The organism is Streptomyces sp. NPDC051940, from assembly GCF_040680895.1.
In the GTDB taxonomy this organism is placed as follows: domain Bacteria; phylum Actinomycetota; class Actinomycetes; order Streptomycetales; family Streptomycetaceae; genus Streptomyces.
In genome coordinates this window covers 1-51406 of the sequence record NZ_JBFAXR010000057.1, presented here as the reverse complement: position 1 = coordinate 51406, position 51406 = coordinate 1, and the positions used below count along the sequence as shown (strand labels likewise).

42 protein-coding genes and 2 pseudogenes are annotated in these 51406 nt (G+C 74.2%); 30 read left to right on the top strand and 14 right to left on the bottom strand.

Going from position 1 to position 51406, the window contains the following annotated elements; genetic code table 11:
- Positions 1-100 precede the first annotated feature (100 nt).
- Positions 101-259, top strand: coding sequence for a hypothetical protein (locus tag AB0M28_RS22310; protein ID WP_365407543.1), 159 nt, complete (start codon positions 101-103; stop codon positions 257-259).
- A 3-nt stretch (positions 260-262) separates the two neighbouring features.
- Here AB0M28_RS22310 and AB0M28_RS22305 read toward each other — a convergent pair whose 3' ends face one another.
- Positions 263-1420, bottom strand: coding sequence for a Cmx/CmrA family chloramphenicol efflux MFS transporter (locus AB0M28_RS22305; RefSeq protein ID WP_365407534.1), 1158 nt, complete (start codon positions 1418-1420; stop codon positions 263-265).
- Between the two features lie 276 nt (positions 1421-1696).
- Between AB0M28_RS22305 and AB0M28_RS22300 the strand changes: the two genes are divergently transcribed.
- From AB0M28_RS22300 to AB0M28_RS22270, 7 genes are all read left to right on the top strand, one after another.
- Entirely contained in the window at positions 1697-3130 is a 1434-nt protein-coding gene (locus AB0M28_RS22300) for a hypothetical protein (RefSeq protein ID WP_365407531.1), read from the top strand.
- 27 nt (positions 3131-3157) lie between these two features.
- On the top strand, positions 3158-3802 hold the full coding sequence (locus AB0M28_RS22295; RefSeq protein ID WP_365407528.1) for a class I SAM-dependent methyltransferase: 645 nt from the start codon (positions 3158-3160) through the stop codon (positions 3800-3802).
- Positions 3803-3952: 150 nt separating this feature from the next.
- Entirely contained in the window at positions 3953-4969 is a 1017-nt protein-coding gene (locus AB0M28_RS22290) for a LacI family DNA-binding transcriptional regulator (RefSeq protein ID WP_365407525.1), read from the top strand.
- Between the two features lie 195 nt (positions 4970-5164).
- The gene (locus AB0M28_RS22285) at positions 5165-6544 is read left to right on the top strand and encodes an extracellular solute-binding protein (RefSeq protein ID WP_365407522.1); all 1380 of its coding nucleotides are present in this window, start codon (positions 5165-5167) and stop codon (positions 6542-6544) included.
- A gap of 87 nt (positions 6545-6631) precedes the next feature.
- Complete coding sequence (locus AB0M28_RS22280) at positions 6632-7582, top strand: sugar ABC transporter permease (protein WP_365407519.1); 951 nt, start codon at positions 6632-6634, stop codon at positions 7580-7582.
- Between the two features lies 1 nt (position 7583).
- On the top strand, positions 7584-8480 hold the full coding sequence (locus AB0M28_RS22275) for a carbohydrate ABC transporter permease (RefSeq protein WP_365407516.1): 897 nt from the start codon (positions 7584-7586) through the stop codon (positions 8478-8480).
- 53 nt (positions 8481-8533) lie between these two features.
- Positions 8534-10051 (top strand): alpha-N-arabinofuranosidase, encoded by a 1518-nt coding sequence (locus AB0M28_RS22270; protein WP_365407513.1) that lies wholly within the window; start codon positions 8534-8536, stop codon positions 10049-10051.
- Positions 10052-10058: 7 nt separating this feature from the next.
- Here AB0M28_RS22270 and AB0M28_RS22265 read toward each other — a convergent pair whose 3' ends face one another.
- The gene (locus AB0M28_RS22265; protein WP_365407510.1) at positions 10059-10766 is read right to left on the bottom strand and encodes an SDR family NAD(P)-dependent oxidoreductase; all 708 of its coding nucleotides are present in this window, start codon (positions 10764-10766) and stop codon (positions 10059-10061) included.
- Between the two features lie 102 nt (positions 10767-10868).
- On the opposite strand from AB0M28_RS22265, the gene AB0M28_RS22260 reads away from it, so the two are divergent.
- Positions 10869-11708: a helix-turn-helix transcriptional regulator gene (locus AB0M28_RS22260; protein WP_365407507.1), complete on the top strand. Its 840-nt coding sequence runs from the start codon at positions 10869-10871 to the stop codon at positions 11706-11708.
- Here the strand turns inward: AB0M28_RS22260 and AB0M28_RS22255 are convergent.
- Complete coding sequence (locus AB0M28_RS22255; protein ID WP_365407504.1) at positions 11690-13159, bottom strand: hypothetical protein; 1470 nt, start codon at positions 13157-13159, stop codon at positions 11690-11692. The two genes, AB0M28_RS22260 and AB0M28_RS22255, sit on opposite strands and share 19 nt — an antisense overlap.
- The gene (locus AB0M28_RS22250) at positions 13156-14274 is read right to left on the bottom strand and encodes an SMI1/KNR4 family protein (RefSeq protein WP_365407501.1); all 1119 of its coding nucleotides are present in this window, start codon (positions 14272-14274) and stop codon (positions 13156-13158) included. The genes AB0M28_RS22255 and AB0M28_RS22250 overlap by 4 nt, the downstream gene beginning before the upstream one ends.
- A 90-nt stretch (positions 14275-14364) precedes the next feature.
- Between AB0M28_RS22250 and AB0M28_RS22245 the strand changes: the two genes are divergently transcribed.
- Entirely contained in the window at positions 14365-15615 is a 1251-nt protein-coding gene (locus AB0M28_RS22245) for a HEAT repeat domain-containing protein (RefSeq protein ID WP_365407498.1), read from the top strand.
- Here AB0M28_RS22245 and AB0M28_RS22240 read toward each other — a convergent pair.
- The 3 genes from AB0M28_RS22240 to AB0M28_RS22230 form a co-directional block, all read right to left on the bottom strand.
- Positions 15602-17395, bottom strand: coding sequence for a hypothetical protein (locus AB0M28_RS22240; protein ID WP_365407495.1), 1794 nt, complete (start codon positions 17393-17395; stop codon positions 15602-15604). The genes AB0M28_RS22245 and AB0M28_RS22240 overlap by 14 nt on opposite strands.
- A 57-nt stretch (positions 17396-17452) precedes the next feature.
- The gene (locus AB0M28_RS22235; protein WP_365407492.1) at positions 17453-18319 is read right to left on the bottom strand and encodes an AraC family transcriptional regulator; all 867 of its coding nucleotides are present in this window, start codon (positions 18317-18319) and stop codon (positions 17453-17455) included.
- Between the two features lie 88 nt (positions 18320-18407).
- Complete coding sequence (locus AB0M28_RS22230) at positions 18408-18830, bottom strand: MarR family transcriptional regulator (protein WP_365407489.1); 423 nt, start codon at positions 18828-18830, stop codon at positions 18408-18410.
- A 221-nt stretch (positions 18831-19051) separates the two neighbouring features.
- Between AB0M28_RS22230 and eno the strand changes: the two genes are divergently transcribed.
- A complete protein-coding gene (gene eno / locus AB0M28_RS22225; protein WP_365407486.1) occupies positions 19052-20356 on the top strand; it encodes a phosphopyruvate hydratase in 1305 nt (434 codons plus the stop codon).
- A 22-nt stretch (positions 20357-20378) separates the two neighbouring features.
- On the opposite strand, the gene AB0M28_RS22220 is transcribed toward eno, so the two are convergent.
- Positions 20379-20984 (bottom strand): dihydrofolate reductase family protein, encoded by a 606-nt coding sequence (locus AB0M28_RS22220; RefSeq protein ID WP_365407483.1) that lies wholly within the window; start codon positions 20982-20984, stop codon positions 20379-20381.
- Between the two features lie 103 nt (positions 20985-21087).
- Here AB0M28_RS22220 and AB0M28_RS22215 point away from each other — a divergent pair, with 103 nt between their 5' ends.
- On the top strand, positions 21088-21900 hold the full coding sequence (locus AB0M28_RS22215; RefSeq protein ID WP_365407480.1) for a sugar nucleotide-binding protein: 813 nt from the start codon (positions 21088-21090) through the stop codon (positions 21898-21900).
- Between the two features lie 4 nt (positions 21901-21904).
- Here the strand turns inward: AB0M28_RS22215 and merB (AB0M28_RS22210) are convergent, their stop codons facing one another.
- Both merB (AB0M28_RS22210) and merB (AB0M28_RS22205) read right to left on the bottom strand, forming a co-directional pair.
- Positions 21905-22165, bottom strand: a complete 261-nt coding sequence (merB, locus tag AB0M28_RS22210) for an organomercurial lyase (protein ID WP_365407477.1) — start codon at positions 22163-22165, stop codon at positions 21905-21907.
- A complete protein-coding gene (gene merB, locus AB0M28_RS22205) occupies positions 22162-22509 on the bottom strand; it encodes an organomercurial lyase (RefSeq protein ID WP_365407474.1) in 348 nt (115 codons plus the stop codon). The genes merB (AB0M28_RS22210) and merB (AB0M28_RS22205) overlap by 4 nt, the downstream gene beginning before the upstream one ends.
- Before the next feature lie 174 nt (positions 22510-22683).
- Here merB (AB0M28_RS22205) and argC point away from each other — a divergent pair, with 174 nt between their 5' ends.
- The 5 genes from argC to AB0M28_RS22180 are packed head-to-tail and all read left to right on the top strand — an operon-like array spanning position 22684 to position 27555.
- Positions 22684-23712 (top strand): N-acetyl-gamma-glutamyl-phosphate reductase, encoded by a 1029-nt coding sequence (gene argC, locus AB0M28_RS22200; protein WP_365407471.1) that lies wholly within the window; start codon positions 22684-22686, stop codon positions 23710-23712.
- Complete coding sequence (argJ, locus tag AB0M28_RS22195; RefSeq protein WP_365407468.1) at positions 23709-24860, top strand: bifunctional glutamate N-acetyltransferase/amino-acid acetyltransferase ArgJ; 1152 nt, start codon at positions 23709-23711, stop codon at positions 24858-24860. The genes argC and argJ overlap by 4 nt, the downstream gene beginning before the upstream one ends.
- A complete protein-coding gene (argB, locus tag AB0M28_RS22190; protein WP_365407466.1) occupies positions 24857-25777 on the top strand; it encodes an acetylglutamate kinase in 921 nt (306 codons plus the stop codon). Before argJ ends, argB begins: the two co-directional genes overlap by 4 nt.
- 26 nt (positions 25778-25803) lie before the next feature.
- Positions 25804-27000, top strand: a complete 1197-nt coding sequence (locus tag AB0M28_RS22185) for an acetylornithine transaminase (RefSeq protein ID WP_365407463.1) — start codon at positions 25804-25806, stop codon at positions 26998-27000.
- A gap of 21 nt (positions 27001-27021) precedes the next feature.
- Positions 27022-27555: an arginine repressor gene (locus tag AB0M28_RS22180; protein ID WP_365407460.1), complete on the top strand. Its 534-nt coding sequence runs from the start codon at positions 27022-27024 to the stop codon at positions 27553-27555.
- Between the two features lie 43 nt (positions 27556-27598).
- Here AB0M28_RS22180 and AB0M28_RS22175 read toward each other — a convergent pair.
- From AB0M28_RS22175 to AB0M28_RS22160, 4 genes and pseudogenes are all read right to left on the bottom strand, one after another.
- Positions 27599-28174: pseudogene (locus AB0M28_RS22175) on the bottom strand (pyridoxamine 5'-phosphate oxidase family protein); the annotation flags it as partial.
- Positions 28175-28210: 36 nt separating this feature from the next.
- Complete coding sequence (locus AB0M28_RS22170; protein WP_365407457.1) at positions 28211-28963, bottom strand: FAD:protein FMN transferase; 753 nt, start codon at positions 28961-28963, stop codon at positions 28211-28213.
- A gap of 3 nt (positions 28964-28966) precedes the next feature.
- Positions 28967-29560 carry an FMN-binding protein gene (locus AB0M28_RS22165; protein ID WP_365407454.1) on the bottom strand — a complete coding sequence of 198 codons (594 nt, stop codon included), beginning with the start codon at positions 29558-29560 and terminating at the stop codon, positions 28967-28969.
- A 52-nt stretch (positions 29561-29612) separates the two neighbouring features.
- Entirely contained in the window at positions 29613-30986 is a 1374-nt protein-coding gene (locus AB0M28_RS22160) for a ferredoxin reductase family protein (RefSeq protein ID WP_365407451.1), read from the bottom strand.
- A gap of 215 nt (positions 30987-31201) precedes the next feature.
- Between AB0M28_RS22160 and argH the strand changes: the two genes are divergently transcribed.
- From argH to AB0M28_RS22095, 13 genes and pseudogenes are all read left to right on the top strand, one after another.
- Positions 31202-32623, top strand: coding sequence for an argininosuccinate lyase (gene argH / locus AB0M28_RS22155; RefSeq protein ID WP_365407449.1), 1422 nt, complete (start codon positions 31202-31204; stop codon positions 32621-32623).
- Positions 32624-32798: 175 nt separating this feature from the next.
- Positions 32799-33656: a DUF4132 domain-containing protein gene (locus tag AB0M28_RS22150; RefSeq protein ID WP_365407446.1), complete on the top strand. Its 858-nt coding sequence runs from the start codon at positions 32799-32801 to the stop codon at positions 33654-33656.
- Positions 33653-38563: a hypothetical protein gene (locus AB0M28_RS22145; RefSeq protein WP_365407443.1), complete on the top strand. Its 4911-nt coding sequence runs from the start codon at positions 33653-33655 to the stop codon at positions 38561-38563. The genes AB0M28_RS22150 and AB0M28_RS22145 overlap by 4 nt, the downstream gene beginning before the upstream one ends.
- Positions 38560-39711: an AAA family ATPase gene (locus tag AB0M28_RS22140; protein ID WP_365407440.1), complete on the top strand. Its 1152-nt coding sequence runs from the start codon at positions 38560-38562 to the stop codon at positions 39709-39711. The genes AB0M28_RS22145 and AB0M28_RS22140 overlap by 4 nt, the downstream gene beginning before the upstream one ends.
- A gap of 97 nt (positions 39712-39808) precedes the next feature.
- Positions 39809-43492, top strand: a complete 3684-nt coding sequence (locus tag AB0M28_RS22135) for a DUF5682 family protein (protein WP_365407540.1) — start codon at positions 39809-39811, stop codon at positions 43490-43492.
- Positions 43489-45273, top strand: a complete 1785-nt coding sequence (locus AB0M28_RS22130; RefSeq protein WP_365407437.1) for a hypothetical protein — start codon at positions 43489-43491, stop codon at positions 45271-45273. The genes AB0M28_RS22135 and AB0M28_RS22130 overlap by 4 nt, the downstream gene beginning before the upstream one ends.
- 49 nt (positions 45274-45322) lie before the next feature.
- Positions 45323-46288, top strand: a complete 966-nt coding sequence (locus AB0M28_RS22125; RefSeq protein WP_365407434.1) for an aldo/keto reductase — start codon at positions 45323-45325, stop codon at positions 46286-46288.
- 93 nt (positions 46289-46381) lie between these two features.
- Positions 46382-47902: an MFS transporter gene (locus AB0M28_RS22120; protein ID WP_365407537.1), complete on the top strand. Its 1521-nt coding sequence runs from the start codon at positions 46382-46384 to the stop codon at positions 47900-47902.
- Positions 47903-48008: 106 nt separating this feature from the next.
- Positions 48009-48203 carry a hypothetical protein gene (locus AB0M28_RS22115; protein WP_365407431.1) on the top strand — a complete coding sequence of 65 codons (195 nt, stop codon included), beginning with the start codon at positions 48009-48011 and terminating at the stop codon, positions 48201-48203.
- The gene (locus AB0M28_RS22110) at positions 48200-49201 is read left to right on the top strand and encodes an AAA family ATPase (RefSeq protein WP_365407428.1); all 1002 of its coding nucleotides are present in this window, start codon (positions 48200-48202) and stop codon (positions 49199-49201) included. The genes AB0M28_RS22115 and AB0M28_RS22110 overlap by 4 nt, the downstream gene beginning before the upstream one ends.
- Positions 49198-50124 carry a DUF58 domain-containing protein gene (locus AB0M28_RS22105; protein ID WP_365407425.1) on the top strand — a complete coding sequence of 309 codons (927 nt, stop codon included), beginning with the start codon at positions 49198-49200 and terminating at the stop codon, positions 50122-50124. The genes AB0M28_RS22110 and AB0M28_RS22105 overlap by 4 nt, the downstream gene beginning before the upstream one ends.
- Positions 50121-51068: a VWA domain-containing protein gene (locus tag AB0M28_RS22100; RefSeq protein WP_365407422.1), complete on the top strand. Its 948-nt coding sequence runs from the start codon at positions 50121-50123 to the stop codon at positions 51066-51068. Before AB0M28_RS22105 ends, AB0M28_RS22100 begins: the two co-directional genes overlap by 4 nt.
- 36 nt (positions 51069-51104) lie before the next feature.
- Positions 51105-51406, top strand: a pseudogene (locus AB0M28_RS22095) (hypothetical protein); the annotation flags it as partial.

The window sequence follows — 51406 nt, the reverse complement described above, 5'->3', positions numbered from 1 at the left end:
GTCTGGACAGCTCGACCGAGAGCACGCACATAGTCGTCTGCGACGCCGAGACCGGTGCCGTGCTGAGACAGGGGTACGCCCCGCATCCCAAGGCCAGCCGGTGGTGGTGGCCGCGGCGTACTTCGTGGTGGGGTGGCGGGCGCCGATGGCGGTGGAGTACGCCGTCATCGTGGCCGTGTCCTTCGCGGTGACGTTCGCGGCGTACGAACTCGTCGTGCGGCGGACGGCGGTGACGCGGTTCCTCTTCGGGATGCGGTGACGCCTATTGGCCTTGGGCGCGCGTGTCGCCCCGGGTGCGCGTGCGCAGGGAGACGGCCGCCGCGGCGGCCAGCGCGGCGCTGACCCAGGCGGCGTCGCGGTAGTCGCCGGTCGCCTCCGTGGCGGCCCCCGCCAGCAGCGGGCCCAGGAACGCGCCCGCGTTCAGCGCGACGGTCGCGAACGAGCCGCCGAGCGCCGGGGCGGCGGACGCCGTGTGCATCACGCGCGCGACGAGCGCCGATCCGACGCCGAACGACAGCGCGCCGAGCACGGTCGCTGCGGCGAACAGCGCGGCGGTGCTGCCGGCCGTGGCCGCCAGCGCCGCCCAGCCGAACGGGAGGGCGCACAGGGCGGCCGTGAAGACGGCCGGCAGCCCGCCGTCGCCCGTACGGCCCGCGACCGTGACGCCGGTGAAGGCGCCGATGCCGAAGGCGGCCAGAAGCGCGGGGACGGCGCCGTCCGGCATACCGGTGACCTCCGTGGCGATGACCGCGAGGAAGCCGAAGGTGGCGAACGTGGCGCCGTTCACGGCGGCGGCGAGGACCAGCGCCCGGCGGACCGGGCGGGCTCTGAGGACCCCGGCCTCCTGGCGGACCGATACGCGGGTCCGTGCCGCGGAGTCGGCGGGTGCCGAGCGGAAGACCAGCGCCAGCGCAGGCAGACACAGGGCCGCCACCGCCCAGAACGCGGCCCGCCACCCCGACCACTCGCCGAGCAGGGCCCCGCCGGGCACCCCGGCCACGCAGGACAGGGTCACCCCGGCGAGCAGCACGGAGGTCGCCCGCGCCTGCCTCCCGGGGGCGGCCAGGGAGACCGCCACGGACATGGCGACGGCGAGGAAACCGGCGTTGGCGACGGCGGCGAGGACGCGGGTGGTGAACAGCACGGCGAAGTCGCCGGTGACGGCGCCGACCACATGGACGGCGACGAACGCGGCGAGGAAGCCGGCGAGCGCCCGGCGGCGGGGCAGGCGGGCGGCCAGGGCCGCCATCAGCGGGGCGCCGACGATCATGCCGACGGCGTAGGCGGACGTGAGGGAGGCGGCGGACGCCATCGAGACGGACAGATCGCGGGCGATGCCCGGGACCAGGCCGGACAGCATGAACTCGGACGTCCCCTGGGCGAAGACGGCAAGGCCGAGGACGTAGACGAAGACGGGCACGGACGGACTCCAGAGCCGACGGGATACGGACAGGGGTGTCCCGTGCGGGATGGAGAGGGAGATGCATCGCCGGACGGAACGCGCGTCCGGTCGCGCCGGGGGAGGCTCGGCCCGCGGAGGGACGGGTCCCCGCTCAGACCGCTATCGCCGCCGGGCGACCGGCGGCCTGGCTCTGTCCGACTCCGGGCTCGTCATACGGGGGACGGTAGCCGGTGGGGTGGTCGGTGATCAAACGGATTGCGGCCGGCCGGGCCGTGACCGCCTACGATTCCGGTCATGCCCCCGCCCGCACAGCCCGACGCCGTCCTCAAAGGGCTCGCCGTCAACCCGGCCCTGCCGGCCGAGCTGTTGCCCCGCCTGCTGGCGAACCCCGCAGCCCGCGAGGCGGCCGCCCGGCACCGCGGCGGACTCACGGCCGAGCTGGCCGAGTCGGTGATCGAGGGAGGGGGCTTCGGTCCGCTGGAGCTGGCCTGCAACGACGACCTGCCCGCCGCGACCGTGCAGCGCCTCGCCCACCACCCGGACGCCTCGGCGCGCGGCGCGCTCGCCCGGCGCGGGTACGCCGCCGAGGTGTTCGACCTGCTCGTGGCCGACGCCGATCCCCGCGTACGGGAGAGCCTCGCCGCGAACTCCGCGCTTCCGCCGCGCCTGCGCGCCCGTCTCGCCGACGACCCCGCGCCCGCGGTGCGCGCCACCCTGGGCCAGTGGTGGACGGACGCCCCGGAGGAGATACGCCGGCGGCTGCTCACCGACCCCGAGCCGGAGGTACGCGCGGGCGCCTGCGCGCGCTACTTCCGCAAGCTGCCGCACCCGGTTCCGCCGGCCGACCTGCACCCCGCGCTGCTGGCCGACGAGGGAACGCGGGCGGGTGTCGTACCGCATCTCGATCTCACGCCCGAGACGGCCGGCCGGCTGGTCACCGACCCCGACCCCGAGGTGCGCGAGGCGCTCGCGTCCCATCCGCGGCTGCCGTCCCGGCTGCGCGACGTGCTGGCCGGGGACCCGCACGCGGTGGTGCGGGCCGAGGTGTTCGCCCGCGGGGACACGCCGGCGGCCCTGCGGGAGGCCCTCTACGCCGGCATCAGCGAGGGAGCGGCCCGGGCCCGGCCGAACGTCTTCGACTGCGCGGAGGACGACATGTGGTGCCTGATGGCCGTCGGCCATCTGGACGGCCTCACGTACCCCTGGGCGGTCGCGGACCCCCTCGCGCACCTCGGTTCGCCGTGTGCGGGTGTACGCCGCTCCCTCGCCGCCTCCGCCGAGCTGCCGCCCGCGGCGGTCGAACGGCTGCTGGACGACGACGACTTCCTGGTCCGCTGGACGATGGCCCGGCGCGCGCCCGCTCCGGACCCGGACGTCGTGGAACGCGTCGAGCGCAGGCACCCGGCACGCTCCAAGGTCCGCGGGCGGCCGGCGGACGACTTCGACTTCCCCGGTGCGTACCTGCGCCGTTTCGCCACCGACCCCGATCCGCGCATCCGCACCCTCGCCCCGCGCGACCCCGGCCTGCCGACGCCCCTCGCCGACCGACTGGCCGCGGATCCCGACCCCCGGGTCCGCCGCGCCGTGGCCGCGCACCCGCGGCTGTCCCGGCAGGCCCGCCACGCCCTCCTCGGGGACGACGACGCACGCGTGGCCGAGGCGGCCGGCGCCGACCCCGCGCTGAGCGGCGCGGAGATCGAACACCTGCTGTCCCATACCGGTCTCTGACAGACCCAGCCACTACGCTCCACCCTCATGACAGAGCCCGCGTTCCTCGACGACGCCCGTACGTTCTACAACGCCATCGCCACCGACTACGCCGAGATGTTCAAGACGGTGCTGGACGACCAGCCCCTCGACCGCGCGATGCTCGACGCCTTCGCCGGCCGGGTGTGCGAGGACGGCGGCGGGCCGGTGCTGGACGTGGGCAGCGGGCCGGGGCGGGTCTCGGCGTACCTGCACGCACGCGGGGTGGAGGTGTCCGGGATCGACCTGTCCGTGTCGATGGTGGAGCTGGCGCGGTCGACGTTCCCGGCGCTGCGCTTCGACGAGGCCTCGATGACCGCGCTGCCGCACGCCGACGGCAGCCTGGCCGGGCTCCTGTCCTGGTACACCCTCATCCACGTCCCGCCGTCCGCCCACCCCGGCGTGCTGGCGGAGTTCCACCGCGTCCTGCGCCCGGGCGGCCAGCTCCTCCTGGGCTTCCAGATCGGCTCGGAGCCCTCACGCGTCACGGACCCGTGGGGTTACGACGTATCGCTGGACTTCCACCGGCTGTCCCCGGACGGGATGACGGACCTGCTGCGCCGCAGCGGCTTCACGGTGGACGCGCGGATGGTCCGCGAGCCGGCCGGACAGGAGAAGACGCGGCAGGCGCAACTCCTGGCCCGCAAGGGCTGATACGTCGGAGGTTCCCCGGCGGAAGTCCGGTGACCTGCATCGTTGCAGCGTCTAGACTCCTCTTGCGTACGCAGCCGTTGCGCATGAACGCCACCCACAGCCGTGGTGCGCGGCGGCTGCCCGACCCGACCAGGACGAGGGGAGACGCCCGTGGCCGCGCCCACGCTCCGTGACGTCGCCCGGCATGCCGGGGTGTCCGTGCGTACCGTGTCGAACGTCGTCAACGGGTACGCCGCCGTCGCCGACGGCACGCGGGCGCGGGTGCAGGCGTCCATCGATCTGCTGGGGTACCGGCCGAATCTGCTGGCCCGGCATCTCAAGCAGGGGCGGTCGCGGATCATCGGGCTGGTGGTGCCCGAGCTGGACGTGCCGTACTTCGCCGAGATAGCGCGGCTCATCATCGCCGAGGCCCAGACGCGCGGTTACACCGTCCTGATCGACCAGACCGACGGCGACGCCCGCCGCGAACGCGAGCTGATCGCTGTGCACGCGCACGCGCTCAGCTTCGACGGGGTGATCGTCAGTCCGCTCGCGCTGACGGCCGACGACCTGGGCGAACGCCGCAGCGGGCTGCCGCTGCTGCTGCTCGGCGAGAAGCTCTTCGGGTCGGGCGCCGACCATGTGGCCATCGACAACGTCGCCGCCGCCCGCGAGGTGACCGGCCATCTGCTGGACCTCGGCCGCCGCCGTATCGCGGCGATCGGCGTACAGCCCGCCGACTCCACGGGCACCGCCTCGCTGCGCGCGCTCGGCTACCGCACCGCGCTGCGGGACGCGGGCGTCGGGGCCGACGAGTCGCTGGTGCTGGCCGCCGAGAGGTACCACCGCAGCGACGGGGCCGCCGCCATGGCCGAGCTGCTCGGCCGGCCCGACCCGCCGGACGCGGTGTTCTGCTTCAACGACCTGCTGGCCCTGGGGGCGTTGCGGGTGGCGCTCTCGCGCGGCCTGCGGGTGCCCGAGGACATCGCGATCGCCGGCTTCGACGATATCGAGGACGGCCGCTACAGCACTCCCACGCTCACCACCGTCGCCCCGGACAAGGCGCTGATCGCGCGGTACGCGGTGGAACAGCTGGTGGAGCGGATCGAGTCGGACGCCGGGCACGGCCCGCTGGAGATCCGCACGCCGCACCGGCTGGTCGTACGGGAGAGCACGGGCGGCGGCTGAGGGGAGGCCCGCCCTCCCGGGAGCGGGCGGCTGAGGGGGCGGCGGATTACGGCCACCCACTCCCGTACAGCCTTTCCTGTCACGTCTGTTGACGCTGCACGTCCCGCGCGCTACAACGTTGCAAAACCCACGGACGCGCCCTGGCGTGATCCGACCGCCCACTGTTTGCAACGTTGCAAGAAGGGACGGCCGCCCATGCGGAACGGCACTCCGCACGCCCCCTCACCCACCCCTCGCGCCCTGTCGCGCCGCTCGCTGCTGCGCGGCGCCGCGGCCCTCGGCGCGGCGGGTGCCGGCTCCCTCGCCCTCGCCGGCTGCGGCAACACCATCGCCCAGGGCTTCACCGGCGCCGCCCCCGAGCCGCGGCGGCTGAACTTCTGGAACCCGTTCACGGGCGGCGACGGCATCCGGATGGTCGCGATGCAGGAGGAGTACCGCAAGCGGCACGGCGACACGACGCTGAAGTCCGCCACGTTCGCGTGGGGCGGCCCGTACTACACCAAGCTCACCCTCGCCACGCTCGGCGGCCGCCCGCCGCAGGTGGCCGTCGCCCATCTGTCGAAGGTCCCCACGCTCGCCGAGGCGGGCCTGCTCAGCGAGTTGGACCCCGCGGCCCTGGAGAGCGCCGGCATGCCCGAGCGCGACTTCGATCCCAACGCCTGGCAGAAGGCCCACCGCGACGACAAGCTCTACGCGATCCCGCTGGACACGCACCCCTTCGTGCTCTACTTCCACACGGACGTGGCACGCAAGGCCGGACTCCTCGACAGCTCCGGGCAACTGGCCGACCTCGACGGCCCCGACAAGTTCGCCGACGCGCTGAAGGCCGCGAAGGAGGCCACCGGCGAGTGGGGCGGGTCCGTCGCCTCCATCAAGGACGCGTCCACGCAGTACCGCCTCTTCCTCTCCTTCTACCACCAGCTCACCCGCACCCCGCTGGTCACCGACCAGGGCACGAAGGTCACCCTCGACCTCGCCGCCGCCGAGGAGGCCCTCGCGTACATCCGGCGCCTCACGCTCGAGGACAAGGTGATCCCGACCGGCGTCGACGGCCCCGGCGCCATCACCCTGCTGACCACCGGCAAGGCGGGCTTCCTGATGGACGGCGTGTGGCAGGTGATCGCCGTACAGGACTCGAAGATCAAGTTCGATATGCGGCCGCTGCCGCGGATCTTCTCCGACGCCCCGTACGCCTGCTTCGCCGACAGCCACGCGCTCGTCCTGCCGACGGCCCCGTCCGAGGGAGCGCAACGGCTCGACCTCTCCCTGGAGTTCGTCCACTCGATGCTCGGCTCCAGCCAGCTGTGGGCGGAGGGCGGCCACGTACCGGCCTGGCTGCCGACGCAGCAGACCGCGGCGTACCGCGAGCTCAACCCCCAGTCGCACTACGCCGAGGCGGCGAAGGGCGCCGTCTACGACCCGGTCGCCTGGTACGGCGGTGCGGGCAGCACCCTGCAGATCCAGGTGGGCGACGCGGTCACCTCGGTGTTCACCGGCGCGCGCAGCCCGCGCGCGGGCGCGGAGGCCATGCGCAGCCGCCTCCGCAAGCAGGCGAGCACGCCGTCGCCGGTGTGAGCCCCCTCGAACCGACGCCCCGCGGCCCTCGCGCCGCACGCATCCCCCGTATCCCCCCGCGCCGACCTCCGGACGAAAGGTCTCCCCGTGGCCAGCCTCACCACCACCGCAGCCCCACCCCCGACCACCGCGCCCCGCCGTACCGGCCGGCCGCGCCCCACCCGCCGCGAGGGCGGCCTCGCGGGCCCCGCGATGATCGCGCCGTTCGCCCTCTTCTACGTCGTCTTCCTGGCCGGACCGGTGATCTACACCTTCGTCGCCGGCTTCTTCGACTCCTCCCTCCTCACCGGCGGGCTGGGCGACTGGGCGGGCTTCTCCAACTACGCCGACGCCCTCTCCGACGCCGAGTTCTGGCGCACGCTCAAGCACACGCTGTGGTTCACCGTGCTGACGACCGTCCCGCTGGTCGTGCTGGCGCTCGCGCTAGCCGTCCTCGCCGACCGGTTCGTGCGCGGCCGCTGGTTCATCCGCTTCGCGTTCTTCGCGCCGTTCGTGGTGCCGTCCGCGGTGGTCTCGCTGCTCTTCATGTACATCTACGCCGACCAGGTCGGCCTCGCCCAGGACGTGGTGAAGCTCTTCGGCGTCGACACCCCGCCGTCGTGGCTCGGCGACCCCGACTGGACGCTGGTCTCCATCGCGGCGGCCACCGTCTGGTGGACCATCGGCTTCAACTTCGTGCTGTACCTGGCCGCGCTGCAGGACATCCCGCGCGACGTGCACGAGGCGTCCGCCATCGACGGCGCCGGCCCCTGGCAGCGCATCCGGCACATCATCCTGCCGATGCTGGGGCGCACCACCACCCTGGTCGCGGTGCTGCAGGTGATCGCCTCGCTCAAGGTCTTCGACCAGATCTACATGATGACCGGCGGCGGCCCCGACGGCGCGTCCCGCCCGTCGCTCCAGCTGATCTACGACACCGGCTTCACGGAGGGCCGCATCGGCTACGCCTCCACGGTGTCCTTCCTGCTGTTCGTCGTGATCCTGCTGGTCTCCCTCGTCTGGTTCGCCCTGGTCCGCCGCACCGAGAAGGAGCGCTGACATGACCGTCACCGAGGCCGCCGCGCCGTTCACCGCGGCTCCCGTCCGCGCCGGGCAGGCCGCCGCCGGCCGGGTCCGCGACTCCGAGAAGCTGTTCAACCGGATCACCCTCGGCGCGCTGCTCGCCCTCGCCCTGGTCTGGCTGGTCCCGCTGCTGTGGGCGCTGGCGACGTCGCTGCGCCCGGTGCAGGAGGTCGTCACCGACCCGGGCGCGTGGTTCACCTCGGACCCGACCCTCGCGGCGTACGACGACATCTTCGACAAGGGCAAGCTGCCCTACTGGTACGCCAACAGCTTCATCACCTCGACGCTGACGACGGTCCTCACGGTGTTCGCGGCGTCCCTCGCGGCGTTCGCGCTCTCGCAGACCCGGTTCCGGGGGCGGCGGTCGGCCTTCCTGCTGCTGCTCGCGGGGATCATGATCCCGGGGCAGGTGCTGATGATCCCGCAGTTCCTCACGCTGCAGGAGGCGGGGCTGCTCAACACGTACTGGGGCGTCGTACTCCCGCAGGTCCCGAACGTCGTCGCCGTCTTCGTCTTCAAGCAGTTCTTCGACGCCCTGCCCCGCGAACTCCTCGACGCCGCACGGGCGGACGGCGCCGGCTGGCTGCGGACGTACTGGCAGATCGTGATGCCCGTGTCCCGGCCGGTGATCTCGGCCGTGACGATCTTCGTCTTCGTCGGGGTGTGGAACAACTTCCTGTGGCCGCTGCTGGTCGTCACCGACCCGGAGATGATGACGCTGCCGGTCGGACTGAACTCCGTACAGGACGCGTTCGGGGTGCCGTACGCGCAGCTGATGGCGTCCTGCGTGCTCGGCGCGCTGCCGCTGATCGCGGTGTTCGCCCTGTTCCAGCGGCGGATCGTGGAGGGGATCGCGGGGGCAGGGTTGAAGTAGCCCGGAAGGACCCCTCGGCACACACGCGACCAGCACAACAGAAAGGCCAGCACATGCCGCACACCGCCAGGTTCACCGTCGACCCGGACTTCGTGATCGGTGAGGTGGACCCGCGTCTGTACGGAACCTTCGTCGAGCACATGGGCCGCTGCGTCTACACCGGCATCTACGACCCGGCCCACCCCACCGCCGACGCCGCCGGCTTCCGCGGCGACGTCGCCGAACTCGTCCGCGAGCTCGGCACCCCGCTCGTCCGCTACCCCGGCGGCAACTTCGTCTCCGGCTACCACTGGGAGGACGGCGTCGGGCCCGTCGCCGACCGCCCGCGCCGGCTCGACCTCGCCTGGCGGTCCGTCGAGACGAACCACGTCGGCACCAACGAGTTCCTGACCTGGGCCAGGGGCCTGGACCTCGAGCCGATGATGGCCGTCAACCTCGGCACCCGGGGCATCGACGCCGCCCGCGCCCTCGTCGAGTACTGCAACCACCCGGGCGGCACCGCCTGGTCGGACCTGCGGATCAAGCACGGCGTGGCGGAGCCGCACGCCGTGAAGCTGTGGTGCCTCGGCAACGAGATGGACGGCCCCTGGCAGACCGGCCACAAGACGGCCGTCGAGTACGGCCGGCTCGCCGCCGAGGCGGGCAAGGCCATGCACCAGGTGGACCCGTCGATCGAGCTGGTCGCCTGCGGCTCCTCCAACTCCGGCATGCCGACCTTCGGCACCTGGGAGCGGGAGGTCCTGGAGCAGGCGTACGACGAGGTGGACTACCTCTCGCTGCACGCCTACTACGAGGAGTTCGACGGCGACCGCGCGAGCTTCCTCGCGTCCGGTGCGCAGATGGACGCGTACATCTCCGACCTCGTTTCCACCGCCGACCACGTACGAGCGGTGAAGCGGGCGAAGAAGCGCATCTGGCTCTCCTTCGACGAGTGGAACGTCTGGTACGCCCAGCGCTTCCCGGGCGAGCGCAACCTCGAGACGGCCGAGGCACCGCGCCTGATCGAGGACACGTACAGCCTCACGGACGCCGTGGTCGTCGGCTCGCTGCTCATCACCCTGCTCCGCCACGCGGACCGGGTGGCGGTCGCCTGCCTGGCCCAGCTGGTGAACGTCATCGCGCCCATCCGCACCGAACCGGGCGGCGCCAGCTGGCGCCAGACCATCTTCCACCCCTTCGCCCTGACCGCCCGCCACGCGCGGGGCCGCGTGCTGCGTACGACGGCGCGGGCGCCGCTCGTCGACACGGCCCGGCACGGGGAGGTCGCCGCGCTGGACCACGTGGTGACGTACGACGAGGAGTCGGGCGGCCTCACGGTGCTGGCCGTCAACCGCGACCCGCGCGAACCGCTCCTCCTGGAGGCGTCGCTGCGCGGACTGCCGGACGGCTACCGGGTCGTGGAGCACCTGCTGCTGTCCGACGACGACCACGACGCCGCGAACACGGCGGCGGAGCCGGACCGGGTGGTGCCGCGCCCGGTGTCCGGTACGTCGGTGGCCGGCGGCGTCCTGACCGCGTGGCTGCCGCCGGTCTCGTGGAGCGTCGTACGGCTGGTGCGGGGGGCGGGCTGACCTGTCCCTACCAGGGCAGCGGCCCGGCCGCGTCGAAGTAGCCGCCGGTCGGGCCGTCCGGTCCGGTCTGCGCCATCCGGACGATGATCTCCGCGCCCTGCGCGACGGTCTGGACGCCGGTGTTCCCGTTCAGGTCCGTGGCGGTGAAGCCGGGCTCCACGGCGTTGATCCGCATCTCGGGGAACGCCTTCGCGTACTGCACTGTGACCACGTTCACCGCGGTCTTCGAGGCGGGGTAGGCGACGCCCGGATAGCCGTACGCGGGGGCCGCCGGGTCGGTGAGCGTGGCCAGCGAGGCGAGGCCGCTGCTCACGTTCACCACGACCGGCGCGGCGGAGGCCCGCAGCAGGGGCAGGAACGCGTGCAGGACGCGCACCGTGCCGAAGACGTTCGTCTCGAAGTGCGTGCGCATCAGGTCCGCGGTGGTGCCGGCGGCGTCCACGACCGCGTTGTCGTCGGTGCGGTGCTCGATGCCGGCGTTGTTGACCAGGACGTCCAGGCCGCCCTCGGCCTCGATGGTCTTCGCCGCCGCGGCGACGGACGCGTCGTCGGTGACGTCGAGGACGACCGGGCGCGCGCCCAGCCGTTCGGCGGCCTCGCGGCCGCGCTCGGGGTCGCGGGCGCCGAGGTAGACGGTGTGGCCCGCGGCGATGAGGCGGCGGGCGGTCTCGTAGCCGAGGCCCTTGTTCGCTCCGGTGATCAGTGTTGTCGTCATGTCTCCACGGTGCGTCGGCCCCGGGCGGTCAGCCAGCCGTCCCGTCTTCCTGGGACTGGCGGTACCAGGCATCCCGGTGGCCGGAGCGGCACACTGGAACGCATGGCGACGACGGAGTTCGGCCAGGCGGTACGGCGCTGGCGCGACCGCGTGCCGCCCGAGGCGGCCGGCCTGCCCGCGGGCGGCCACCGGCGGGCGGCGGGGCTGCGCCGCGAGGAGCTGGCCCTGCTCGCGGGCGTGTCCGTCGACTACGTCACCCGGCTCGAGCAGGGCCGGGCCACCAGCCCCTCGACGCAGGTCGTCGAGGCCCTGGCCCGCGCGCTGCGCCTGTCGGGCGGCGAGCGCGGCCACCTCTTCCGCCTGGCGGGGCTGGCGGAGCCGGGCCCGGACACCGTCCCGACGTACGTCACCCCCAGCGTCCAGCGCCTCCTCGACCGGCTCACGGGCACCCCGGTCGCGGTGTACGACGCCTCCTGGACGCTGCTCGTGGCCAACCCGCCGTACGCGGCGCTGATGGGCGACCCGTCCGGCTGGCGCGGCCACGAACGTAACGGCGTCTGGCGCAACTTCGTCGGCCCCGGCTCGCGTGCCCGCCAGTCCCCGGAAGACCGCCGGGAGTTCGAGGCGGCGCTGGTCGCGGACCTCCGCTCGGCCACCGGCCGCTATCCGGCCGACCGCCGGCTGAGCCGGCTGGTGGCGGACCTGCGCGCGCACAGTTCCCGCTTCGCGGAGCTGTGGGATGCGGGCGCGGTGGGCCGGCACGAGGCCGCCCGCAAGACCATCGACCATCCGGGGGTGGGCGCGCTGACCCTCGACTGCGACGTCCTCACGGTCGAGGGCAGCGACCTCCACGTCATGGTCTACTCCGCGGAACCCGGCACCCCGGACGCGGAGCGCCTGGCCCTGGTGACCGTGCTGGGCACTCAGTCGCTGGTCGGCTGAGGGGGACGGGCCACTGCGGCGCGGTCCAGGGGTGCGGGCCGGGGCACTCCGGTGCGGTCCAGGGGCGGCCGGCCCACTCCCGCGCGGTCCAGCAGCGCGGTCATCGCGGCGGCGGGAAGCGCGGGGTTGGCGGCGGCGGCCGGTCCCGTCCCGGGGGCGTCCAGCAGCTCGGTGATCCGGTCCGCTGGCAGCCGCGGATCGCGGGCGGCCGCGTCCCTCACCCACGGGTCCGGATCGCGGCTCAGCCGGTCGAGCAGCGCGGGGGTCGCCGCCGGGTCCCGTACCGCCAGGGCCCGGCAGCGCGGGTCCGCAGCGTCCGCGAAGCGCTCCGCGAGGCCGGCGGCGGGGAATCCCGGGCGCGTGGTGAGCATGCCGACGGCGCGGTGGGTGCCGTGCACGTACAGGTCCAGCAGCAGCTCCGGCGGCGCCTTCGGATGCCGCTCGGCCAGCAGCAGGCGTACGGCGAAGTCCTCGTCGGCCGCGAGCAGTTCCACGCAGTCGTCGGGCAGCTCCTCGCACACGGCGGCGCTGCGGCGCAGCCACGTGTGGGCGGAGGCCGCGCACCGGCGCAGGACGTCGGCGTCGTCGCGTGCGGTCCATACCCACCACAGGGTGTCGAGGCGGTCCTCCGGACGGACCTGCCAGTCGATCGCCGCGCGCTCCTCCTCCGTCAGCCTGGGCCGGGCGGAGACGGCCAGGCGTACGGCGGGGTCGTCGTGGCCGGCGAGGGACGCGGCGAGGTCGGCGGGGAAGGTGGGGTTGCGGAGGAGGGGCGGGAGGTGGCTCTCCTCGGCCAGCAGCCGCTCGGCGACGCCGCGCGTCAGACGGCCCCGCTCCAGCACGAGCTGCCGGTCCCAGCCCGGCTCCAGGGACTCCAGCAGCTGCGCGGTCCGCTCCTCGTCCTCGTGCATGACGTGCAGGGCGGCGGATTCGCGCACGGTGGCGTCCGGATCGTCGAGCAGGACGGCACGCTCGTCGTCGCCGAGCAGGTGCCACGCGCGCCGGCACGCCGTGCGCCGGAAGTACGGGTCGTCGTGCCGGGCGAGCGGTACGAGCACATGGGGCGGGGTGGTGGGCGCGCCCGCCGCCTCGTACCGGACGATGTCCTTCTCGTGGTTCAGCAGGCGATCGTACGCCCAGTCCGGCAGGGGCGGCACCTCGGTCCGGTACGGCAGCGGGCCCATGGCCACGGCCAGGGCCATCCTCGGCTCCGGATCGTCGAGCAGCCGGGCGCGCAGCTCGGGGGCGACCGTCCAGCTCTCGGCGAGGGACAGCCGCAGCCGGCGGTCGGGGTGGGTGAGGACGGCCTCGGCCACCTCGTCCGGGAGGGAGCGCCGCCAGGTGAAGCGCTGCCGGATCTCACGGTCGTCCAGGGTGAGCAGCCGGAGCAGGACGCCGGCGGGCGCGGCGGGGTTGGACGCCAGCCCCGGCAGTGCGGGGTGAACGGTCACTCGTCCTCCGGTCCGTACGGCTCGAAGCCGATGTAGTCGAGCGGGTCCTCGTCGCGGCGGCCGAGGCGGGGCAGGCCCTCGGCGGCGAAGTGGCCGCGCAGCCACTGCAGGAGGGTGTCGGTGAGGCCGCCGCCGTCCAGGGGCGGGCCCTGGTCGGCGTGGCGGGGGACGACGATCAGCGGCCAGTCGTCGGGGTCGGCTCCCTCGGTCAGCCAGCCCAGTTCGTCGCCGTCGATGGAGTTGGCGAACGGCAGGAAGCCGCCGGGCTCCGGCCAGACGGCGAGCGGGTGGTACTCGGGGAAGTCGGCGCGCAGATCGCGGTAGGTCTCCGTGTGCCACTCGGCCCAGGGCGCGAGATCGTACTGGCCGTCGCCGAACGGGGCGCCGAAGCGCAGCCAGCCGCACCACTCGCCGGACCCGTACGTCTCCATCAGCGTCACGTATCCCGTCGGCAGCCGGGTGCCGAGCCGCTCGTACAGCCAGTCCCAGCCGTGCGCCCCGAGCACGGGCTCCCGTGGCGGCGGGATCAGTGCGCTGAGCGCCTCCAGCCCGCTGCCCTCGGTCAGCGCGGCCCGCTGACGCTGCGTCGGCTCCGGCCGCCGGGGCGGCGGCGTCCACGCGACGGGGTCGAGGTCGGTGAGCATGGCGCTGCGCGCGGCGATGGGCCGGAGCCGGCCGTCGGCGACGAGCCGGGCGAGGGTCGGCAGCAGCGGGGTGCCGAAGCGGTGCCACGGGTCGCGCCCGGCGTTCTCGTCGTCCTGGCAGTGCATGACGACCGGCCAGCGGTCGGGGTCGTCGGAGGCGGTGGTGTCCCAGAAGAGGGTGTCGGCGGTGCGGGTCGCCCCGAAGGGCAGCACCCCGGCCGCGGCCCGCCGCGCCTGCTGCAGCCACGTCCCGTAGTCGAACCACCCCCGGTTCGCACAGGGCACGTGCAGCCACAGCCACGCCCCGAGGTCGAGCGGCCCGTAAGCGGCGGCGACCGCCTTGTAGTCCGCGGGCAACCCCGTCCCGAGCCACGCCTCGACGGCGTCCCAGTCGACGGGCACCGCGAAGTCGTCGGGCGCCGGCCCGAAGAGCCCGGCGAAGGCTGTGACGCGGGGGTCTGGAGTGTTCACAGTTGTACGGACCCCGCCCGGCGCCGAAAGGTTGCGCCCCGCACCGAAACCCGGTGGCGGGCGGTCCCGCAGGCGCCGAGAATGCGGCGGGTGGAGGGGGCGAATGCGGTGCGGTCGGCGGGCCTTGTCGCCGCCGTGCGGGCGCGGGACGTGGGTGCCGTTCGGGCGCTGTTGGAGGGCGGGGCCGATCCGGGGGCGGTGGACGGGCGCGGGACGCCCGTACTCCTGCTTGCGGTTGAGGCGCTCGACGAATCCGTCGTCGATTTGCTGACGCAGTACGGTCAGCCGGATCGCGACGTCCGTGAACGGGCGCTGCTGCGGGCCGTGGACCTCGGGGTGTACGGCATCTTCCTCGCCGTGAGCAGCGGTGCGCGGCTGTGGGTCGAGGACGCCGACGGGCGCAACGCCCTGGCGCTGGCGCGGCAGTGGTACGAGGTCGGGGTGGAGGCCGGGCTGCGGCGCAGGACGGGGCTGGCCGGGCCGGTGCGGAAGCGGACGGTCGTGGGCGAGTTCGGGCCGTGTCGGGAGCTGTCGCTGGGGGACGTGTCCGTGCAGGACGGGCACGCCGCGATCCTCACGGACCTGGAGGAGCGGTACGGCGTGCTGCCCGCCTTCGGGGAGCTGATGGCCCGTGCGCTGGCCGAGCCCGACGTCGAGCATCCCGTGTGGTTCGCGGTGATCATGGCGCTGCAGCGGCGCCGTGATCCGGCTGTGTGGGATGCGGGGGTCGCGCTGCGCGAGCGGCATGAACCGCCGGCGAGGTACTTCGGGGCGGAGCTGCTCCGTGCGATCAACCTCTTCGACGAGGACGAGGATCTGCCCTACGACAGCCCGCTCACCGACGTGTTCCTCCCCTGGGTCGCTCGGGAGACCGACCCGCTCGTGATGGTCGCGCTCACCGCCGGCCTCGCCGACTGCACGGACCCGCGCGCCGGTGACGCCCTGCCCGCCCTGGCCCGGCACGACGACGAACGGGTCCGTGAGCGTGCGGTGTCCGGGCTGGGCTGCTGGATCGAGGCCGGTCGGCCGGGTGCCGTCGATGCCGCCGTGGAGTGCTCGACGGACGGGACAGCGGTGGTCCGGCGGGCGGCGTGCCGGGCCCTCGGCCGCGCGCGTCTCCGCCTGCCGGACGTCCGCGAGGCGCTCGCCCGCTGCCTCGACGACAGCGACGAGGGCGTGCGGGTGGAGTCGGCCGTACGGCTCACCCTGCTCGATGATCCGCGGGGCGACGACGCGGTGGAGCGGCTGGGCCCCGTGGGCGAGGATTCGCCGTACTACTGGACGCTCTACGAGGCGTCGCACCACCAGTGGCGCCGGCGTTGCGCCGTCAGGAGCCCGTGACCGCCAGGAGGCCGTGGGCCAGGCGGCGGGCCGTGAGGTCTGGGTGGGGGGTGCCGTCGTTCGGGTAGCCGGAGACCGTGCGGCGGGGGGAGTGGGCGATGCGTTCCACTGCCGGGCGGGCCTTCGGTGGTAGCACCTCCATCGCCGTCAGGGTCCGCAGGGCCGGGAAGTGGGGTTCGTGGAAGTGGCCCGTGCGGGTGAGTTGGTCCGCGATCACCGGTGCCGTGTCCGCGACGCGGCCCGTGACGCGCCAGATCGCGGCCGCCGCGTCCGCGCGGCTCTCCCGGGCCGGGGCCAGCAGGCGTTCCTCCACCAGGGGGAGCAACGCCGCCGCCGCGGGGCCGAATTCGGCCGCCACGCGCACGGCCGCGGTACGCCGGGCCACGGCGTCCGGGAGTGCCCGTACCGCCTCCAGGGCCGGTTCCGTCTCGCCTGTCACCCGGGCGAGGGCGAGCCCCGCGTCCAGGTCGCCCGCGGCCGCCCGCGCGCGCAGCGCCCGTACCGCCTGAGGGCCGGCCGCCGGGCCGAGCGACCCGAGCAGCCCGGCCGAGTCGGGCAGCAGGCGGACCAACTCGTCGGTGTGCGCCGCCACCAGCGCCGGGAAGGGCCGCAGGGCCTCCAGCCACTCGGCGCGCGGCCGGGCCGCGACGCGTGCGGCCAGCGGCTCGGCGGCCGCGCCGAACACCTCCACCGCGGCCGTCACCACCAGGCCCGGCGCGCCCAGCAGCGTCAGCGACAACGTGGCCGCCTCCTCCGGGAGTTCGTCCAGGAGCCGCATGACGAGCCCGAGCGCGTCCGGTACCCGCAGCCGTACCGCCGCGAGCGTCGCCGCCACCCGTACGGACGGGTCCGCGGAACGCAGATGGTCCTCCAGCCACGGCGCGGGCTCACCGCCCTCGAGGGCCGCGCCCACCCGCGCCACCAGGCACAGGTCCTCGGGATCCGAGGCCGCCGCCGCGAGCCACGGCAGTACGTCCCGCTCGCGGTCGCGCCACGTCTCGGTCAGCTCCGCGGCGAGCGGCAGCCCCCGCTCGACCGCGCGCAGCGCCGCCTCCGGATCGTCCATCAGCCGCTCCAGCAGCGGCCGGTGGGCGGACGGCCAAGGGTGGCCGGTCTCGTCCACGGGCGCCGCCCGGTGCGCGTCGAGCGCCACGTCCACCAGCCCGGCGGGCAGCGGCAGCGGCGCCGTCCGGAGCAGGTCGGCCGCCGCCGCGCGGCGCACGGCCGGCTCCGGATCCGCCAGCAGGGCACGGCCGCGCGCCGTCCGGACCTGCGGCGACACGTCGAGCAGCCCGAGGGCGGTCACGAGATCGGCCCGCACCCCGGCGTCGTCCTCCGCCTCCCAGCGCGCCCGCAGCAGCGGGAGCAGCGGCAGGGACGACTCCTCGCACGCCGCGACGATCCACACCATGGCCTGCCGGACGGCGGGATCCGGGTCCGCCGCCAGCCCCAGCAGGGCCGGCAGGGCGACGGCCACCGCCCGGCGCGCCTCGCGGTGCGCGGGGCCGCAGCCGTCGGCGGCGCCGTGCAGCAGCCACAGCAGGGCGAGGCGGTGACCCGGACCGTCCCCGGCCAGCCGGGCGAGGAAGGGAACGGCGGCGGACGTCGCCGAGTAGACCGAACCCTGGTGGCACAGCGACGAGACCAACTCGTCCAGCGCCACCTCGCGTACCGCCGGGTCGGCCGCTCCGGCGGCCCGCAGCAGCGCTGGTACGTCGTCCGCCGGCCCGTAGGCGTGCTCCAGCGCTGACCAGTCGATGTCGTCCACCCCGTCGAGCATGCCCGTGACTCTAGGGCAGCGACGAGGTGCTTCCGTACCGGCCCCGGAGGGTGGTGGTCAGCCCTGCTCCCGCTCCACCGGCAGCCACAACTCCGCGTCCGCGTGCGTGCCGTCCGCCGACAGGCGGGTGCGGAGGATCTCCGGGCCGGGGCGGCCCCGGTAGGGGTTGGAGGGGAACCACTCGGCGTACACGTCCCGCCACAGGTACTGGATCGCCTGCGGCGCCGGACCCGACGCGGTGAACACCGCCCACGTACCGGCCGGGACCGGCAGCGTCGCCATGCCCGCCGGGGCGGGCGCGGAGGTGACCACCCCGTGGTAGTAGTCGAGTTCCGTGCCCTCCGCCCGGCTCGGGTCCAGATCGTCGCAGACCGCGACGACGCCCTGCGGCTCCTGGTCCGACAGCTGCTCGAGCCGCTCCTTCGCCTCCGGCGCGATCCCGCGGACGAAGTCGATGATCGCCTGGTTCGGCCCCAGGTGTACGAGCGGCACCCGGGCCTTCGGGCCCACCACGGTGAATGCGGGTTTGTCGACAACGCGATACCGCATGCTGTTGCTCCCTTCGACGGTGAGTCGGAAGGACATCCGGGGCTGCGAGCTGAGCGCCGCGCCCGTACGCCGGGCCTCACCCGGCCCGACACCGTGCACGGCGCGGAACGCCCGCGCGAACGCCTCGCCCGAGCCGTAGCCGTACCGCACCGCGATCTCCAGCAGCGTGTCCCGCCCCGCCAGCACCTCGGCCCCCGCGAGCGTGAGCCGGCGCCGGCGGACGTACTCCGACAGCGGCATGCCCGCCAGCGCGGAGAACATCCGGCGCAGGTGGTACTCCGAGGTGAGCGCGGTGCGGGCCAGCTCCGCCACGTCGAGGGGCTGGTCGAGACGCCGCTCGATGTGGTCCATGACCTGGTTGAGCCGGTCGAGCACGCCCGGTCTCCTTCCCTTTGACGATCACCACGCTAGGAGGCGACGCCGGTGCCGGACCCGACATCCTGTGCCCGGCCGGGTCGGGTACCTAGTGCGCCGCGAGCCTCTCCACCAGCCCGATCCCGCGCGCGAGCAACTCCCGCTCGTCCTCCGTCAGCTCCGCCTCGATCGCCCGCGCGAGCCAGTCCGCCCGGCGCCCGCGCTCCTCCTCCAGCAGCGTCCGCCCGGCGGGGGAGAGGTCGACCAGGCTCTTGCGGCCGTCGGTCGGATGGGCGCGGCGGGTGATCAGTCCCTGCTCCATGAGCAGTCCCACGGCCCGGGCCATGGACTGCGGACGTACCCGCTGGTCGGCCGCCAGTTCGCTGGTCGTCATCGCACCGTTGCGGTCCAGCGCGCCGAGGACGGCCGCCTGGCCGAACGGCATCTGGTCCTCGAGCTTCACACGCCGCGTGAGCTTTCCCATCGCGGTGCGCAGTTCGGCCGCGACGGCGGCGGATTCCGGAAGGGGCATGCCGAATGCTAACGCAGCACGGCTGAACAGCAGGGCTGACCAGCGGGACTGCACAGCGTGGCTGACCAGCGGAACTGTACAGCGCGGCTGGGCAGCACAGCTGCACAGCGCAACTGCGCAGTGTAACTGCACAGCATTGCTGTACAGTATGCCGCGCCGGGCCCAGCGCCACCGTCGCCGCAGCCCTACCCCGGCACCTTTGCGACAACGGGAGGACTCCCATGACCGCCATCACCTCCGTCACCGGCCGCAGCGTCCTGGACAGCAGGGGCAACCCCACAGTCGAAGTGGACGTGGAGCTGGCGGACGGATCCGTCGGCCGGGCCGCGGTCCCCTCCGGCGCTTCGACCGGCGCCCGCGAGGCCGTCGAACTCCGCGACGGCGACCCCACCCGCTGGCACGGCAAGGGCGTCGACCGCGCGGTCCGGCACGTGAACACGGAGCTGGCGGCCGCCGTCACCGGTCGCGAGGCCGAGGACCAGGCCGGCCTCGACGCGGCCCTCGTCGCCACGGACGGCACCCCCGCCAAGTCCAGGCTCGGCGCCAACGCGATCCTCGGCGTCTCCCTGGCCGCCGCCAAGGCCGCGGCCGCCGCCCACCGCCTGCCGCTCTACCGCTACCTCGGCGGCTCCGGCGCCCGGCTGCTGCCCGTACCGATGATGAACATCGTCAACGGGGGAGCACACGCCGACAATCCCCTGGATTTCCAGGAGTTCATGATCGCCCCGATCGGCGCGGCGACCTTCGCCGAAGCCGTACGGATGGGATCCGAGGTCTTCCACACCCTGCGCCGGGACCTCCTCGCGGCGGGGCACTCCACCGGTGTGGGCGACGAGGGCGGCTTCGCACCCGCCCTGCGCACCGCCGAGGAGGCCCTCGACTTCGTGATGGCCGCCGTCGAGCGCACGGGATACCGGCCGGGGACCGACATCGGCCTGGTGATGGACCCGGCGTCGTCGGAGTTCTGCCACGACGGGGTCTACGACTACGCCGGGGAGGGCGTACGCCGCACACCCGCGGAACACGCCGACTACCTGGTCAAGCTGATCGACGCCTACCCCATAGTGTCGATCGAGGACCCGATGGCCGAGGACGACCTGACGGGTTGGCGGGACCTGACGGCACGGGTCGGCGACCGCTGCCAGCTCACCGGCGACGACGTGTTCTGCACGAACGAGACCCTCCTGCGCGAGGGCATCGACTCCGGCGTCGCCAACTCGGTCCTCGTGAAGGTCAACCAGATCGGCACCCTGACGGAGGCGCTGGCCACCGTCGACACCGCCCACCGGGCGGGCTACACGGTCGTCATGTCGCACCGCTCGGGAGAGACGGAGGACACCACGATCGCGGATCTGGCGGTGGCCACCGGCTGCGGCCAGATCAAGACCGGCTCGCTCTCCCGCTCCGACCGCACCGCCAAGTACAACCAACTCGTCCGCATCGAGGAGCAGCTGGGCGACAGCGCGCGGTACGGCGGCGCGGAGGCGCTGCGCCGCCGTGGCCCGTCCGGGGTGTCCGCGGGGTGAGCGTCTCCGTATCGCGCGGGCTCTAGTAGCTGTCGTAGCCGGGTTCGCCGTTCGGCCGGTAGACACCGACGACGGTGCCGCCCTTCGTCGTCGAGACGCTGACCGGCTCCAGCGCGGTGGGGATCGCCCCCTCGGCGAAAAGCCGCTTGCCGGTGCCGATGATCACCGGGTGGATGGACAGCCGGTACTCGTCGACGAGGCCGTGCCGCATGAGGGTCTGGGCGAGGTCGCCGCTGCCGACCACGTTGATGTCGCCGCCGTCGGACGCCTTCAGCTCGCGTACGGCGTCGACGGTGTCGCCCTCCAGCAGCGTGGAGTTCTGCCACTCGACGGACGTCAGGGTCCGGGACGCCACGTACTTGTGCATGCTGTTCATCCGCTCGGTGAACGGGTTGCCGGGATCGGCGGTCGGCCAGTACGACGCGAAGATCTCGTACGTCTTGCGGCCGAGCAGCATCGCGTCGGAGTCCGCGTACCAGCCGGCGATGGCCGCGCCGACCTCGTCGTCCGTCACGGGTTTCTGCCAGCCGCCGTACGCGAAGCCGCTCTCCGGGTCCTCGTCCGGACCGCCCGGCGCCTGCATGACGCCGTCCAGCGTCAGGAAGGTGCAAACGATGATCTTGCGCATGAGGTGCTCCCCTCGTCGACGGGGTCGGTCGACGGGGTAGACCGGACGACCGCCGGAAACTCATCGGTGGGACCTCCCCGGCCCGGCACTAGCCTGGGGAGCCGTGGACATCATGATCGTGGGCGGCAGCGGGTTCCTCGGCCGCGAGCTGGTACGGCAGGCCGGGGCGGCCGGGCACGACGTCACGGCGACCTTCGCGACGGCGGCGCCTGCCGGGGGCCGCTGGCGGCGCCTCGACCTGCGCGACGGCGACGCGGTGGAGCGGGCGGTCCGCGAGGCGCGGCCGGACGTCGTCGTGAACGCCGCGTACCGCAAGGCCGACTGGCGGACGACGGCCGACGGCGCGATCCGCCTGGCGATGGCCGCGACGGGGCACGGGGCCCGGCTGGTGCACGTCTCCAGCGACGCCGTCTTCTCCGGCGCCGACATCCGCTACGACGAGTCCGCGCCGCCGGACCCCGTCACCCCGTACGGCGCGGCGAAGGCGGCGGCCGAGACGGCGATCCGGTTCCTGGCGCCCGACGCCGTGATCGCGCGCACCTCGCTGATCATCGGCGACGGCGGCTCCGTGCATGAGGCGTTCGTGCACGACCTGGCCGCCGGCCGCCGCGAGGGCGTGCTGTTCACGGACGTCGTCCGGTGCCCCGTGCACGTCGCGGACCTCGCCGGCGGCCTGCTGGAGCTGGCGGCCTCCGACCGTGCGGGCGTCCACCACCTGGCGGGCCCCGACGCCGTCAGCCGCTACGAGCTCGGCGTACTGATCGCCGCCCGCGACGGCCTGGACCCCGCGCTGCTCCCGGCGGCCCGCACGGACATCCCGGGACCGAGGGACGTACGCCTGGACAGCACCCGCACCCAGCACACCCTGCGCACCACGCTGCGCGGAGCGCGCGACTTCCTGCGCCCCCGGGTGTGAGCCCTCAGTCGGGCAGGCCCCAGAAGGCGCCGTGCAGGCCGACCTCGGCGAAGTAGGCACTGGCGGCGGCGGGGTCGCGGCGGGTGTAGCCCGGGTCCAGGCGCCCGGTGTACCAGTCGGCGGCGAAGCGCCACAGGGTGGCCAGGTCCATCACGTAGCCGTGTTCCTGGCCCGTCTCCCGCAGCCAGCTGTCGACGCAGTCGCCGGAGCAGAACAGGCGCTGGTTGCCGCAGGTGCGTACGACGTCGTCCCAGGCCCGGCTCATGGGGATGAGGAAATGGGCCACCTGGTTCCCCTTCGGGGCTCCTCCCGGCCGACCACCCAGGCGTGCGGGGTGTCGCAGGCCGGGCAACGGGTGGCGACCAGCACGTCGGGCTCGTCCCGAAGCAGGTGGGGCAGGGCGAACGAGTCCCAGGCGCAGCCGCCCCACCACAGCGTGCGCGCGCCCATGACCGAGAAGCCGAGCGGAACGGAGGCGAACGGGTGGGCCATCACGACGTGGTCGCCGTCCTGCCGGTCCAGGACCAGATCATGGCGTGCGTGGAGGGTGCGCAGTTCCCGACGCACCTGGTCGGGAGCGAGCCGGGTGACCGCCGCGAGTCCGGCCACGCTCGGAGCCCGGCCGGTGCGCGCGAACCCGTGGTAGACGGCCAGGCGGACCCGTTCCGTCCCGCCGGGGCTTCCGCGCGGCGTGGCGCCCCTGGCTGAGGCGGGCTCGCCGGAATCGCATTGCATAAAACTTCGTGGCTCCGTATAGTCATGCCATCGAGTGACGGAGGAACGATGGTCGTGCGTGCAGCGGTGGCAGGGGCCAGTGGCTACGCCGGGGGCGAGATCCTGCGGCTGCTGCTGGGGCACCCCGAGGTGGAGATCGGCGCCCTGACGGCGCATTCCCATGCAGGGCAGCCCCTCGGGGCCGTCCAGCCGCACCTCGCGCCCCTCGCCGACCGCGTGCTGCAGCCGACCGACGCCGGGGTGCTCGAAGGGCACGACGTCGTCCTCCTCGCGCTGCCGCACGGGCAGTCCGCCGCCGTCGCCGAGCAGCTCGGCGACGACGTCCTCGTCATCGACTGCGGCGCCGACTTCCGCCTCGCGGACGCGGGCGCCTGGGAGGCGTTCTACGGCTCCCCGCACGCCGGCACCTGGCCCTACGGCCTCCCCGAACTGCCGGGCGGCCGCGACGCGCTCCTGGGGGCCAGGCGCGTCGCGGTCCCCGGTTGCTACCCGACCGCCGTCTCCCTCGCCCTGGCGCCCGCGTACGCCGCCGGGCTGCTGGAGCCCGAGGCCGTGATCGTCGCCGCGAGCGGGACCTCCGGCGCGGGCAAGGCGCTCAAACCGCAGCTGCTCGGCAGCGAGGTCATGGGTTCGATGAGCCCGTACGGCGTGGGCGGCGGCCACCGGCACACCCCCGAGATGATCCAGAACCTGAGCGCCGCGGCCGGCGAGCCCGTCGGCGTCTCGTTCACCCCCACCCTGGCCCCCATGTCCCGCGGCATCCTCGCCACCTGCACCGCGAAGGTGAAGGACGGCGTGGGCTACGAGCGGCTGCGCGAGGTGTACGAGAAGGCGTACGCCGGCGAGCTGTTCGTACGCCTCCTCCCCGAGGGGCAGTGGCCGGCGACCGCCGCCGTCACCGGGTCCAACACGGCGCTGCTGCAGGTCGCGTACGACGAGGCCGCCGGCCGCGCGATCGTCATCAGCGCCATCGACAACCTGACCAAGGGCACCGCCGGCGGCGCGGTGCAGAGCATGAACATCGCCCTGGGACTTCCCGAGGACCTGGGCCTCAGCACCGTAGGGGTGGCACCGTGAGCGTCACGGCAGCGAAGGGATTCACGGCGGCGGGCATCGCCGCGGGAATCAAGGAGAACGGCAACCCGGACCTGGCGCTCGTCGTCAACACCGGCCCGCGACAGGCCGCCGCCGGCGTCTTCACCTCCAACCGTGTGAAGGCCGCCCCGGTCCTGTGGTCCGAGCAGGTCCTCAAGGGCGGCCAGGTCTCCGCCGTAGTCCTCAACTCCGGCGGCGCCAACGCCTGCACCGGCCCCCTCGGCTTCCAGGACACCCACGCCACCGCCGAGACGGCCGCCGAGGTCCTCGGGCAGAGCGCCGGCGAGATCGCCGTCTGCTCCACCGGTCTGATCGGCGTCCGGCTGCCGATGGACAAGCTCCTCCCGGGCATCGGGAAGGCGGCGGCCGAGTTGTCCCCGTACGGCGGTGAGAAGGCGGCCATCGCCATCAAGACCACCGACACCGTGCACAAGACGGCCGTCGCCGACGGCGACGGCTGGACGGTCGGCGGCATGGCGAAGGGCGCCGGCATGCTGGCACCCGGCCTGGCCACCATGCTCGTCGTCCTGACGACGGACGCCGACGTCGACAGCGCGCGACTGGACGCGGCCCTGCGTGCCGCGACCCGTAGGACCTTCGACCGCGTCGACTCCGACGGCTGCATGTCCACCAACGACACCGTCCTGCTGCTCGCGTCGGGCGCCTCCGGCGTCACCCCGCCGGAGCAGGACTTCGCCGACGCCGTCCAGGCCGTCTGCGCCGACCTCGCCCGGCAGCTGATCGGCGACGCCGAGGGCGCCTCGAAGGACATCCGTATCGAGGTCGTGGGCGCCGCCACGGAGGACGACGCCGTCGAGGTGGGCCGCTCCATCGCCCGTAACAACCTCCTCAAGTGCGCCATCCACGGCGAGGACCCCAACTGGGGCCGCGTGCTGTCCGCCATCGGCACCACCTCCGCCGTCTTCGAGCCCGACGAGCTGAACGTCGCCATCAACGGCGTCTGGGTCTGCAAGAAGGGCTCGGTCGGCGAGGACCGCGAACTGGTCGACATGCGCTACCGCGAGGTCGTCATCACCGCCGACCTGTCCGCCGGCGACGCCGAGGCCGTCATCTGGGCCAACGACCTGACCGCCGACTACGTCCACGAGAACAGCGCGTACTCCTCATGACGACCACCACTCCCGCGGGCGGCGCCCGCAAGCACACCGCCCTGCCCAAGGCCCGCACGCTCATCGAGGCGCTGCCGTGGCTGACCCGGCACCGGGGCAAGACGGTCGTCATCAAGTTCGGTGGCAACGCCATGGTCGACGAGGAGCTGAAGGCCGCGTTCGCGCAGGACGTCGTCTTCCTGCACCACGCGGGCCTCAGGCCCGTCGTCGTACACGGCGGAGGACCGCAGATCAACGCCGCCCTCGACCGGCACGGCATCGTCAGCGAGTTCAAGGCCGGGCTGCGGGTCACCACCGAGGACGCCATGGACGTCGTACGGATGGTGCTGGCCGGACAGGTGCAGCGCGAGCTGGTCGGGCTGCTCAACGCCCACGGACCGCTCGCCGTCGGCCTGACCGGCGAGGACGCGCACACCATGACCGCCACCAAGCACACGCCGCGCATCGACGGCGAACTGGTCGACATCGGCCGGGTCGGCGAGATCACCCGGATGGACACCGGTGCCATCGAGGCGCTCCTCGCCGACGGCCGGATCCCGGTGGTGTCGTCGATCGCCCGCAGCGCCGACGACGGCCACGTGTACAACGTCAACGCCGACACGGCCGCCGCCGCCCTGGCCGCGGCGCTGGGCGCGGAGACCCTGATGGTCCTCACCGACGTCGAGGGCCTGTACGAGGACTGGCCGAACAGCGACGAGGTGATCAGCCGGCTCACCGCGAGCGAGCTGGAGAAGCTCCTGCCGGAGCTGGCGAGCGGCATGGTCCCGAAGATGGAGGGCTGCCTGTACGCCGTACGCAACGGCGTCCACACGGCCCGGGTGATCGACGGACGGGTCCAGCACAGCATCCTGCTGGAGATCTTCACGGACGAGGGAATCGGCACGATGGTCGTGCCGGACGAGGAGGGGGAACAGTGACGGGCACCGGACACCCAGGGGGAGCAGTGACGGACAACGACAGCCTGACCCAGCGGTGGCAGTCCGCCCTGATGGACAACTACGGCACCCCCCGGCTGCCCCTGGTCCGCGGCGAGGGCGCCAAGGTGTGGGACGCCGACGGCAAGGAGTACCTGGACTTCGTCGCCGGTATCGCCGTCAACTGCCTCGGCCACGCGCACCCGGCGGTGGTGGAGGCGGTCACGAAGCAGATCACCGGCCTCGGCCACGTCTCCAACCTCTACATCGCCGAACCGCCCGTCGCGCTGGCCGAGAAGCTGCTCGCCCTCGCCGGCCGTCCGGGCCGGGTGTACTTCGCCAACTCCGGCGCGGAGGCCAACGAGGCGGCGTTCAAGATCGGCCGCCTCACGGGCCGGACGCACATGGTCGCCGCCCAGGGCGGCTTCCACGGCCGCACCATGGGCGCCCTGGCGCTCACCGGGCAGCCCGGCAAGCAGGAGGGCTTCCAGCCGCTGCCCGGCGACGTCACCCACGTCCCGTTCGGCGACGTGGAGGCGCTGCGGGCCGCGGTGACGACCGAGACCGCGCTGGTCATCCTCGAGCCGGTCCAGGGCGAGAAGGGCGTCGTCGTACCGCCGGCCGGCTATCTGGCCGCCGCCCGGGAGATCACCGCCGCCACCGGCACGCTCCTCGTCCTGGACGAGGTGCAGACGGGCATCGGGCGGACCGGGGCCTGGTTCGAGTCACAGGCGCAGGGCGTCGAGGCGGACGTCATCACGCTGGCCAAGGGCCTCGGCGGCGGGCTGCCGATCGGCGCGACGCTCGCCTTCGGCAAGGCCGCCGAACTGCTCACCCCCGGCAAGCACGGCACCACCTTCGGCGGGAACCCCGTGGTGTGCGCGGCAGCGCTCGCCGTACTGGAGACGATCGAGGCCGACGGACTGCTGGACCGGGTCACGAAGACCGGGGAGCGGCTGCGGGACGGGATCTGGCGGCTCGGACACCCGCTGGTCGACCATGTACGCGGCGCGGGGCTGCTGCTGGGTATGGTTCTCACCGAGCCGGTGGCCGCGGAGGTGCAGCAGGCGGCTCAGCACGCAGGGTTCCTGGTCAACGCCGTGGCCCCGGACGTCGTCCGCCTCGCCCCGCCGCTGATCATCGGTGAATCCGAAGCCGACGCACTGCTGCTGGCGCTGCCCGCCGTCCTCGACACCGTGGACGCCCGGGCCGCGGCCGGCGCCTGAGACCGCCGGGAGGCGTGAGAGATGACCGAGTCGCACGAGAGCGGGAACGGCCTCGCCGTGCCGCAGACGCGCACGGCCCGCCACCGCAGGATCGTCGACATCCTCAACCGGCTGCCCGTACGGTCGCAGAGCCAGCTGGCGAAGCTGCTGGCGGACGACGGGCTGACGGTCACTCAGGCCACGCTCTCCCGGGACCTCGACGAACTCGGCGCCGTGAAGATCCGCAACACCGGTGGCGAGCTGATCTACGCCGTACCGTCCGAGGGGGGCTTCCGCACCCCGCAGGCCCCTCTCGGCGAGTCGGCGAAGGAGGAGCGGATGCGCCGGCTGGCCGGCGAACTGCTGATCTCCGCCGAGTCGTCCGCGAACATCGTGGTGCTGCGCACCCCGCCGGGCGCCGCCCAGTTCCTCGCCTCGGCCATCGACCAGGCCGAACTGCACGACATCCTCGGCACGATCGCGGGCGACGACACGCTGATGCTCATCAGCCGCGACCCGGCGGGCGGTCAGGCGCTGGCCGACCATCTGCTGAAGCTGGCGCAGGGCGCGCACTGACGTCCGCCACGTACGGGGAGGGGGCGGCGGCCTGCGATGACACGGGCGCCAGGGGCAGCGGCAGTCCCGGCAGCCCGTCCATGCTGGTCTCGATGTGGTCCTTCTTGCGGAAGTACTCCGTGAGCGACTCGGTCGTCTCCCGCTCGAAGCGCCGGCGGTGCAGATCGCGGTCCTCGTCGTACGTCATGAAGGGCACCCCGTAGCCGCAGCTGTCGCGGATGAGGTCCGCCCGTACGACGATGACCGCCCGCAGCCCGTGGCCGGACGGGTCGATGCCGGGGAAATGCGCGAGCAGTCCGGGGAAGCGCGGGTCGTCGCGGAACACCGGCTCACCGGTGCCGTGCACGCGGACGATGTTGGGCGGCCCCTGGAAGGCGCACCACATCAGGGTGATGCGGCCGTTCTCGCGGAGGTGGGCGATGGTCTCGGCGCTGGAGCCGGCGAAGTCCAGATAGGCGACGGTCAGTTCGTCGAGGACGGTGAAGGAGCCCTTCAGGCCCTTCGGGGAGAGGTTGACGGTGCCGTCGGCCGACAGCGGGGCGGTGGCGGTGAAGAACACCGGCTGGTCCTGTATGAACGTCCGCAGCCGGCCCTCGATGCGTTCGTGTGTCTTTCCCATGGGGAAAGTGTGATCCACTCCCGGTGCGCGGGTGGATCAGTCCGCGATCCGGACGCCCGAGAGGCCGCTGGTCCGCCAGGTGCCGCGGTCCGTGGTCACCCCGAGGGCCTCCACTCCCGGCAGTCCCTCCAGCCACTCCCGTGCCGCCTCGCTCCCCATCGCGTACGCCGCGGTCGCCCACGCGTCGGCGGCCGTCAGCCCCTCGGCGAGGACGGTCACCGACGCGAGGCCGCCGCCGTCGGCCGGCTCGCCGGTACGCGGGTCGCGGATGTGGCAGCCGCGCTCCGCCGGACCGGACGTCGCGACGGCCGTCGTCGCGGGGCCGGCCTCGACGACCGCGATCAGTTCGCCGGGACGCAGCGGGTCGCTGACGCCCGTACGCCACCGCTCGCCGGGCGCCGGCCGTCCGGCGAGCTGGATGTCGCCGCCGCCGTTGACGCAGTAGTCGACGACACCGGCAGCGGACAGCAGCTGGCCGACGGCCTCGACCGCCCATCCCTTGACGAGCCCGGTGGGGTCGAACGGCCCTCCGTACCGCGCGCTGAAGAAGCCTCCGCTCCTCGCCTCCGCGTCCTCGCAGAGGGCGCGCACATCGCGTACGAGCGGATCGCAGTCGCGCATGCCGAGTTCGCCGCGCGCCAGCCGGCTGATCTCGCTGCCTTCGTCGTACGTCGAGAAGAGGGCGTCGACGCGGTGCAGCCAGCGCAGGGCGTCGTCCAGGTCGGTGCCCGCGGGGACGTCGAAGCTGAAGACCGTGCCCATGAGGTGCGCGGCGTGCCGGGTGCGCACGGGTCAGATACCCGCCTGATCGATGGCGCTCTGCAGGGACGTGCGATAGCCCTCGCTCGTGTACGTGGCACCGGAGACCGTGGAGATGTCCGCGCTCTGGGCGGACACCGCCGCGGAGTTGAGCTGGGGGATCGCCTCGGCGCTGAGCTCCTGCGAGCGGGGCGTCGAACTCGGGCTCTTCACCGCCGCGGCGGCGGTGATCCGGTCGCCGGAGAGGGTGATCTTCACCTGGACGGTGCCGTACTTGGTGGAGACCGCGCTGCCGGTGACGGTGCGCGTCTGGGGCGCGGGGGGTTTCGAGGACGGCGCGGCGGTGGCCGGTTCGTCCGCGGTGGCAGAGGGCTGCGCGCTGCCACCGGACGTGGCCGCGGGCTTCTTCGACGCGGATTTCTCGGCCGACTTCTCGGGCGATGCGGACGCTTCGGCCGAGGACGCGGAGGGGCTCGCCGAGGCGGCCGCGCCGGTGCTGGGCGGCGGCTGTACGGCGGCGGCGTGGTCCTCGGGGTGCGTGTGCGGCTTGAGCGCCAGCATCAGCACCACCGTGGAGACCGTGCCGACGACGCTCAGCAGGATGCGGCGTACGGGGCTCTTCCTCATCGTGACTCTCTCGTCGTCCTCGTCGTCCTCGTCGTCCTCGTCGGTCCCGGCGTCACAGCTCGAAGGACTCGTGGTGGATCTGCCGCTGCGGCACCCCCGCCGCGCGCAGCGCGTCCCATGCGGCCTCCGTCATCGCCGGCGGCCCGCACAGATACACGTCGTGGTCCTCCAGGTCCGGCACGATCCGCAGCAGGGTGCGCGGGGTGATCCGGGCGGCGCGGCGGCCGTCGGCCTGGTTGACGGAGTACATCAGCCGCGCCCCGCGGGCGTCGGCTATCGCCTCCAGCTCGCCGCGCAGCGCCAGATCCTCCGCCCGGCGCGCCCAGTACAGCAGGGTGAGGTCGCCGGGCCGGGCGGGCAGCACCTCGAACAGGGCACGCAGCGGGGTGATGCCCACACCCCCGGCGATCAGGAGGACCTTGTCCGAGGAGCGGCGGGACGCGGTGAGCGCGCCGTACGGGCCCTCCGCCCACACGCGCGTGCCTGGCCGCAGGTGGGCGAGCGCCGCGCTGTGGTCGCCGGCGGCCTTCACGGTGATCCGCAGCAGATCGGGGCGGGGGAGCGCGGAGAGGCTGTACGGATTGGCCGTCCACCGCAGCCCCTCGGTCAGGAACCGCCACCGGAAGAACTGCCCCGGCTCCGCACCCAGCGCCTGCAGCCGCCGCCCGCGGATGAGCACCGACAGCACGCCGGGCGCCTCGGGGACGACCGCCTCCACGCGCAGCCGGTGGCGCAGGTTCAGGCGTACGGGCGCCAGCACCCGGTACCACAGGACGAGGACGCCCACGCCGCCGTACAGGGCGTACCAGGCGGTCCGTACCGCCGGGTTGCCGAGGAACTCGGCGCCGACGGCGAGCTGGTGCCAGAAGACGAGATAGAGCGCGACGTACGTCGTCAGGTGCAGGTAGTACCAGGTCTCGTAGCGGACGCGCCGCCGCACCGCGCCTATGGAGACGAAGCCGACGGCCAGCAACAGACCGGTGCCGCTCGCGGCCTTGATCATCTCCGGGTAGTCGAGCACCACCGTCACGGTCTGCTCGACGACACCCGTCTCGCTCTGCAGCGCGTAGCCGTACAGCATCAGCACCACATGGCACAGGACCAGGCTCAGCGTGTAGCGGCCCGCCATCGCGTGCCAGCGCGACACCCGGTCGCTGCCCACGCGCCGCTCCAGCGCGGGCACCCGGGCCATCAGCCCGACGAGCACCGCGCAGCCGTAGCCGGCCAGCAGCCCGGTGATCCGGGCGGCGCCGATCAGCCACTCGGCGGTGCCGACGATCCGGTCGTTGTTCACCCACCACAGGAGGAGGACGGCCGCGGCGCCGCCCCACAGGAGCGCGAGGACGGGGCGCACGGGGGAGCGCCGGGGGCGTGCCCTCGTCTCCGTGTACCGGCGGGCGGCGCGTCCGCCGTAGGTGGTCGTCATCCTGTGCCGGGCCCTTTCCTCGTAGCCCGGTGATGCTAGAGGGAGGTGCGGTGCTCGGACAATCTTTCGCCCAAGCCGGACATCGGTGCGGGTGCACCGAAGCCGGATTGACGAATCATGCATTGCACTGCATACTTATGCCATCGGCTCATCGAGATCATCATCGAGATCCCCGGCCGGCCGTCGGGGATCGTTGCGAAGCGGGACGAAGCTCTGTGAACTCACCTGATGTGAAGCTGTGGGGCGGGCGGTTCGCCGACGGACCGTCGGCCGCCCTGGAAGCACTCTCCGCCTCCGTGCACTTCGACTGGCGACTGGCCCCGTACGACATCGCGGGCTCGCGCGCCCACGCCCGCGTCCTGCACAAGGCCGGCCTGCTCACCGCCGACGAGCTGACCCGGATGCTCGCCGGCCTGGACGTGCTCGAGGCGGACGTCGCGTCCGGCGCCTTCACGGGCACCGTCGCCGACGAGGACGTGCACAGCGCCCTGGAGCGGGGGCTGCTCGAGCGGCTCGGCCCGGACCTGGGCGGCAAACTGCGGGCCGGCCGGTCCCGCAACGACCAGATCGCCACGCTCTTCCGGATGTACCTGCGCGACCACGCCCGGATCGTCGGCGGTCTGATCGCCGACCTCCAGCAGGCGCTGGTCGGCCTCGCCGAGGCCCACCCGGACGTGGCCATGCCCGGCCGCACCCATCTGCAGCACGCCCAGCCCGTCCTCTTCGCCCACCATGTGCTCGCCCACGCCCAGGCCCTGTCCCGGGACGCGGAGCGGCTGCGCCAGTGGGACGAGCGCACGGCCGTCTCCCCGTACGGGGCGGGCGCGCTGGCGGGCTCCTCGCTGGGCCTGGACCCGGAGGCCGTCGCCGCGGACCTCGGCTTCGAGCACGGCTCGTCGGCGAACTCCATCGACGGCACGGCGTCGCGGGACTTCGTCGCCGAGTTCGCCTTCATCACGGCGATGATCGGGATCAACGTCTCCCGGATCGCCGAGGAGATCATCCTGTGGAACACGAAGGAGTTCTCCTTCGTGACCCTGCACGACGCCTTCTCCACCGGCTCGTCGATCATGCCGCAGAAGAAGAACCCGGACATCGCCGAGCTGGCCCGGGGCAAGTCGGGCCGGCTCATCGGCAACCTCTCGGGCCTGCTGGCCACGCTGAAGGCCCTCCCGCTCGCGTACAACCGGGATCTGCAGGAGGACAAGGAGCCGGTCTTCGACTCCTGCGACCAGCTCGAGGTCCTGCTCCCGGCCTTCACCGGCATGATGGCCACGCTCACCGTCAACCGCGAGCGCATGGAGGAGCTGGCCCCGGCCGGCTTCTCCCTCGCCACGGACATCGCCGAGTGGCTGGTCCGCCAGGGCGTCCCGTTCCGGGTCGCGCACGAGGTGGCCGGCGAGTGCGTGAAGGTCTGCGAGGCCGAGGGCATCGAGCTGGACCAGCTGACGGACGAGCAGTTCGCGAAGATCTCCCCGCATCTGACCCCCGAGGTGCGCACGGTGCTGAACGTCCCCGGCGCCCTCGCGTCCCGCAACGGCAAGGGCGGTACGGCGCCGTCGGCGGTGGCGGTGCAGCTGGCGGAGTTCAAGGAGAACCTGGCGGCGCAGTTCGCTTGGGCGAACGCCAAGAAGTAGCGGTCCCGTTGCGGCCCGGCCCCGTTCTTCGGGGCCGGGCCTTCGCGGTTTCGGGGACCGCCTCACGGTTTCCGGGACCGGGCCGTCGCGGTTTTCCGGGGCCGGGTCGTCGCGTTGTCAGACCCTGCCCCTACAGTTCTGCTCACCTGAAGGCACGGGCTGTGGGGAGACAGCTATGGGGTGGATGCCAGCCGGTGACTATGAAGTCGCCCTGGACGACAGCGGCAGGGTGGTCTGCCGCAACGCCAAGGGACGGCTGCTCAAGTCCGTCCCCTCGAAGATCGCGGACGACCCGGCGGTGATCGGGCTGCGCCAGCTCGTGGAGTGGCTGGAGCGTCACGAACGCGAATGCCTCGAGCGCGTCGAGATGTGGATGATCCGGTCCCTGCCGGTCCCCGCGCCGGTCCTGGCGGAGGTATGGCAGGACCCGGCCTGGCAGTCCGTGCTGCGGGACCTCGTGGTGACGGGCGAGGACGGCGCGGTGGCGGGCTTCCTGCGCGACGTGGACGCCGACTCGGGCCTCGGCCTGGTGGACCTGGACGGCGACACGGTCCGGGTGCGGGCCGCCGAGGTCCGCATCCCGCATCCGGTGCTGCTGGAGGACCTCGAGGACCTGCGGGAGTTCGCCGTCGAGCTCGGCGTCGAACAGAAGGTCCAGCAGCTGTTCCGCGAGGTGTGGTCCCGCGGCGACGACCGCGACACCGGCGCGCGCGTGGTCGACGACTTCGAGGGCGGCCGCTTCCAGCAACTGCGCTTCCTCATCGGCCGCGCCACGTCCCTCGGCTACCGGGTCCGGGGAGGACAGTCGGTCCTGCCGGTCCTGGAGGACGGCCACAGCGCGGAGGCCCGCGTCTGGCTCGGCGACTACGACGGCTACGAGTCCGTCGAAACGGGCCCGCTCAGCTGGCACGGCCCCGACGGCAAGGCCCTGCCGCTCGGCGAGGTCGGCCCGGTGGCCTGGTCGGAGGGCATGCGGATGGCGGCCGCGCTGTACGCGGGGCGGGAGACCGAGGACGGGGAGCAGGCGGCATGAGCGAGAACGTCGACACGGGCACGCTGCTTGAGGCCGGGGCGATCCTGGCGCCCGGGGCGCACGCCGGGGAGGACGCGGACGAGTTGACCGCGCGGCGGTACAGCCATTCCGCGCTGGGGGAGCGGCCGATCGTCCGGCTCACGCCCGGGACCCTCGGGGAGGCGGAGGATCTGGCGCTCGGCTTCCTCGGACTGCGGCGTGAGGACGTCACCGGGCACCTCGGCCAAGTCCGGCGCGAGACCCTCGGCTTCCCCGCCTGGGCGCTGGTCAACGACCCGGCCAACGGACATCACGCCCTCGCCCTGGTGCAGGACGTCGAGCGGCTCGGCCGGATGGCCAAGTCGCGGGCCGGGGCGGCGAAGGACGGCTTCGAGGAGCTCGGGACGCGACTCGGCCGGTCCGTGCCGCACTTCCTGCCCACCTTCTACGAGCAGGCGGCGCGCGCCTTCCTCGCCCACGAGAACACCACCTACGCCGCCACCTTCTTCGGCAAGGCGCGCGAGGCCGAGCGGGTGCACAGCCTGGACATCGACGAGGACCGGCAGCGGGCGGTGTTCCTGGAGTTCGCCTTCGCCGGTGCGCTGACCGTCAAGGCGCTGAAGGAGCACGTGCGCGATCTGGCGCAGCGGCTCGATCCGGCCGCGGCGTGGGAGCAGTTCCGCCAGCTCGTCGTCGAGCGGTGCGCCGCGGGTATGGCGCCCTACGCCGCGCTGCCGCAGGACGCGCGCAAGTTCATCAGGGCGGCGAAGCTGGACGTCGCCGCGGAGGAGAGCGCGCTGCTCGCCGATCTGCTGCCCTCGCCCGCGGTGGTCCGCGCCCCGGGCACCTTCTGGAAGGCGTACCTTCCGGCCCTGGTGGCGCTCGCCCAGCAGCAGCCGGAGGTGCGCCGGCGGCTGCTGGAGATCATGCCCGCCGGACTCGGATACGACAGCGGCTCCGAGGACGCGTGGCTGGAGATGCTCGCCGAGACCGGTACGGAGGAACTCCTCACCGGAGCACCGCGGGAGGGCCTGGCGCCCGCCGAATGGCTGGCCGACTGGTCCGCCTTCCTCAAGAGCGGCTACGGCGGGCGGTGGCGCTCGCCCCGGACGTACGCGCTGGTGGAGCGCATGGCCGAGCGGCTGCGGGCGGACGGCGTGCCCGTCGACCTGTACCGGGGTTCGGGCTGGCGGCAGCGGATGGACCTCGACCTGCTGGACGTGCTCCTGACGCACGAGGTGCCGGTGGCGGACCCGCCCGCCGACCGGGACCAACTGCTGGAACTCGACCAGTGGTTCGGGGGGATCGACGCCGGACGGCGGGACCTCGCGGCGGTCGCCGCGGACCCCCGGTTCCGTCCGCTGCTCAAGGCGGCGGCCGGCGGCGACACCCAGCGCTACGGCAACGTGCGCAACGCGCACGTGTACGCCATCGCCCGGCACCCCGTCCTGCGCGGCGTCCTCGCCGAGTGGCTGGGGGAGCGGTCCGCCGAACTCGGGCGGGCGCAGGGCCTGCCCGGTGCCCGGTCGGTGACCGATCGGCTGATGCGGTTCCGCTCGGTGAACGAGGAGGTCAACCCCGGGGCCGTGGCGCGGGTCCGGGAGTACGAGGCCGGGCGGGCGCTGGGCCGCACACTCCGGTCCGGCATCTTCGACGAGGTGGGCTGGCCCGCGCTGGAGGAGGCGATGCGGCTGCTCGGGCCGCGGGCCGAGGGCCGGCGGAACGACTGGTTCGCCATGGAGGAGGCCTGGCCCGCGCTCATCGTGGCCCGGCGGCACAAGGCCGTCGTGGCCGGGCCCGAGGGCATTCTGCTGGACCACGACCTCCGGCTTCCCGCCGGTCTGGACGAATGGCGCCAGCCCTCCTTCCGCTACGCCGACGGCGAACTGCTCGTCTCCTGGTGGGACTCCGGCAAGCAGCTCGGGTACTGGTCGTCACGGCCGGGCGAGGTGTTCACGCTGGACGGCCGGATCGCGACGTACTGGCGCAGCGCCACCGTCCACGCCTCCCTGCCGCTCCCCGGCGGCGGGCGCACGACGGGCGGGCGTCCCCTGCACGCGGGCGACACGAAGGTGCCCGAGGCGTCCTGTGTGAGCGGTGACGGCAGTACGTACTGGCGGCTGCGCAGCACCAGCGCCGGCCACCAGTGGATCGAGTACGACCCCGTCACCGGGGCGGCGGGCAGAGCCTCCCTGCCTCCGCTGCTCGCCGGCGCGGTGCGCGAGGGGAGCAGGCTGAGGGCCGAGCACAGCCAGGTGCTGCCCATGCAGCCCGGGCTGGAGGGGAGCCTCCTCGGCACGGACGGCTCCGTCCTGGGCCGCTGGGTGCGCGCCGACGGCGACCGGATGACGGCCGGCAGCCCCGACGGGACGACCGTCTCCGTGCCCGCCCGGTCGTCCGTGGTGCCCCTCGGCGCCCTCCGCCTTCCCGGCGGTACGGCCCCGGTGCTCGCCGTGGACGGCAACAGGCTGCGGCTGTACGCGGACGGGGCGGCGCCCGCGGACGGCGCGCTGTGCAAGGAGGAGAACCACACCTCCGGCACCCCGCTCGTCCCGGCGGCGGTGTACTGGCACGCCATGCGCGTACGGGACGAGGCCGGTTCGCTCGCGCTGCGGGACGTCTCCGACGCACAGGCCGCCGAGCTGCTGGCCGGCATGACCGCGGTGGTGCTGCGGGCCCGCGAGGAGAAGTGGGACAGCGCCCGGCGGAGCGAGGCCGAACAGGACCTGATCGCCCGGCTGCTGCCGGCCGTCACCCATCCCGGACTGCGCCGCGGCGTCGCGGGCGTCGTGCACTCCGCGTTCCAGCTCGCGGAGGCAGTCGACCGGTGCACCACCCCGGAACAGCCGCGCGGTGGCGGGAAGAAGCCGGTCGGCGACACCGAGATGTTCGCGGACCACCAGCCGGAGCACGGCGACGACCTGACCGTCCAGTCCGCCTGCCGGGCGCTCCTCGGCATCGGGTTCGGCGGATCCTGGGGGAGCAGCGCGTGGACCGTGCTGCGGCAGATCCGCGCGGCCAACCAGGTGCTCGCCGGACAGCCCGCGAGCGGTCGGCCGGTGCCCACCGCGCACGATCTGACCACGCTGAGCGGCGGCTGGGCCTCAGATCCGTTCACGGCGCCCAACGGGTTCAGCGACTGGACACCGCTCCTCGACCATCTGCCCGCCGTCGCCTACCGGGCGACCGCCCCCGGCGTCGACGAGGACGAACGGTCCGCGCTGCTGCTGCTCCTGGAGCACCTCGCCGAGGGACCGCTCGCCGAGCGGCGCGGTGAGCTGCGCCGGATCGTGCTGCGCGAGAACGACCGGCGCAAGACGCGCGTCGGCCAGGTGCTGCGGCACGGCGAGCGGACCGTCGTCGTCCTCGCCAGCCTCCGCATGAACGCGTCGGAGGACCAGATCGAGTGGGTGGCCCTGGACCTGGACCCCTCCGGAGCCTTCGGGCCGGTCGCCCACTTCGCCATCACCGAATCCCGCACCCTGGGCTCGTATCCGGCGGCGCGGCTGAAGGAGACGGCCGCGCTGGTCCGCGAGCACGGCGCGGCGGCCTGGCGGTCCGAGGCCGCCGCAGCCCTCGCCGCCGTACCGGGCTGCGGGCCCGCGCAGGCGGCCCTGCTGGTGGCCGGGCGGGCCGGCGTCCACAACGCGTACGCGACCGCACTCGTCGAACTCCTCGGCCTGAAGCGCACCGAGGTCCAGCACGGCCACGACCGGCTCGAGGCGCTCGACCGCGAGGACCGGCTGCGCGTCCTCGCCGCCCTGCTGCCGCGGGAACCGGCCGCGCTGTGGGACGACGGACCCGCGGTCGAGGCCGCGACCGCCGTGTGGACCGCGCGGTTCGGGCATCTCGTGCGGCTGCCCGAAGGGCTGGACGTCTCCCTCAACGGCGTCGCGACCCCCGAGGCCGCCGAGGCCGTGCTCAACCCCGCGCACACACCGTGGATCAGCCGTACGACGACCCAGGGGATCGACGAGAACGGCCGCCTGACCGCCCAGGACCCGTCGGCCGTGCCCACGCGGCACGTGTTCGCCCCCGCCGTCCGGGCGCTGGGGCAGCTCGCCTACGAACTGCCCCCCGGGCATCCGCTGCGGGCGGCGCTGCCCGCCGGCCTCGACGCGGTACGCCGGCGGCTCGCCGATCCGCGACTCCTGCTCGATCTGGACCTGGAGTTCACCGAGAGCGGCTCCTCCACCGCGCGCGAGCTGCGCAAGGCCTACGGTCTGCCGGAGGCCGGCGGCGCCGGGCCGGACGGGCTGACACGGGTGGGAGACGCGTTCGTCCTGGTGCCCTGGTACCAGGACATGGAGGCGACGGTGCTCCGGCCCGCCGGGCTCAGCGGGGCCGACGCCCCGGAACTCGGCCTGATCGAGGGACTTCTCGGCAGCCGCGGCACCTGGGCGCTGCAGGCCCTGCGCGGGGTGCTCGGCGGAGGGCTCGAGCGGGCGGTGGCGGTGCGGGCCGGCGAGGGCTGGCCGCAGGACGCCGCGCGCTCCGTGCCGGAACTCGTCGCCGAGGTGGCGAAGGAGTGCGGGCTGAGTGAGGACGCGGCGGTGCTCTATCTGCAGATACTCGCGCTGCCCGACCCCACCGACCGCAACTGCGCCAAGTGGACGGGCTGGAAGCCGGCCCGGCTGAAGAAGGCACGCGCCGAACTCGCCGCCACGGACCTCGTCGTCGAGGCCAAGCGGGCCCGGGCCGGCCGGGGGCTGTTCCTGCCCGGCGGCTGGGAGGCGCTGAAGGCCCCCGCGCTGCCCGTCGAGAGCTGGAAGCGCGGCCATCTGCCGGTCCACAGCCACCTGCGGGTGGTGCCGATGGCGCCCGTGGCGGAGCTGTTCGAGGCCGCCTGGCAGCGTGTACGCGACGGAGACGTGCCCGCCTTCGAAGAGCTCACCACCCGTGCCACCCGGAAGGGACGCCGCCGATGACCGACACGGCCCAGGCCGAACAGGCCCTGCCTGCCCGGCAGATCATTCCGCCCGAGGAGCTGTACGCCGAGGAGCTGGCGTTCCTCGCCGCGTACGACTCCGGGCCGCGGCCGCCCGGGTGGCGGCTGACGCCGCGTGCCGTCGTCACGTTCATCACCGGCTCCGACGGGGCGCTCGCCCTGGACGACGGGCGGCGGCTCGCGGTGCGGCGGAAGTTCGTGGGCGACCGGGCGCTGGTCGAGCGGTGCGTCGTCACGCTGGCCGGGGAGCGGGGGCTGCTGCTCGTCGGTGAGCCCGGCACCGCCAAGTCGATGCTGTCCGAGCTGCTCGCCGCCGCCGTGAGCGGCACCAGCGCGCTCACCGTGCAGGGCACCGCCGGCACGACCGAGGACCAGCTCAAGTACGGGTGGAACTACGCCCTGCTGCTGGCCCAGGGCCCCAGCCCGCAGGCGCTCGTGCCGTCGCCCGTCCTGAGCGGGATGCGCAGCGGGGCGATCGCCCGGGTCGAGGAGGTCACGCGCTGCCTGCCCGAGGTGCAGGACGCCCTCATCTCCCTGCTCTCCGAGCGGCGGATCGCCGTGCCGGAGCTGGCCGGGACCCCGGACGCGCAGGCCCACGCCGCGCCCGGGTTCAACGTCATCGCCACCGCCAACCTGCGCGACAAGGGCGTGTCCGAGATGTCCGCGGCGCTCAAACGGCGGTTCAACTTCGAGACCGTCGGGCCCATCGGCGACCTCGACGCCGAGCTGGACCTCGTGCGGCGGCAGTCGCAGGCGGCCGTGGCACGCTCGGGCGCGGAGTACCAGGTGGACGACGCGGTGCTGGAGGCGCTCGTGACCGCCTTCCGCGATCTGCGGCTCGGACGCTCCGCCGAGGGGTGGGAGGTCGAGCGGCCGTCCACCGTGATGAGCACCGCGGAGGCCGTGTCCGTGGCCACCGCGCTGGGGCTGGCCGCCGCCTACTTCCCCGGTGACCGCGACGTGCTGGCGCTGCTGCCCGGCCATCTGACCGGTGTGGTCCGCAAGGACGACCCGGCGGACGCCGCCCGGCTCCTCGGCTACTGGGACGGGGCCGTGCGGCGGCGCGCCGAGGAGGGCTCGCGGACCTGGCGCACGCTCTGGGACCTGCGGCCGGTGCTGGAAGGCTGAGCCGATCGTGGACTGTGCGCTCGAAACCGGTGCTGGTGCTGGTGCCGTCGCCTCCCTTCCCGCTGGTGCGGGTCCGGATACCGACGCCGGGGCGGCCCTGGAGGCCCTCACCGATCCCGCCGGGCCGTTCCTGATCGGTGTACGGCACCACGCGCCGTCCCTGGCGGCGGCGGTGCCCGCGCTGCTCGACGCCGCCGGGCCCGAGGTGCTGCTCGTGGAGCTGCCCGCCGAGCTGCAGGAGTGGGTGCCGTGGCTGGCGCACGCGGACACCGTCGCCCCTGTCGCCCTGGCGGCGGTGCGGGACGGGGCCGCCGAACAGGGCCCCGCCTTCTATCCGTTCGCCGACTTCTCGCCCGAACTCGCCGCCGTACGGTGGGCCGCCCGGCGCGGCGTACCCGTGGTCGCGTGCGATCTCCCGCTCGCCGAACGGGCCTGGCAGGAGCGCGGGATGTCCGCCGAGGGGCCCCGGCGCCCGGGTCTGCAGGAGGCGCTGCGCTCCAGGATCACGGGGCGGGCCGGTGAGGATCTGTGGGACCGGCTGGTGGAGGCGCCGGCGCCGGGTTCCACTCCGGAGGCGCTGCGCCGCGCCGCGCTGCTGACCGGCTGGGCGCTGCGGCGGGACGCCGAGGAGGGCGCCGGCGTCGATCCGCTGGACCTGGCCCGGGAGGCGTGGATGCGCGAGCGGCTGCGCGAAGCCGCCGGGGACGACGGGGGCCGGCGGGTCGCGGCGGTCGTGGGGGCGTTCCACGCACCGGCGTTGGCGATGGCCGGTCCGGCCGCGGTGACGGGCCCGGACGACGGGACGGCGGTGTCCGGGGCGGCGGGTCCGGGCGGAGGCACCGCGGTGCCGGGTGGCCGCCAGGCATGGACCGTCTCCCTCATCCCGTACACCTACGCCCTGCTCGACGAGCGTTCTGGCTACCCGGCGGGGATCCGCGACCCCGAGTGGCAGCACCTCGTGCTGGAGGCGGGCGGGCGGCCCGCCGACCTCGCGGAGGCGCTGCTGCGCTGCGCCGTGCGGATCTGCGCCGAGTTGCGTGCGCAGGACCAGCCGTCCGGACCCGCCGACTCCCGCGAGATCGCCCGCCTCGCCGGTGATCTGGCCCGGCTGCGGGGACTGCCCGCGGCGGGGCGCGGCGAGCTGGTCGAGGCCGTGCAGACCGTGCTCGCACAGGGCGAACCCCTCGGCCGGGGGCGGGCCGTGGCCCGCGCCCTGGAACGGGTCCTCGTCGGCGAGCGCCACGGCCGTCCCACGCCCGCCGCCCCGCGCAGCGGGCTCGCGCCCGCGGTCGAGGCGGAGCTGGCCGCGCTGCGGCTGCCGGGGCCGGACCGGCCGGGCGCCGAGCGGCAGTTGCGGCTCGACCCGCTGCGCACCGAGCTCGACCGCAAGCGGGAGGTACTGCTGCGCCGCCTCGCCCTCTGCGGGATCCCTTACGGCGAGGAGCAGGCCGTCACCGGCGCGGGCGGCGCCGACGTGCTGTCGACCCGGTGGACCGTGCGCTGGACTCCGGCGACCGCCGCCATGCTCACCGCCGCGGGTGTCCGCGGCGTCACCTCCGCGCAGGCCGCCGAGGGCGTACTGCGCGAGCGGCGGCGGCTGGCCGGGGAGGCCGGCGGGCTCACCGCCGTACAGGCCCTGGAGCTGCTCGGGCACGCGGCGGCCTGCGGGCTGCCGGACCTCGCCGCCGAGGGGCTGGGCGACGTGGAGGCGGAGTTGCCGGCGGCGGCGACCCTGCCCGAGTTGCTCGCCGGGCTCGCCCTCGTCGACCGGCTCCGCTCCGGGCACATCGCCGGACTCGCGTCCGACGAACCCGAACCGGGCTGGCAGGCACGCCTCGACGCCTGCGCGGACACCCTCACCCTCACCGCCATCCGGCAGCTCGACGGACTCACCGGCTCCACCGACCCGCAGGACGCGCACGCCCTGCTCGAGCTGGCGCACCGGGCGGACGCCTTCGGGAGCATCCGGCTCGTGGACGCGCTGGCCCGGCTCGCCGCCGACGGTACGCCCCTGATGCGCGGCGCGGTGGGAGCCGTGCGCGTGCTGCTCGGGTTCGACGGCGCGGCGGACTTCGGCGACCGGGTGGCGTCCTGGGTCGACGCGGCGACCACCCCCGACGGGCGGGAGGCGCTCACCGCGCGGCTGACCGGACTGCTGACGGCGGCCGGCCCGTTGCTGGACGCAGCGCCCACCGCCCTGCATCCGCTGCTCGCCCGGATCGCCGCCGTTCCCGACCGGGCCTTCCTCGACCGGCTGCCCGCGCTGCGCGGCGGATTCGACACCCTCAGCCCGGCGGCCCGGGACCGGTTGCTGGACACCGTCGAGGAGCGGATCGGTACGACCGTCGCCGATCTGCCCGACACCGACCCCGGCACGCTGGCGGCCTGGACGGCCGCCGATCTCGCAGCCCGTGAGGTGCTGTCCGGGCTCGACCTGCTGCCGGAGGGGACGGCCGCCGGGGAGGCCGGTGGGCCGGCGGGCGCGACCAGTTCCGCGCGAGCGGAGTCGGACGCGACCGGCGCGACCAGTTCCGCGGAAGCCGAGCCGGACGCGACCGGCAGGACCGCGCGAGCGGAGTCGGACGCAACCGACGCGACCAGTTCCGCGGAAGCCGAGCCGGACGCGACCAGACCCCCAGGAGCCGAGCCCCCCGCCCCTCCCTCCCGTCTGGCCCCCGCCGACCGCTGGCGGCTGCTGCTCGGCCGTCGGAAGCACCAACTGGCGCCGGACTCCGCCCCGCTCGCCGCCGCACTGGACGAGCTGTACGGCTCGGGCCGTGGCGAGGGCTCCCGGGGCGATCTCGGCACGGGCCGCGGCAACGGGTCCGGTGGCGGCCGGGAGCCGGCCTATCCGGGCGTACGGGAGTGGGCGGAGGAACTCACCGCCCTCTTCGGCCCCGGCATCCGCGAGGAGGTGCTCGCCGCCGCGGCGGCCGGCGGACGCCAGGACGCGGTCTTCGCCCTCGACCCCGACAGCGCCCGCCCCTCCGTGGAGCTGCTGCGGACCGTACTGCAGCACGCCGGCGGTCTGCCCGAGGCGCGGCTGGCCGCCCTGCGCCCCCTGGTACGGCGACTTGTCGACGAACTGACCCGGCAGCTCGCCACCCGGATCCGCCCCGCCCTCACCGGACTGGCCACCCCCCGCCCGACCAGCCGCCCCGGCGGCGGACTCGACCTCGCCCGCACCCTGCGCGCCAATCTGGCCACCGCCCGGCGCGACGCCGACGGGACGGTCCAGGTGATCCCGGAGCGGCCCGTGTTCCGCAGCCGGGCGCGCCGGTCGGCCGACTGGCGGCTGATCATCGTGACGGACGTGTCGGGCTCGATGGAGGCGTCCACCGTCTGGGCCGCGCTGACCGCCTCGATCCTCGCCGGAGTGCCCACGCTCGCCACCCACTTCCTGGCGTTCTCCACCGAGGTGATGGACATGACGGACGAGGTGCACGACCCGCTCGGCCTGCTGCTCGAGGTCAAGGTGGGCGGCGGTACGCACATCGCGAAGGGCCTGCGCCACGCCCGCACGCTCGTCACGGTGCCGGCCCGCACCCTGGTCGTGGTCGTGAGCGACTTCGAGGAGGGCTACCCGCTGGGCGGCCTGCTCGCCGAGGTACGCGAACTCGTCGGCTCCGGCTGCCATCTGCTCGGCTGCGCCAGCCTCGACGACGCGGGCCGGCCGCGCTACTCCACCGGCGTCGCCGGGCAGCTGGTCGCCGCCGGGATGCCCGTCGCCGCGCTGAGCCCGCTCGAACTGGCCCGCTGGGTAGGGGAGAAGGTCCGTTGACACTGCCGGCCGTAGCACCCCACGTCACCGCCGAGCTGGTCGAGGCGCTCTCCCCGCGGCTGCGCAAACGCCTCGACGCCGCCGCGGCCAAGCTCCGCGACCGCCCGCCGGCGGTCGACGGGGACGTCACGCGCATCGCACTGGACGACGACACGGTCCTCGAACTGCACGCCCCCGGCGGCAGCGTGGCCACCGCCGAGGACATCCGGTGCGGCTGCCTGCTGGCACCGGCGTGCGTGCACCGCGCGGCCGCGGCGAGCGCGGCCCCCGTCGCGGAGGCGGCGCCCGAGGCGTACGAAGACCCGGACGGAGCGGCACCGGCCCAGCCGGAGGACGCCGCGGAGACCCGACCCGACACAGACGCCCCCCAGCCCTCACCTCCGCACGACGGCCACCCCGCCGCCGACGTCCTCTGGACCGCCGGCGCCGCCGTCCTGGAGACGGGCATCGACGGCGCCGGCGCCGTCCTGCAGGCCGAGCTGCTCCGCGCCGCCCACGTCGCACGCCTCGCCGCCCTGCCCCGCCCCGCCGCCGCGGCGGTCCGCACCGTGAACCAGCTGCGCGCGGCCCGGGCCGCCGACCCCGAGTACCGCCTCGCCGACCTCAGCGAGGACCTGCGCGAACTCCTCACCACGGCCCACCAGCTGCGCCGCCCCCACACCCCGCCGGACGTACGCGCCGCCGCCCGGGGCACCGCCCGCCGCGCCTACGCACCGGGCGGCTCCCTGCGCGTCTACGGACTGTGCACGGAGCCGGTGATCACCGCCACCGGCCACGCCGGCGCCGTCACCTGGGTCGCCGACGCCCAGGGCCGGCTGTACTCCGTTCCCGACCTGGCCCCGGGCGGCCCCTCCCGGGCCGTGGGCGCCGCCTCCCGGGCCGTACGGATGGGCGACACGTCCCTCACCCACCGCGAGCTGGCCCGGGCCGGGCTCGTCATCTCCGGTGCGACGGTCTCCGCGGACGGGCGGCTGGGCGCGGGCAAGGCCGTCCAGGCCGTACGGGCCTCGGGCGCGGACTGGACCGACCCGCCCCTGGACCGGCTCTGGGCCGAGCCCGTCAGCCGGCAGCTCGAACGGGCCCTGGGAGAGGGCCCCGACCTGCTCTTCCTGGAGGCCACCCTCCTGGGCACCGCACGCGAGACCGGCGGCGACTGCCTCCTCGCCGACTGCCAGGGCGTGCCCCTGCGCCTCACCGCAGCCCACGAACACCCCGAACTGGCCCACCGCGACAATCTGCGGGCCCTGGCGGGCCAGGTCGGTCTGCACCTGCGCCTCATCGGCCGGCTGGTCCGCGCCGGTCACGCCCGGGTCCGGCTCCTCGCCGTCGAACTCCCCTCCGGCCGCCACGATCTGGGCCTGGACCGCCTCCAGCGTTCCGATCTGCCGGAGCCCGGCGCCGGGATACCGCCCCTCGCGGGGGCCGCCCCCGCCGCGGCCCCCCTGCACGTGCTGGAGCGCCGCACCCAGCAGGCCGTCGCCGCGGGCCGCCGCGCCCTGGCCCTTCCCGGCACCGACGACGCCGCCCCGCTGCGGCACGCGGGGCTGACCACCGCCGCGGAACTCCTGGCCGGGCTGCGCCGGTCCGCCGCCGACCGGGGCCGCGACCACTTCGGCCGGCTGCTGCCCGCCGACGCCGACCGGTTCGCGCGCGCCTGGCTGGCCGCCGCCCTGTACGCGGACGAGGCCGCCGGTCAGCTGTGCCGTACGGCCTGGGCGGTCGGCGGGGACGAGGCGGACGGGTACGTCGGCGGAGACGAGGCGGAAGGGTACGGTGGTTGACCAGCGGACCCGACCCGGACACCCTTCCCCACGAGCGCCGGAGACAGCGATGCCCTTCGCACGACTCGCCCATGCCACGACCCCCGCCGCGCACATCGGGCTCGGCCTGGCCGCCGTCGGGCGGCCCGGCTACCTCAACCTCGACCGCGACCTGCCGGACGCCCGGACCGTGGAGCAGCTGCGCGAGCGCACCCACCAGCTGCTGGACGCCGCCTACTTCCAGGGCGTGCGCTACTTCGACACGGCCCGCTCCTACGGCCGGGGCGAGGAGTTCCTCGCCGAGTGGCTGACCGCCCGGCCCGAGGTGCGGGACATCGTCGTCGGCAGCAAATGGGGCTACACCTACGTCGGCGACTGGGACACCGACGCCGAGGTGCACGAGGTGAAGGACCACGGCGCCGCGGCCTTCGAACGGCAGTGGGCGGAGAGCTCGGCGCTGCTCGGCGACCGGCTCGACCTGTACCAGATCCACTCCCTCACCCCGGACAGCCCCGCCCTCACCGACCCCGGCGTGCACGCCAAGCTGGGCCGCCTGGCCGGCGAGGGCGTCACGATCGGCTTCTCGACCAGCGGGCCCGCCCAGGCCGACACGATCCGCGCGGCGCTCGCGGTCGACGTCGACGGGCAACCCCTCTTCCGTACCGTGCAGAGCACCTACAACCTCTTCGAGCCGTCCGTCGCCGACGTGCTCGCCGAGGCGCACGAGGCCGGGCTCACGGTGATCGTCAAGGAGTCCCTGGCGAACGGCAGGCTCGCCGGCGAGGCCGCGCCGCGCGTGCTGCGGGAGATCGCCGAGGAGTGCGGGGCCGACGCGGACGCCGTCGCGATCGCCTGGGTGCTCCGGCAGCCCTGGGTGGGCGTCGTCCTCTCCGGCGCCGCCTCCGTCGCCCAGCTCCACACCAACCTCGCCGCCGCGGCCGTGGGCCTGGACGAGCGGCAGCTGGCCCGGCTGGCGGACCTGGCGGAGAAGCCGGAGCCGTACTGGCAGCACCGGGCGGCGCTGCCCTGGCACTGAGGGGTCCGCGGGGGCGCGCGACACACGGGGGGACCATCCCCCGGGCGTGCGCCCCGCCCCGCCTCCGTCGATCATGGTCCCGTGACCACCGACATGACCCGCCGCATGCGCTGGGTGTCGTTGACCGTGCTCGTCCTCGCGGTGCTCCTGGTGGCCGTCGACGCCACCGTGCTCGGGCTCGCCGTCCCGTACCTCACGGAGGACCTCGAGCCGACCGGCACCCAGCTGCTGTGGATCGGCGACGCGTACTCCTTCGTGATCGCCGGTCTGCTGGTCACGATGGGCAGCCTCGGCGACCGGATCGGGCGTAAGAAGCTGCTGCTCACAGGGTCGGTGGCGTTCGGCGCGCTGTCGGTGTTCGCGGCGTACGCGGCCACGGCGGAGACGCTGATCCTCGCCCGCGCGCTGATGGGCGTGGCGGGCGCGACCCTGATGCCCGCCACGCTCGCGCTGATCCGCAACATCTTCCCCGACCCGAGGGAGCGCAGCCTCGCCATCGGCATCTGGGGCGCCATGACCTCGGCGGGCGCGGCGGTCGGGCCGGTGGTCGGCGGATTCCTGCTGGAGCACTACTGGTGGGGGTCGGTGTTCCTGATCAACCTGCCGGTGATGGTGGTGCTGGTCGTCGTCGGCGCGCGTACGCTCCCCGAGTCGAAGAACCCCGAGCCCGGGCCCTGGGACCTGCCGAGCGTCGTGCTGTCCATGGCGGGTCTGCTCGGCGTCGTCTACACGATCAAGGAGATGGCGGCCCACGGCCCGCAGCCCGACTCGGCCGTGGCCGCGGTCGTCGGCGTCGCGGGGCTCACCGCCTTCGTCGTACGCCAGCGCGGGCTCGAGCATCCGCTGCTGGACATGCGTCTCTTCCGCCACCGCGGCTTCTCGACGGCCGTCGTGGCGGACCTGCTGTCCGTCTTCGGCCTGGCCGGTGTGATCTTCTTCCTCTCCCAGTTCCTGCAGATGGTGCAGGGGCGGCCGCCGCTGGAGGCCGGGCTCGCGGAGCTGCCCGCCACGGCGGGCGCGGTCGTCGCCGGTCTGCTGGCGGGGCGCGCGGCGCGGCGCCTGTCGGTACGGACCGTGGTGGCCGTGGGCCTCGCGGCGATGGGGCTGAGCCTCGCCCTGCTGGTGCCGATCGGCGAGACGACCGGCTATCCGCTGATCGGCGCTTCCCTGCTGATCCTGGGCGTGGGCGCGGGGTTCTCCTTCACGGTGACGGCGGACGTGATCCTGTCGTCCGTCCCCCCGAAGCACGCGGGCTCCGCCTCGGCCGTGTCGGAGACGGCGTACGAGCTGGGCGCGGCGCTCGGTATCGCGATCCTCGGCTCGGTGGTGACGGGCGTGTACCGCGACTTCAGCACCCCGGCCGGTGTCCCCCCGGAGGCGGCGGACGCCGCGCACGAATCCCTCGGCGGGGCGGTGGAGGCGGCCGAGGACCTCCCCGCCCGCACGGGCGACGCGCTGGTCGACGCGGCGCAGCTGGCGTTCGTCGACGGCTTCAGCACGGCGGCGGCAGCCGGCGCGGCGGTCCTCCTCACGGCCGCCGCAGCCGCCTGGTTCCTCCTCCGCGGCCAACGCCTCGCAGACCACGCAGACGAGGACCTCTCGGCCCTCCACTGAGCGACCTGCCCAGCGCATACCGCCACCCGCCCCGCCCGCCTTTAAGCCCCTTTTCGCCCCCTCCTGATGGCATTGGGCTCACCAACCGCCTGACGGAGGAGACGACATGACCCCCCGACGCCGCAAGCTCTCGCTCGCCGGCATCGCCGTTCTCGCCGCCGCGGGTCTCGGGACCGGAGCCTCCGGTGCCATGGCCGACGAGGGCCAGGACCGCTCCGAGGTCCGGTACGTCGTGGACGAGGGCAGCGGTCAGGACTGCCCCGGGCACGACGGCGCCACCGACGCCGGCTCCGAGCTGTGACCACCCGCCATCCGGACGCGGGGCTCCTCGAAGAGGCGCTCTTCGAGGTCAAACGCGTCATCGTCGGCCAGGACCGCATGGTGGAGCGGATGTTCACCGCCGTACTCGCCCGCGGGCACTGCCTGCTGCAGGGCGTGCCCGGCGTGGCGAAGACCCTCGCCGCCTCCACCCTCTCCAAGGTCGCCGGCGGCAGCTTCGCCCGCCTGCAGTTCACCCCCGACCTCGTCCCGGCCGACATCACGGGCACCCGTATCTACCGCCCGTCCAGCGAGACCTTCACCATCGAACCGGGCCCCGTCGTCGCGAACTTCGTCCTCGCCGACGAGATCAACCGGGCCCCCGCCAAGGTGCAGTCCGCCCTCCTGGAGGTCATGGCGGAGCGCCAGATCTCCATCGGCGGCAGGACCATCCCCGTCCCCGAGCCGTTCCTCGTCCTCGCCACCCAGAACCCCATCGAGTCGGAGGGCGTCTACCAGCTCCCCGAGGCCCAGCGGGACCGCTTCCTGCTGAAGGTCGAGGTTCCGGCGCCGAGCGAGGACGAGGAACTGGCCATCCTCTACCGGATGTCCGTGGACCCCCCGCGGGCCGCCACCCTGCTCACCCCCGAGCACGTCACGAGGCTGCAGCGCGCCGCCGACGACGTGTTCGTACACCACGCGATCGCCCAGTACGTCGTACGCCTGGTCGTCGCCACCCGCGAGCGCGCCGCCCACGGCGCCGGCGGCCGCCTCGCGTACGGCGCGGGTCCGCGCGCCACCCTGGGCCTGGTGGCCGCCGCCCGAGCCCTGGCGCTGCTGCGCGGCCGCGGCCATGTGCTGCCCGCCGACGTACACGACCTGGCCCACGAGGTCATCGCCCACCGCCTGGTGCTGTCCTTCGACGCCCTGGCCGACGGCGTCGACCCGGGGGAGATCGTCGACGAGGTCCTCGACGCCGTACCGCAGCCGACGATCAGCCCTCAACAGGCCACGCAACACGCCACGGAGCAGGCGGCATGACCCCGAACACCGACCCCCCACCGCTCTCCGAGCTCACCCCCGAACAGGCCCTGCGCCATCTGGAGCTGCTGTTCACCCGCCGCCCCCACGGCCTGCTCCAGGGCGACCACCAGAGCCTGTTCCACGGCCCCGGCACCGAACCCGCCGAGACCCGCCCGTACGCCCCCGGCGTCGACGACGTCCGCCGCATGGACTGGAACGCCACCGCCCGCACCACCGTCCCGCACGTCCGCGTCACGCTCGCGGACCGCGAACTCACCACGTGGATCGTGCTCGACGCCACCGCCAGCATGGATTTCGGCACCGCCCGGATGGAGAAGCGGGACCTGGCCGTGGGGGCCTGCGCCGCCGTCGCGTTCCTCACCGAACGCGCCGGCAACCGTCTGGGCGCCCTGATCGTCCGCCAGGACGGCCTCCGGCTCGTCCCCGCCCGGCACGGCCGCCCGCACCTCCTCGGCCTCCTGCGTACCGCCCTGCACCGCCCGCGCACCGGCCCCGGACCCCAGCCGTACACCCTCGCGGACGCCCTGCGCCGGCTGCGCCGCGCCGAACGCCGGCCCGGGCTGGTCGCGGTGGTCTCCGACTTCCTCGAACCGGGCTGGCAGCAGCCCCTGCGCGACCTGGCCCGCCGGCACCAGCTGCTGGCCGTGGAGATCGTCGACCCGCGCGAACTCGAACTGCCCGACGTGGGCCTGCTCACCGTCGTCGACCCGGAGACCGGTGTACGCCGTGAGGTGCCCACCCACGTCCGCCGGGTGCGCGAGGGCTACGCCCGGGCCGCCCGCGAGCAGCGCGAGTCCGTCCGGCGCGGGCTGCGCGCCGCCGGCGCCGCGCAGTTGCGGCTGCGCACCGACCGCGACTGGGTGCGCGACATCGTGCGCCACGTCGCGGACCGGCGGCGCCGGCCGGGAGGAGCGGCATGAGCCTGAAGTCCCCGGACTGGCTGTGGCTGCTGGTGCCGCTGGCGCTGATCGTGGCCGCGTACGTCGTACTGCAGCGGCGGCGCAGCAGTTACGCCGTACGGTTCACGACCGTCGAGCTGCTGGACAAGGTGGCCCCGCGCCGCCCCGGCTGGCGCCGCCACGTGCCGGCCGCGGCGTTCTGCGCGATGCTCTGCCTGCTGGTCGTCGGCTTCGCCCGGCCCACGGCGGAGGTCCAGGTGCCGCGGGAGCGGGCCACCATCATGATCGCCCTGGACGTGTCGGGCTCCATGGAGGCCACCGACGTCCGGCCCAGCAGGGTGGCCGCCGCCAAGGAGGCCGCGCGCAGGTTCGTCGCCGGGCTGCCGGAGCGGTTCAACGTCGGCCTGGTGCTGTTCAGCTCCGCTGCGCCCGTCGTCGTACCGCCGACCACCGACCACGAGGTCGTACGCACCGCCGTCGCCCGGCTCGAGGTCAGGGGCGGAACGGCCATCGGCGAGGCGGTGTTCTCCGCCACGCAGGCCATCCGCTCCCTCGACGAACAGGCCCGTGAGGAACCGCCGCCGGCGCACGTCGTGCTGCTGTCCGACGGCGAGAACACGGCCGGCCGGCCCATCGAGGCGGGAGCGGAGCAGGCGGTCGCCGACGGGGTGCCCGTGTCGACCATCGCGTACGGGACGGAGAACGGAGCCGTCGAGATCGGCGGGCGGCTGCTCCCCGTACCCGTCGACGGTCCCGCGCTGGAGGACCTCGCGGCCACCACCGGCGGCAGCTACCACGAGGCGGCCTCCGGCAACGAACTCCAGGAGGTCTACGACGACATCGGCTCCTCCGTCGGCCATCGCAGCGAACAGCGGGAGATCTGGCCGTGGTTCGTGGCGGGCGGCCTGGTGGCCGCGCTGCTGGCGGCGGCGACGTCCCTGCTGTGGTTCTCCCGGATCCCCTAGGAGCAGGCACCCGTGACGACTCGGAGGGGTTCGCACATGACACCGCACCGCGGCATCGGCCGCCCGCAGGGACCCGACTTCCTGCCCGGCGCCCCGACGCCGGCCACGCTCCGGCCCGCGGCTCTCACACCCGTCCCGGCCGCAGCCCCCACGCCCCGGCCCCGTACCCGGTCGGTCGGCGCGGCGATCGTCGCCGCCCTGATCACCGGCACCCTCGCGGGATACGTCTCCGGCGGCATGGCCGCCGACGACGACACCGGTCCCGCCGCACAGCGACCACCGCCGGGGATTGCTGCCGCCCACACCACCCGTTACGGGTCGTCCTACCTGACACCGGG

Coding starts and splice junctions, on each gene's coding strand:
- AB0M28_RS22300 (WP_365407531.1), top strand. CDS start 1,697: ATGCCCCCGCCCGCACAGCCCGACGCCGTCCTCAAAGGGCTCGCCGTC.
- AB0M28_RS22295 (WP_365407528.1), top strand. CDS start 3,158: ATGACAGAGCCCGCGTTCCTCGACGACGCCCGTACGTTCTACAACGCC.
- AB0M28_RS22285 (WP_365407522.1), top strand. CDS start 5,165: ATGCGGAACGGCACTCCGCACGCCCCCTCACCCACCCCTCGCGCCCTG.
- AB0M28_RS22275 (WP_365407516.1), top strand. CDS start 7,584: ATGACCGTCACCGAGGCCGCCGCGCCGTTCACCGCGGCTCCCGTCCGC.
- AB0M28_RS22270 (WP_365407513.1), top strand. CDS start 8,534: ATGCCGCACACCGCCAGGTTCACCGTCGACCCGGACTTCGTGATCGGT.
- AB0M28_RS22265 (WP_365407510.1), bottom strand. CDS start 10,766: ATGACGACAACACTGATCACCGGAGCGAACAAGGGCCTCGGCTACGAG.
- AB0M28_RS22260 (WP_365407507.1), top strand. CDS start 10,869: ATGGCGACGACGGAGTTCGGCCAGGCGGTACGGCGCTGGCGCGACCGC.
- AB0M28_RS22240 (WP_365407495.1), bottom strand. CDS start 17,395: ATGCTCGACGGGGTGGACGACATCGACTGGTCAGCGCTGGAGCACGCC.
- AB0M28_RS22230 (WP_365407489.1), bottom strand. CDS start 18,830: ATGCCCCTTCCGGAATCCGCCGCCGTCGCGGCCGAACTGCGCACCGCG.
- eno (WP_365407486.1), top strand. CDS start 19,052: ATGACCGCCATCACCTCCGTCACCGGCCGCAGCGTCCTGGACAGCAGG.
- AB0M28_RS22220 (WP_365407483.1), bottom strand. CDS start 20,984: ATGCGCAAGATCATCGTTTGCACCTTCCTGACGCTGGACGGCGTCATG.
- merB (WP_365407477.1), bottom strand. CDS start 22,165: ATGAGCCGGGCCTGGGACGACGTCGTACGCACCTGCGGCAACCAGCGC.
- argC (WP_365407471.1), top strand. CDS start 22,684: ATGGTCGTGCGTGCAGCGGTGGCAGGGGCCAGTGGCTACGCCGGGGGC.
- argB (WP_365407466.1), top strand. CDS start 24,857: ATGACGACCACCACTCCCGCGGGCGGCGCCCGCAAGCACACCGCCCTG.
- AB0M28_RS22180 (WP_365407460.1), top strand. CDS start 27,022: ATGACCGAGTCGCACGAGAGCGGGAACGGCCTCGCCGTGCCGCAGACG.
- AB0M28_RS22165 (WP_365407454.1), bottom strand. CDS start 29,560: ATGAGGAAGAGCCCCGTACGCCGCATCCTGCTGAGCGTCGTCGGCACG.
- AB0M28_RS22160 (WP_365407451.1), bottom strand. CDS start 30,986: ATGACGACCACCTACGGCGGACGCGCCGCCCGCCGGTACACGGAGACG.
- AB0M28_RS22150 (WP_365407446.1), top strand. CDS start 32,799: ATGGGGTGGATGCCAGCCGGTGACTATGAAGTCGCCCTGGACGACAGC.
- AB0M28_RS22145 (WP_365407443.1), top strand. CDS start 33,653: ATGAGCGAGAACGTCGACACGGGCACGCTGCTTGAGGCCGGGGCGATC.
- AB0M28_RS22140 (WP_365407440.1), top strand. CDS start 38,560: ATGACCGACACGGCCCAGGCCGAACAGGCCCTGCCTGCCCGGCAGATC.
- AB0M28_RS22125 (WP_365407434.1), top strand. CDS start 45,323: ATGCCCTTCGCACGACTCGCCCATGCCACGACCCCCGCCGCGCACATC.
- AB0M28_RS22120 (WP_365407537.1), top strand. CDS start 46,382: ATGACCCGCCGCATGCGCTGGGTGTCGTTGACCGTGCTCGTCCTCGCG.
- AB0M28_RS22115 (WP_365407431.1), top strand. CDS start 48,009: ATGACCCCCCGACGCCGCAAGCTCTCGCTCGCCGGCATCGCCGTTCTC.
- AB0M28_RS22105 (WP_365407425.1), top strand. CDS start 49,198: ATGACCCCGAACACCGACCCCCCACCGCTCTCCGAGCTCACCCCCGAA.
- AB0M28_RS22100 (WP_365407422.1), top strand. CDS start 50,121: ATGAGCCTGAAGTCCCCGGACTGGCTGTGGCTGCTGGTGCCGCTGGCG.